Here is a 43,503-nt window from a genome sequence, read left to right on the forward strand (position 1 = left end):
TCTTGATGTCACCCCCGCCCACTATCTCTCGCAAAATCCTCATTTTGTCAAATCAGCCCTTGCACGTTATACCAATTGGGATTTTATTTCGCTCGTAGCCGAATATGGTATTGCCTATCATGAAAAAGAGCTCGGACAGCTTTTTTGTGATGAAGGGGCGGAAAAAATCGTAGAGATGTTAGCAACCGAGTGTAAAAAATACCAAGTAAAGATACACTTACGCAATGAAATATCGCAAGTGGAACGCATTGAAAATGATGAAAGAGTACACTTTAGCGTAACCGCAAATGCGATGCAATGGCAGTGTAAAAATTTGGTCATTGCCACCGGTGGTCTTTCTATGCCGGGGCTTGGTGCAACGCCTTTCGGTTACCAAATCGCAGAACAATTTGATATTCCGGTCATTCCACCCAGAGCTAGTCTTGTTCCCTTTACTTACCGTGAAACCGATAAGTTTTTGACCGCACTTTCAGGCATTAGCCTACCGGTTACGATCACGGCAAATTGCGGAAAATCCTTTCACAATCAGTTACTTTTCACCCATCGGGGGATCTCAGGTCCTGCCGTATTACAAATCTCTAATTATTGGCAACCTAGTGAAAACGTGGAAATTGATTTGTTACCAACGCATAATTTGGAAGATGAAATCCACCAAATGAAACAAAACTCGCCAAAACTGATGTTAAAAACCGTGCTGACACGTTTACTTCCCAAAAAATTAGTAGAACTTTGGATCGAACAAGGTTTTATTCAAGATGAAGTGATTGCTAACCTCAGTAAAGTGCGGCTAAAAAATCTGTTGGATTTAGTACATCATTGGCAATTTATACCCAATGGAACGGAAGGTTATCGCACAGCAGAAGTTACTATGGGTGGGGTGAATACCCATCATATTTCTTCCAAAACCATGGAAAGCCAACAAATAAAAGGTTTATATTTTATTGGAGAAGTATTAGATGTTGCCGGCTGGCTCGGCGGTTACAATTTCCAATGGGCGTGGAGTTCCGCTTATGCTTGCGCCTTTGGAATAGGGGGAAAAAGAGAATTAAGGAAAATATGAAAATGTAGGGACACAGTGGAGTGTCCATTTATAACATATTGAAATAATTTGATTTTATAACGGACACACGCAGTGTGTCCCTACAAATAACGCCTAAATCATGTTTCAGTCACTGCGACATAACACCGGCTTTTAAATAAAAACTTGCTGAAAACGAACCGCACTTTTATTCATCCATATAGCCCAAACTGCGTAACGCACGCTCATCATCCGCCCAACCAGATTTCACTTTCACCCATAATTCAAGATGAACTTTGTTATCAAATAAGCGTTCCATATCCGCACGGGCTTCCATACCAATGGTTTTGATTTTTTGCCCTTGTGCGCCAATCACCATTTTCTTTTGCCCTTCACGTTCCACCAAAATCAATCCATTAATTTCATAAGTGCCACGTTCATTCACTTTAAATTGTTCAATTTCAACGGTGACTGAATAAGGTAGTTCTTCGCCGGTAAAACGCATCAATTTTTCACGGATTATTTCCGATGCCATAAAACGTTGCGAGCGGTCTGTTACATAATCTTCAGGGAAATGGTGTACCCCTTCGCGTAAAGAGGCGCGTACAATTTTTTCCAGTTCGTGAACATTATTACCACGTTGTGCGGAAATAGGTACGATATGGGCAAAATCAAATTTACTGCTTAATTCAGTGATAAACGGTAATAAATCATCTTTATTTTTGATATTATCCACCTTGTTAATCGCCAATACTACCGGTGCTTTCGCATTGCGAAGTTTGTTTAATACCATTTCATCATCGGCATTCCAATGAGTACCGTCCACCACAAAAATGATGAGATCCACATCACCAATCGCGCTGCTTGCTGCACGGTTCATTAAACGGTTAATCGCACGTTTTTCTTCAATGTGTAACCCCGGAGTATCCACATAAATTTCTTGATAAGCTCCCTCGGTTTTAATCCCCACAATACGGTGACGGGTAGTCTGCGCTTTGCGTGATGTAATTGAGATTTTTTGTCCCAAAATCTTATTTAAGAGCGTTGATTTCCCCACATTCGGGCGACCTACAATGGCAATAAAGCCGCAATAGGTTTTGTCAAATTGTTCTGTCATTTGATGTCCAGTTCTTTTAAAATTTGTTCTGCCGCCGCCTGTTCTGCTTTACGGCGACTTGATCCTTTCCCCACAAAAGTGCGGTCAATTTTATCCACATTTTTCACTTTGCATTCCACAGTGAATGTTTGGCAATGAGGTTCGCCTTGAATATTAACGACTTCATAGCTTGGTAATACCAACCCTTTACTTTGTAAATATTCCTGCAGGCGGGTTTTCGCATCCTTTTGATTATCACCCGGTTTGATTTCTGCTAACAGGGGCTGATACCAAGTTCGAACCACTTGCATTGTGAGAATAATGCCTTGATCCAACGACATTGCGCCAATAATGGCTTCCACACAGTCCGCCAGAATTGATTCACGGCGAAAACCACCGCTCTTTAACTCTCCTGAACCAAGAGACATATATTCACCCAGTTCAAATTGACGCGCTAATACCGCTAATGTTTTTTCTCTCACTAAAGTGGCGCGCATACGACTCAATTCGCCTTCGTTACAATGAGGGAATTGATGATACAAGGCTTCGGCAATCGTGAAATTAAGGATTGAATCGCCCAGAAACTCTAGGCGTTCATTATGTTTTGCGGCAGCACTTCGATGGGTGAGTGCTAATTTTAAGAGCGAAATATCCTTAAATTGATAGCCGATTTTTCGCTCTAATCTCTCTAAATGATTCATCTTACTTAATTGCTGTAAAGAAACGTTCAAAACGCAAGCCTGTCGGCCATTCGTTCGGTTCTTTTTCTAAGCTCATCCAAATATAAGTGGCTTTACCGACAATATTTTTTTCCGGCACAAATCCCCAAAAACGGCTGTCATCACTGTGATCTCTGTTATCACCCATAACAAAATATTGTCCTTCCGGCACGACCCACTCCGCCGTTGGATTGCCTTCTTGTGGGAAAAATTCCGGCCCTGCATAACGGCGATACGGGCTGATTAACACGTTGTGTACTACATCGCCTTTTTCAGTCAATTCTAATTCATTCGGAAATGCCGGATTCGTTGGGTTTTGGCTATATTCAAAGGCTTTGGTTTCACAATTTACATCACAAGGCTTGCCTTCCTTACCGTACACAATTTGCAATGTTTTTTGCTCCATATCGAAAATCACACGATCTCCGCCTTGCCCAACAATACGTTTAATGTAATCCACACCGGACATATTATTTTTTGAGGTTAACGCCAAATTTTCCGCATAGGCTGCTCGGGTCGCGCCTAATCCTGTACGGAGTAAGGCCTGTTCAGGTGCTTTAAATACGATGACATCACCACGTTGCGGTTTTTCACCTTCAATAATCGTATTTTGGAAAATCGGATCTTTGACACCATAAGCATATTTATTCACTACAAGAAAATCACCGACACGCAATGTGGATTCCATTGATCCTGAGGGAATTTGGAAAGGTTCAAACAAAAAAGAACGCACAAAGAAAACCACGGCCAGTACAGGGAATAGAGAAGATAAAAACTCCGAACCTTCCGAAATAGGTTCGATTTTGGCTTTTTCTTCATCAGTGAGAGCTCGACCGGAACGCTGTTCCGCACGGGCGATTTGACGATAGCGTTTAGGCGCAACAACAAAACGGTGATAGCACCATAACACGCCGGAAAGTCCGGTCAAAATCAGCAATAAAATACTAAAGGTATTTGGTAGCTGGAAATAATCCAACACTTTCCAAATACCAAACCCCACCGCTAAAAAAATCACGAAAAATAAATTAGACATACTATTCCTTATTTATCCTTACCTACATGTAAAATCGCAAGAAACGCCTCTTGTGGTACTTCCACATTTCCAAGGGATTTCATCCGTTTTTTACCTTCTTTTTGTTTCTGTAAAAGTTTTTTCTTACGGCTTACATCACCGCCATAACATTTTGCCAAAACGTTTTTACGCAATTGTTTCACCGTTGAACGTGCAATAATGTGATTACCAATCGCCGCTTGAATGGCGATATCAAACTGCTGACGAGGAATCAATTCACGCATTTTTTCCACCAGTTCACGCCCACGACACTGTGCGTTATCTTTATGCACAATTAAGGCTAAGGCATCCACACGTTCACTGTTAATCATAATATCCACACGCACCATATCCGCTGCTTGGAAACGTTTAAAACCGTAATCTAAGGAAGCATAACCACGTGAGGTGGATTTTAAACGGTCGAAGAAATCCAATACTACTTCACCCATTGGAATTTCGTATGTCAGTGCAATTTGGTTTCCGTGATATACCATATTCGTCTGCACTCCACGTTTTTCCACACATAACGTAATGACATTTCCTAGATATTCTTGTGGCACGAGCATATTACATTCCGCAATAGGTTCACGAATTTCAGAAATATTATTAAGTGGCGGTAATTTAGCCGGACTATCCACATAGACTACTCCGCCGTTTGTCATTTCTACTTCATAAATTACTGTCGGTGCTGTCGTGATAAGGTCTAAATCATATTCCCGTTCTAAACGTTCTTGGATAATCTCCATATGGAGCAATCCCAAGAAACCACAGCGGAAACCAAAACCAAGTGCGGTTGAATTTTCCGGTTCATAGAATAACGAGGCATCATTAAGACTTAATTTACCTAAGGCATCACGAAATGCCTCATAATCGTCCGAGCTAACAGGGAACAAACCCGCATAAACTTGTGGTTTCACTTTCTTAAAGCCCGGTAAAACCTCGCTTGCCGGATGGTGTTGATGGGTTAAAGTATCGCCTACCGGTGCACCTAAAATATCTTTAATGGCACAAACCACCCAGCCTACTTCGCCACAGTTTAATACGGTGGTATCTACTTGTTTTGGTGTGAAAATACCAAGTCGATCCACGTTATAAGCCTGTCCTGTGGACATGACTTTAATTTTATCGCCTTTACGTAGCGTACCGTTTTTAATCCGCACAAGGGAAACTACGCCCAGATAATTATCAAACCAAGAATCAATGATTAAGGCTTGTAATGGTGCGTCAGGATCGCCTTCCGGTGCAGGAATTTTCGCCACAATTTCTTCTAATACATCTTCAATACCCTGTCCGGTTTTCGCTGAGCAACGCACCGCCTCCATGGCATCAATGCCCACAATATCTTCAATTTCTTCCGCCACACGTTCAGGATCTGCCGCAGGTAGATCAATTTTGTTTAAAATCGGCACCACCTCGAGATCCATTTCAATTGCCGTGTAACAGTTTGCGAGGGTTTGCGCTTCCACACCTTGACCAGCATCCACCACCAACAACGCCCCTTCACAAGCGGCAAGGGAACGCGATACTTCATAGGAAAAATCCACGTGTCCCGGTGTATCGATAAAGTTTAATTGATAGGTTTCGCCGTCTTTTGCTTTGTAATTTAAGGTGACGCTCTGCGCTTTAATGGTGATACCGCGCTCACGTTCAAGATCCATAGAATCTAGCACCTGTGCTTCCATTTCACGATCGGAAAGACCGCCACAAGTTTGAATCAAACGGTCGGAAAGAGTTGATTTACCATGGTCAATATGGGCAATAATAGAAAAGTTACGAATATTCTTCATAAAGGTTTTGGTTTTCTCAAAAATCATTAAATTTAACTGGCGGATTGTACCTGAAAAGCATAAAAATCGCTAGGAAAGAAAGGAAAGTGCGGTGGATTTTTTCTGAGTTTTAGAAAAACAAAACCCCAAAAAAATCGGGGTTTCTCTCATTCAATCTGAAATTATAAACTTTCAGTGAAAGTGCGGGTGATAACGTCGCGTTGTTGTTCTGGAGTTAGCGAGTTGAAACGCACGGCATAACCTGAAACACGAATGGTTAATTGTGGATATTTATCCGGATTGTTTACCGCATCTTCTAAGGTTTCACGACGTAATACATTCACGTTTAAGTGTTGACCGCCTTCCACTTTTACAGTTGGTGCGACGTTTACCGGTAATTCACGGTATTCGATTTGGCCAAGTTCGCTCACTGCAACAACTTGATCTTCTTCAAAACCACCTTTTGCACATAAGCAACGTGCTTCGTTGGTGTCACTGTCTAATAACCAGAATGAGTTAAGCAAATTGTCATTCGCTGCTTGGGTAATTTGAATACCTTTAATCATAATAGACTCCTAATTAGTATGGGGATAATTATAAAACTGTGCAAATTTTATCAAAAAATTTTAATACATCAAATTCTTTTGATTAAGAATAAGCAGCTTTTCACACATTTTTAATTAAATTAAAAAATTTTCTTGTGATGAAACTTATTTTCAAACTTTAATTAACAAATTAACTCATTCCATAGATTGGAACTTGGTTTATAATACTCCAACCCAATTTGAAGAGGATTTGATGATGAAAACATGGACAGATGTGATCGGCAAAGAAAAAGAGCAGGATTATTTCCAACATACATTAAAACAGGTCCACCTTGCCAGACAAAGTGGAAAAACCATTTATCCTCCGCAAGAAGAGGTTTTTAATGCCTTTAAATACACGGCATTTGAAGATGTCAAAGTGGTGATTTTAGGGCAAGATCCTTATCATGGACCAAACCAAGCGCATGGGCTTGCTTTTTCCGTCAAACCCGAGGTGGCAATTCCCCCTTCTCTCGTTAATATCTATAAAGAATTAAGCCAAGATATTGCCGGTTTTCAAATTCCTTCCCATGGTTATTTGGTGAAATGGTCGGAACAAGGTGTGTTATTACTCAACACCGTATTAACCGTTGAACGGGGGCTTGCCCACTCGCATGCCAATTTAGGTTGGGAAACCTTTACTGACCGTGTCATCGCTGCACTCAATGAACAGCGTGAAAATTTAGTTTTTTTACTTTGGGGAAGCCATGCACAGAAAAAAGGCAGTATGATTGACCGCTCCCACCACTGTGTTTTAACCGCTCCCCATCCTTCTCCTCTTTCGGCACATCGAGGTTTTTTCGGATGCAAGCATTTTTCCAAAACAAATGCTTATCTTAAAGAAAATGGAATGAAAGAAATTGACTGGCAAGTTTAAAGTGCGGTCAGTTTTGAGAGTGTTTTTGTGTATTATCTCATAGAGATATTCAGTGGTTAGCTAAGTTAATTCAAATAAAGGAAAAGATGAATCAGCGTGAATTTTTACTCACTCATGCAGCGAATCAATACGGCATATCACCTGAATATTTGTGGGAAAAACTCCCAAGTTATGCCGTTCTTCGCCATAATAATGTAAGAGCAAAATGGTTTGCCTTAATTGCCAATGTTCCTAAAATAAAACTGGGTTTAAAGGGAGAAGGAAATGTAGAAATTGCCAATTTTAAGTGTATCCCTGAATTAGTCGGTGTGTTACGCCAAGATAAAAATATTCTACCTGCTTACCATATGAACAAGGAACATTGGATTACTGTTGTACTGGATAACGGCATCCCTGATGATGAGTTATGTCAGTTTCAGTTAATGGAAGAAAGTTATAGATTAACGGAAAGATAACTGCACAATGACTCACACCCGTATTCAAGAAATATTTAATCGGTAAATCAACTACAATATTGCACTTATCTTTTCTAGCCTCTTTTCGGCCCGTCTTTTACGAAAAAAAGCACTCAACTTTTCACCGCACTCTTGTGTCAATACGCCGCCGGTGATTTCAACCGTATGATTCATTTGATAATCATCAAAAAAGTGAAAACGGGAACCCACTGCACCGGTTTTATAATCAGATGCGCCAAACACCAAACGCTGAATTCGGCTGTGTAAAATCGCACCGGCACACATAGTACAGGGTTCGAGTGTGACATAAAGGGTGGTATTCAGTAGGCGATAATTTTGTACCTTTTTTGCCGCATTACGTAATGCCACAATTTCGGCGTGAGCGGTCGGGTCGTTTTCAGTAATGGAAAAATTCCAACCTTCCCCCAGTATATTCCCCTCGCTATCGACCAAAACAGCGCCTACGGGAATTTCGCCTAAGGATTCGGCTTTATCCGCCAAGCTCAAAGCATGACGCATAAATTTCTCATCAAAATCCGACCGCACTTTTCCGCCTTACACTGAGAAAGGATATTTAATCGGCTCGTGGGATTGATAGCCAATCACCTTGAAATCATCCATGGTGACCCAAGTTTCTAAATCTTCGAGGGTTTTAATATCAGGATTAACTTCCAATTTCGGCAGTGGGAAAGGCTCACGCTTTAATTGCACATCACGCATTAATTCCAGTTGATCTTCATAAATATGCGCATTAATAATTTTGTGGAAGGCTTTACCCGCTTTCTTTCCGGTAATTTGTGCCATTAACGCAAGAAAAGTAAAAACTTGAATTTGATTAAAATTTAATCCTAAAGGAACATCGCAAGAACGTTGGTAACTGGTCAGATGCAGAGTATCGCCCACAAGGGAGAAGGTATGCGTGTGCATACAAGGACGCAAACAACCAAGATCAATTTCCCCCGGGTTGAAAAATGTCATAATTTCACCACGATCATCAATACCTTGAGTGAGATTGTTCACAATTTTACGAAGTTGATCCACCGTTTCGCCATTCGGTTTACGCCAGGCTCTACCCTGAACGCCATAAACCCGTCCCATATCGTCCGTACCTTTACGGTGAGGATTGGCAAGCCATGCGGCATTTTCATTGGCATTGGCATCCCAGGTTTTGGTGCCGAGTTTACGAAAATCCGCCGCATTATCATAACCACGAATATAGCCTAAAAACTCTGCAATAGCGGCTTTCCAATAGCTTTTTCTTGTGGTGATAAGTGGAAATCGGTTATTTGCCACATCATATTCCAAATCGGCATTAATCACCGTTAAACAACGTTTGCCTGTGCGCTCATTGGCAATCCACTCCCCTTCATCAATAATGCGGCGACAAAGATCGAGATATTGTTTCATAAAAACTCCTTAATTTTTTACCGCACTTTTGCGTGTGTAAGCCCACCACATAATTAATGCGCCACCGATAATCATCGGTAAACACAAGGCTTGACCACGAGTCATAATGCCAAGGAACGATTCCACTTCCGGCTCTCGCACATATTCCACAATAAATCGGAACAGCCCATAGCCTACTAAGAATAAACCGGCAACAGAGCCCATCGGGCGTGGCTTTTTGATAAAGAGATTGAGCAACACAAAGAGAACAAATCCTTCTAAAAAGGCTTCATAAAGTTGAGACGGATGACGAGGCAATAAAAGGGGATCATTTGGGAAAATCATAGCCCAAGGCACATCAGTTTCACGTCCCCAGAGTTCAAGATTAATAAAATTACCAATACGCCCTAATCCTAAACCAAAAGGAATTAAAGGTGCGACAAAATCTGCCGTTTGCCAGAAATGACGTTTTTGCGAATAGGATGTCCAAATCATCGCAACAATCACCCCGATTAATCCGCCATGGAAGGACATTCCCCCTTCCCATACTCGGAACAAATAAATCGGATCTTGTAAGAAATGATCAAGATTATAGAAGAACACATCACCGATACGCCCCCCAAGAAATACCCCCATAAAACCATTGAAAAGTAAGGTATCCACTTGTTCTACGGTCCAACCGCTATTGAGTTGATTGGCTCGCCGTACGGCAAGCCAACGGGCAAATACAAAGCCAAGTAAATACATTAAACCGTACCAACGCAAGCCGATATTGCTGTCACCGAAAGTAAAAATGGTCGGTTCAAAATGAGGAAGAAGTAGATATTGATTCATAATTTTCCTTTATTTCAAAAACATATCAATGGCAATCACAATTAACAATAATGCAAAGCCTTTTTTCAACGTTGGCACCGGTAATTTAGCAGTTGCCGTTGCACCTAATTTAGAGGTAAAAAAAGAGGTGGCGGTAATGCCGAATACTGCCGGTAAATAGATATAACCTAAAGAATAATCCGGCATAGCAGGATTATCCCAACCACTTACCATAAAACTCAACATACCGGATAGACCAAGTAACATACCGCAAAAGGCGGAAGAACCAATCGCTTTTTTCATATCAATGCCGCGAGAATTTAAAAACGGCACAATAAAACCACCACCGCCAATGCCTGCCGCACTAGATGCCATACCAATTAAAATACCGCCAATAATAGAAGATTTTGCAGTCAGTGTTTTTGCCGATTCCATTGCTTTCGGTTTGATGGAAATCACCATTTTTACGGCTAAATAAACCACAAGACAGGCAAATAGCTTTGCCGTAATATCACGATCTAACTTGCCAATAAATAAACCGGAAATAAACACCGTAATCATAATCACGGGCGCTAAGATTTTCACCGCATCCCACACAATATTGCCTAATTTATGATGACGTTGTGCCGAAGAAAATCCCGTAATCACAATGGTAGCAAAAGAAGTGCCAAGTGCGGTTGACATCAGTAACGGCTCTGGAACGCCCATCATTGGCAACAAATAAACCAATACTGGTACAATTACCAATCCACCACCAATACCAAATAAGCCGGCAAGAAACCCGACGATTCCGCCCACTAACAGGCAAATTGCAATAAAAGTCAGCACAGCCTAACCTCTTTTATTAAACGAACGTTTAGAATATTTTGAATAATGGGATTTACGCGCAGGTGGGAATTTTTGTTCTCGTTCTACTTGATCTACTGATTTATCTTTCTCATTGGAAAATAAAAAAGTAGCAAATTCTTTCATCGCTCGACGATATACATCTTTCTTAAACGATACAACTTGACGTACGGGATACCAAAAACTCACCCAACGCCAACCATCAAACTCTGGTGATTTGGTTGTTTGCATATTAATATTTTTTTCATCCGAAACCAGTTGCAATAAGAACCAACGTTGTTTTTGCCCAATACACATCGGCTTACTGTCATAACGCAGTAAACGCTTTGGTAATTTATAACGCAGCCAATGTTTTGACACAGATAAAATACGTACATCTTTCGGCTGCAATCCCACTTCTTCATATAATTCGCGATACATCGCTTGCTCGGCACTTTCATTATCGTTAATGCCACCTTGTGGGAACTGCCAAGAATTCTGCCCATAGCGTTTCGCCCAAAGCACCTGTCCTTTTCGATTGCAAATCACAATCCCCACATTTGGACGGTAGCCATCAAAATCGATCACTATCGTTTTACCTTAAATTTTTATATAAAAATAGTCTGCGGATTGTTTCACAAATTAGTGTTTTTATCAACCAAAGCGGTAAAAGTGCGGCTATTACCCAAACAATTTTAGATTGTGGATAACATTGTGGCTAACTTAATCATAATCCACAATAAACCTGTGTGAAAAACTGAAAAAATCGTTTTCTCCTACTAGATCGTTTCGCTTTAATAAATTTTTTCTGTAAAGATCCTTTTAAAAAAGAAACCGCACTTTATTTCATCAAAGTGCGGTTGAAAAACATTCATTATTCCCAAATGGAGGATTGTCGGCTGAGCTTTCTGCCCTTTCTGAAGATTATCCAATATTTCTGTGGATAAAATTGTGATTGGGAAAATTCAAAATACGGTATAACTTTTCCCAATCCGGCAAAGGGGATTTTCTAAACGATTTAATTCCTTATAATTCAAATAATTAACTTAAAATTTATTGAACAACCATAATGTGAATAACATAATAAATTTTACTGTCTATTTTTTATACAGAGAATTAATCCCGTTCAAATAACGTTCCCAATCAAAGTACTGACCGGGATCGATTTTACGTCCCGGAGATATGTCCGAATGCCCCACAATACGATTTAGCGTAATGTCCGGATAAGCAGACATAATGCACGCTGTAAGTTGTTGCAATGCTTCATATTGCGCATCGGTAAAAGGCAGTTCATTGCTACCTTCAAGTTCAATACCAATGGAAAAATCATTACATCTTTCGCGATCTTCAAAACTAGAAATCCCTGCATGCCATGCACGATCATTAAAATTTACATATTGTGTAATGACGCCACAACGATCAATCAAACAATGGGCTGACACACTCATTTGATAAATTTCTTTAAAATAAGGATGAAGGCAAGGATCCAATTTTCCTTGAAAGAAGTCATCAATGTAACCACCTCCGAACTGTTCCGGCGGAAGGCTGATATAGTGGATAACTAATAAAGAAATATCTTTAGGATCAGGACGTTCATCAAAATATTCTGAAGGAATTTGACGACAATCTTTCAGCCAGCCCTCCTCAATACATTTCAGTTTTTTCATTATTTTCTCCTACTTGTACGATCAGTATCGCAGAAAAAGTGCGGTCAATTTTACAAAGTTTTTTTCCTTCTACACAATGCTCTCGCCAATATTGGCTTCACCTATATCTATAAAGGAAAATCAATGAAACTCACTCAGCCTAAACCGAAAAAAGGATTCACACTCATCGAGCTAATGATCGTAATTGCTATCATTGCAATTCTTGCCACTATTGCCATTCCGTCTTATCAAAATTATACCAAAAAGGCGGCAATGTCTGAATTGCTACAGGCCTCAGCTCCGCTTAAATCAGATGTCGAGCTTTGTGTTTACGGAACAGGAAATACCTCAAATTGTAGTGGTGGTTCAAACGGTGTTGCCGCTAACGTCACTACAGCGAAAGGCTACATAAAAAATATCAGCACGAGTGCAGGCGCAATTACCGTTTCCGGCAATGGAACACTAGATGGCGTGGAATATACCCTCACGGCAAGCGGTGATAAATCTAACGGAATTACTTGGTCAACAACTTGTATCGGTGATATTTCACTATTCCCTGCCGGATTCTGCTCAAAATGACAGATTTTGCATTACTTGAACATCGCGTAACAGCTCAAAATGGTGAGATTTTTTCGATCTCACCAGATTTATGGGAACGCAATAAACACCAACACACATTGTTCTTGAACTATTTTTCCTTGCCTTTAAAAGAAGAGGAAAACCGTTTATGGCTCGGTGTCGATTCTCTTTCCAATCTCTCTGCTTGTGAAACTATTGCTTTTATTACCGGAAAGCTGGTCGAACCGGTTTTACTTGACAGCGAACAACTCAAAGATCTCCTACAACAACTTTCACCTCAATCCATGCAAGTAGAAGATCAAATGAATTTTTACCACCATCAAGAACAAGAGCATCAGGAAAAAAACAATGACGAACCGATCATCCAATTACTAAATCGTATTTTTGAGTCGGCGCTACAAAAAAATGCGTCCGATATTCACTTGGAAACTTTACAGGACTGTTTTCAAGTACGGTTTAGAATTGATGGAGTTTTACAACTCCAATCCCCAATTAGTAAAAGTTTAGCCAATCGGTTAATCTCCCGATTAAAACTTCTTGCTAAACTTGATATCAGCGAAACCCGATTACCACAAGACGGGCGTTTTCAGTTTAAAACAACCTTCTCCGATATTCTTGATTTCCGCCTTTCTACATTACCGACCCACTGGGGCGAAAAAGTAGTACTTCGTGCGCAACAAAATAAGCCGGTAGAATTGAGTTTTGCAGAACTAGGGATGACAGAAGCACAACAACAGGCTTTTCAGCAGGCTCTCAGCCAACCGCAAGGTTTAATTCTGGTTACCGGCCCAACAGGTAGCGGGAAAAGTATCTCACTTTATACCGCACTTCAGTGGCTAAACACACCGGATAAACACATCATGACGGCTGAAGATCCTATTGAAATTGAATTAACAGGGATTATCCAAAGCCAGATTAATCCAAAAATCGGACTAGATTTTAGTCGCTTACTACGTTCTTTTTTACGACAAGATCCCGATATTATTATGCTAGGAGAAATTCGAGATGAAGAAAGTGCAGCAATGGCGTTACGGGCTGCTCAAACCGGCCATTTAGTACTTTCCACATTACACACCAATGATGCCCTTTCCGCCATTTCACGCTTACAGCAACTTGGTATTCAACAACATGAAATTGAAAGCAGCTTATTGTTAGTGATAGCCCAAAGGCTTGTACGAAAACGTTGCCCCAAATGCAGTCAATTTCCTACAAATTCTTGTGATTGTCATCAAGGTTATCGTGGGAGAATTGGTGTTTATCAATTCTTACATCGGCAACAAAACGGCTATCAAACCGATTTTGATAATCTCCATCAAAGTGGGTTAGAAAAAGTGAATCAAGGCATTACCGATAAAGCGGAAATTTATCGTGTTTTGGGAGGCGTATAAAATGGCGAAAAAGCTTTTTTATTACCAAGGACAAAATTCCTTAAAACAAATGCAAAGAGGGTCAATCATTGCCGAGTCTGCTCAACAAGCCCAATTCCAATTGATGAATCGAGGTCTAACCAACATTAAATTAAAACAGAACTGGCAACTCAGTAGCAAACCTAAAAACACAGAAATTAGCGCATTATTAAACCAGCTTTCAACACTCCTTCAGTCAGCTATTCCACTCAAAAGTAGTTTACAGATTTTGCAACAAAATTGTACGCAACTTGCTTTAAATACATGGTTAGAACAGATTTTAAAGTCTATTGAAAGCGGGCTTGCCTTTTCTCAAAGCATTGAACAACAAGGTAAATATATTACACGTCAAGAAATCCAATTAATTCAAGTTGGTGAAATGACGGGAAAACTGGCAACTGTTTGTAGCAAAATTGCAGCACATCGCCAACAATCCCTCACACTACAACGTAAATTACAAAAAATTATGCTTTATCCCTCAATGGTATTAGGGATTTCTTTATTACTTACCCTTGGTCTTTTGCTTTTTATCGTGCCGCAATTTGCTGAAATGTATCAAGGCAATCACACCGAATTACCTGCATTAACATCTGTTTTACTTAGCACATCAAATTTTCTAAAAAAAGACATCGGAGTCTTACTATTTTTTACGATGATATTCGCTCTGTTTTATCAGCTAAAATTAAAACATTCCACACTCTTTCATCATAAAAAATCTCAAATCATTACTGTCATACCTATCTTGGGAAATATTCAGCAACTATCCCGTTTAGTAAATTTTAGCCAAAGTTTATACATAATGTTGCAAGCAGGTGTTCCCCTTAATCAGGCTTTAAGCAGCTTTCTGCCACGCACACAAACTTGGCAAACCAAGAAAATTATCGTGAGTGATCAGATTCTTGATGCAGAAGTGCGGTCAATTTTACAGTGGGTTTCACAGGGTTATGCCTTTTCAGATAGCGTCAGTAGCCACCTCTTTCCAATGGAAGCGCAACAAATGTTACAAATTGGTGAAAAAAGCGGAAAACTGGCGCTGATGCTACAGCACATTTCAGAAAGCTACCAAGACAAACTCAATCATCAAATTGATCTCCTTTCCCAAATGCTAGAACCCTTAATGATGGTGATTATTGGAAGCCTCATCGGCATCATTATGATGGGAATGTATTTACCGATTTTTAATATGGGATCGGTAGTCCAATGATATACTTTGCAAGTTTTTTACTCGGCGGAATCTTTGGTATTGCATTATGGCTTTACGTTTCCACTTTCACCAAACGCTTACAAACCGATATTTATCACTCTTACATAGAGCTGTTCCCGCAAAATCCGCCGCCATTTCAACCGCATTTTTCCATTATTCAAGGAAAAAAGTGCGGTCATTTTTTACGCTATTTTTGTATCGTTGGATTTTTGTTTGCCTTACTAACCCTTACCGCAGAAAATGCGTTTTTAACTTTATGGATTGGTTGCTCAATCGTTTTGCTTTGGGCTATCGCTTACCTCGATTGGCAATATCAACTAATTTCAACAACGCCTTGTCTTATATTAACTGCTTTAGGATTCATTGGTGCATCACAATCTTTTTCCTCTTTAACGTTAGAAGAAAGCCTACAAAGTGCGGTTATTTTTTTCCTCCTTTTTTATGGCATTTATTGGATCGCAAAATGGTACTATAAAGAAGAAGCGTTCGGTCAAGGCGATTATTGGCTTGCCCTAGGCATTGGCAGCTACTTACCGTTAAAACACTTCCCTATCTTTTTATTAATTGCTTGTTTACTGGGCATTTTCTTTACTTTTCTCTCCACCAAAAGACTGGTTTTTTTGCCTTTTGCCCCTTTTCTCATCCTCTCAAGTTTTGTAGTATGGCTATTCAATTATTACCCATAAGGAAGAGTCATGACCTATATTGTAGGACTGACCGGCGGCATTGGTAGTGGCAAAAGCACGATTGCCAATTTATTTGCAGAGCTTGGTGTACCTATCGTGGATGCCGACATTGTCGCACGTGAAGTAGTGGCAAAAGGTACGCCTTTACTTGAACAAATTGCCAAACATTTTAGTCAGTCTATTTTATTAGAAAATGGCGAACTCAACCGCCCTGCATTACGCCGGATAATCTTTGCTAACGAAGCGGAAAAAAATTGGCTCAATAGCCTATTACATCCTGCTATTCGGGAAGCCATGTTGAAACAACTTTCTACACAAACCGCTCCCTATACGCTTTTCGTGGTACCACTTCTGATTGAAAATAATCTTACTGAGCTTTGTCATCGTGTACTTGTTGTAGATGTCAGCCCACAAACCCAACTAATGCGGGCGACAAAACGTGATAAAAATAATTTTGAACAAATTCGACAAATTATGAATTCACAAGTGAACAGAACAGAACGGTTAAAATGGGCAACGGAGATCATTAATAATGACAAAGATTTGGCTGAAAACTTACCGCACCTAAAGCAAAAAGTGCTAGAATTGCACTGTTTTTATTTACAACAAGCGGAAAAAATAAATGTCTGAAGAAATTATTGAAGTCCCCTGCCCAATTTGTCAAAAAGCCGTTCCTTGGACGGCAGAAAGCCCATTTCGCCCCTTCTGTAGCAAACGTTGCCAACTTATAGACCTTGGCGAATGGGCAGCAGAAGAAAAAGCCATTCCAAGTGATACCGCCGATTTTGCTATGAATCCTAATGTAAGCGATGAATGGAGTGTAAAGTGAAAATTCATCATCAAGAAGATCATCAAAAAGGTGAATTTTTTATTTTGAATGAACAAGGGGAGAAAATCGCCAAACTTACTTATTTTTACGAAACGGAAAATAAAATTAATGCGAATCATACCTTTGTGTCAAACCAACTCCGCGGACAAGGTATCGCTGATAAACTTTATCAAGCATTACTAGCCTTCATCACAAAAAATCAGTTGGCACTTCATCCCACTTGCAGCTACATTGAACGCAAATGGGAAAGGAGCAACAACAAGAAATGAATAATAAAAAACAGAAAACAATTTTCCATTTTCTGTTTTAATGTAGAATGCGGTGATTTTTGAGTAATTTCCCCATTCGTGCTATCCTCAAGCCATTTTTAATAGACTGTAATTTCCATGCAACAAGATTATTTAAGCCAACAGCGATTTGCTGATTTTCCTTTACACCCTATTGTATTAAAAGCCTTACAAACCAAAGGCTTTGAGTATTGCACGCCGATTCAGGCTCTTTCATTGCCTATCAGCCTGCAAGGTAAAGATATTGCAGGCCAAGCTCAAACCGGTACGGGTAAAACTATAGCCTTTTTAACGACGACCTTCCACCATCTGCTTACCTATAAAAAAGATAAAACGGAGCACAATCAACCGCAAGCATTGATTCTTGCACCAACCCGTGAGCTTGCTGTTCAAATTAGCAATGATGCGGAATTTTTAGCAAAAGCGAGCGGATTAAAAACAGCCATTGCGTATGGCGGGGATGGCTACGACAAACAATTACAAGCTATTGAACGCGGAGTGGATATTTTAATCGGTACGACGGGGCGTATTATTGATTATGTAAAACAAGGTACGATTCGTTTAGATCAGATCCAAATTGTCGTCTTGGACGAAGCGGATCGAATGTTTGATCTGGGTTTCATTCGCGATATTCGTTATTTATTGCGTAAATGCCCTTCTCCACAAAGCCGTTTAACTATGCTGTTTTCGGCAACCCTGTCATACAAAGTACGTGAACTTGCTTTCGAAGATATGAACGATCCGGAATACATCGAAATTGAACCCGAACAAAAAACCGGTCATCGCATTAAGGAGGAATTATTTTATCCTTCCAACCAAGACAAAATGGCACTATTACTGACTTTGATAGAGGAAGAATGGCCTGAACGCTGTATTGTATTTGCCAATACCAAACATCGCTGCGAAGAAATTTGGCGCTATTTAGTGGCAGACGGGCATCGTGCAGGCTTGCTAACCGGTGACATTGCACAGAAAAAACGTCTTACACTATTAAAACAATTCACTGATGGTTCTTTAGATATTCTTGTCGCAACCGATGTAGCGGCCCGAGGATTACATATCGCAGATGTTACCCATGTATTTAATTATGATTTACCGGATGATCGTGAAGATTATGTACACCGCATCGGACGTACCGGTCGTGCCGGTGAAAGCGGTATTTCAATTAGTTTCGCCTGTGAAGAATACGCAATGAATTTACCGGCTATTGAGGAATACATTGGGCATTCGATTCCCGTCAGCCAATATGATCAAACATCTCTATTAAGTTTACCTAAACCGTTTCCTTTAAAACCCCGATCAAACAATCATTCACGGGTAGCGATGAGAAGTCGTACTTACCGAAAATAATACAAAAAGGCAGAAGTTTACCTCTGCCTTTTTTATTTTACTGCAAGCTAAATCGAATCGGAACCGATAGATTACTTGCAAATCCATGTGGTTTGGGTCCAATCGGTCTTGCACTTTTCACCGCTTTCAATGCAGCTTTATCCAAACTGTCATCACCTGAGGATTTAATGACATTTTCATTACTTAACGAACCATCATGACCAACATTAAACGAGATATGAACCACCCCTTGTTTACGCATCATTTTCGCACGCATCGGATAATCTTTTCGACGCTCGATCTCACGGTAAAGCGCAGCTTTATAAGCGGCAATTTCATTTGTATTTGAACCGCTCCCTACCATATTTGCATTGGTATTTACACTACCGGTTGCCGTCGCTTTTAAATTTACCGTTGATGTAGAATTGACATTACGATCGCCTACCGGCAAGTTTTGTGATTGCTCTGATTCCTTCACCTGCTTTTTCGATTTTTCTTTCGGTGGTTTTGGTTTATCTTTTGGTTTTTCCGGTTTCTTCTCCGGCTGTTTTTTCTTTTCAGGTTCCGGTTTTTTTGTCGGATCTGAAACAACTTCTTCTTTTGCTGATTCAGGTTCGACTTTTTGAGGTTCCGATTCAGGCTCGGGTTCAACCTCTTCAACACGCATTCCTTGCACCATTTCCATTGAAATTGTCGTTGCTAGCTCACCGGCATGATTATTTGCGCTGTCATTAGATTCATACCAATTCCATAACAACGCACTAACGATTGCTCCATGAATGAGAAGCGAAATAAGCAAAGCTAGAGATGAACGTTTAGCTTGTTGCATAACTTTTCCTATTTACCGGCAGGTGTCGCACCGGTGCCTTTATCTTTCATTGATACCAGAGCCACATTTTTGATCTCGTTTTTGGCTAGTAAATCGGTAATGGTCACAAAATCCTGAAAACTCGCTTCCGCATCAATTTTCAACGTCACTTTTTGCCCTTTATCCCATTGACTAATTTCCGCCCCTAAGGATTCCTGTGAAATAGGTTTATCGTTATAGTAAAGTTCCCCTTTCGAAGTCACCGTTAGCAATTTAGCCAAATCATCGGATTTAAAAGCGACTGTTGTACTTGCTTTTGGTACATTTACTTGAATTTTTCCCTGCGAAATAAATGACGCGGTAATCAAAACAATAGCCAGTAGCACCAACATAATGTCAATGAAAGGAATAATGTTGATTTCATCAAATTTTTTCACGATTATTCCTTATCTTTCTGTGAATTTAACACTTTCCATTTTAAACGGTTTACTTCAATTTTACGGTTTAAACCGCTATAAAACACCATAGCCGGAATAGCCACCAAAATACCAAGTGCAGTCGCTTTTAGCGCCAAAGAAAGATGCAACATAATTTCACCGGCATCCACATCACCTCCACTCTGACCGATTTGATAGAAAGTCAATAAAATACCGATAACCGTACCTAACAGCCCGACATAGGGCGCATTTGCACCGACAGTAGAAATCGTAGTCATATTACGATTCAGATCGATATCCAATGCATGAATATTAGAATATTTGCCTACATTAATTCTGCTTAGAAAAATAAAGCGTTCAATAACCATTGCAAGCATAATTACGCTCATAATAAATAAAAGTCCGATAATAATGTAATCGCTGTATTTTTGTAAAAATTCGAAAAGTTGAGGCATTTTTTATCCTTAAAACACAAAAAAGTAATTGAGAATTAGTTTCAATTAGAAATCAAATTCTAGCAAAAGGAAATGAGATCGTAAATATTAAATGAGATCGTAAGTATTAATTGAGGGAAAAACACAGTGATTTTTAACCGCACTTTGAGTAAAAAAACCAAAAGTGCGGTAAATTTTATGAGAGATTTAGAGAGATTGAAGGTAATCTAAAACGACTTGATGATGCTCACCGGTCTTAAATTTATCGAATACTTGTTGAATTTTGCCTTGCTCATCAATAAGAAAGCTTATTCGATGGATACCATCGTAAGTTCTTCCCATAAATTTCTTTTCTCCCCAGACACCAAATTGCTCGGCAACTTGATGATTTTCATCTGAAAGCAAGGTGAAATTGAGTGCTTTTTTCTCTATAAACTGTGCTAATTTCTTAGGACTGTCGGGGCTAATACCTAAAATGACGACACCCAATTTTTCCAGCTCCTTCTTCGTATCACGCAATCCGCAAGCCTGTGTTGTGCAACCCGGTGTGAGGGCTTTTGGATAAAAATAAATAAGCACTTTTTTGCCTTTAAATTCCACAAGAGAAACCGGCATATCAGCCTGATTATTTAATGTAAACTGCGGTGCAGTGTCACCCACTTGTAATGTTTTCATAGAAAATTCCTCAAAATAAAAAAATGATTTGCAAATTTTAGTCATTTTAGCGATCCTAGCAGGCGCTTTTCAAATATTAATCACGATAATCTGAAACGGAGGTTTTATGTCTACGCAAAATCCCTTATTTTTTGGCAGCATTGTTGCTTTAGTCACCCCAATGGATAATCACGGAGGAATTGATTTTGAAACCTTAGAAAAATTAGTGGAGTTTCATATTGACGCAGGCACCGATGCCATCGTTTCAGTAGGCACGACAGGTGAATCTGCAACATTAAGCATTGAAGAAAATGTCAAAGTGATTGAGAAAACCGTAGAACTGGCAAAAGGACGTATTCCAATCATTGCGGGAACCGGAGCCAATGCAACCAGCGAAGCAATTGTAATGACAAAACTTGTACGTGATAGCGGCGTGGCAGGCTGTCTTTCCGTCGTGCCGTATTACAACAAGCCAACGCAAGAAGGGATGTATCAACATTTTAAAGCCATTGCCGAATGTACCGATTTACCTCAGATTCTTTACAATGTTCCGGGACGAACCGGCAGTGATATGAAACCGGAAACTGTTGCACGTTTAGCCCAAATTGAAAATATCGTTGGTATAAAAGAAGCAACAGGTGAAATCAATCGCGTAACGGAAATCAAAAAATTAGCAGGAAAAGATTTCATTGTATTAAGCGGCGATGATTCAACCGGATTAGAAGCGATGAAATTAGGAGCTGAGGGTGTAATTTCTGTCACCAACAACCTTGCTGCTAAAGATATGGCAGAAATGTGCCGCTTAGTACGCATGGGAGAACTTTCCAAAGCAGAAGAAATTAATCAGCGTTTAATGGCCTTACATCGTGATTTATTTGTGGAGTCCAACCCGATTCCGGTGAAATGGGCGGCTTATCGTTTAGGGTTAATCAAATCGCCTTCTATTCGTTTACCATTAACGATTCTTAGTGAAAATGCTCAACCAAAAGTTGAGGCAGCATTAAAAACAGCAGGTTTGATTTAATGATCTCCAGGGGCTGGTTTGCAGCCCAAACTTTCTGAACAACTCATTGTCAAAGTGCGGTCAATTTTTTTATTTATTTTAAAGGATTTATTATGAAGAAGATTCTCTTAGGATTAGCAACGGTGACATTATTATCCGCCTGTTCAACCGATCCTGAAAAATTACAAAGCGCAAATGATAGTTATCAAAAGTCAAACTCACCAGTCCCAAGTTTCTCACCTCTGGCGAGCGGTGGCGTTAATCTGCCAAAACAGGCATCCGCCTATGAGGTGCCGAATATTGCCATTAAAAAAGATACCGCTGTAGATATTCGCCCGCCATCAACACCTTTGGCAATTATCAAAAACTCACTCACGCAATTTGATGGCGAACGCGCTTTGATTGTTTATTCTAATGAACAAGCCTCACTTTATAACCTACAACAGATTCAACGACTCTTAAAAGAAGAAAATATTGATTCAACAATCAGTGGTACGATTCTCACAACGGATTGGCATAGTACCGGACGTATTGATGACAAAGCCAATACTGAAATTCAATACCAAGTGGAGCAGGTTTCAGCCCATGATGCGAGTGCTTTGACGGTTTCAGTCAAACAAATGCGTCGTGACGGTATTATTTTCACCCCTAGCGTGGCAGAAAAACAACGCTATACCTCCGCTCGCTTAAATCATTTTGTTGCAACATTAACCAATAACTATACGAAGCAACAACAAGATCTCAACAATGCCTCCGTGGGTGCATTCCAATCAGGACTAATTACCGATATAAATGGGAGAACTGCATTGGGTATGGAGGCAACCTTTGGTCAAGCGTGGGAAAAATTAGGTTCAGTGCTGCCAAAAGTGGGATTTGACATCAAATCAGAAACAGCCGGTCGCGGACAACGTGAATTAAAATATTCACCTCTAGATAAAGAGGATTGGTTACGTTTAGGTGTCAATAAACCAGATCTCGAAAAAGGCACCTATTTTATGCAACTCTCTGCCATTGGAAAACAAAGTGCCGTTGTGATTACTGATGAAGAAAATAAAGCATTAAGTGGTGAATCCGCTCAAGTGGTTTACCAAACCCTTGGTGCGTTGCTTGCGAAATAAATAAAAAGTGCGGTTGATTTTCTCCTTGAATTTCAACCGCACTTTGCTTTTCCTGAAGATAGCACTATTCCGCTTTCACACCGAGATTACCAATTTTTACGCCCAATATACCAAGGGACACCGCATCTAAATAATCCCCCAAAAACTTAAATAATTCATTTAATTCTGTGAATGAGCGTTGGACTTTAATTTGCTCTTCTACTCTCCGTACAAACTCATAGCGAATCCCATTTTCTTCAAAGTGTGCAGTAAGGGTTAAATAAACGGTTTCAAAAAAATGGCTGCGTGCGCCTTCTTCACCCGGATCACTAATTCGTACATTCCATATTGTATTGAATAATGTTTCTGTTTTATTTGACATTTTTTACCTCATATTGCGCTTTTAACTTAAGAAAAACCCGATTATAAAGTTTCTGAAATCAAAAAATTTATAATCGGGCTTTTCAAAAAATTTCCCTACGTGTTTTTCTTTCCGTTGGTAACTGCCTTTTCCCTTACGTTTTTTCTCAATACGCTGATGGAATAATTTGTCATGTAATAATGCCATAATCGCATTATCCCTCACGACACCTCTCGTGTGCTGATAAACGGTTTGATTTTCAACCGCACTTTTTTGTTTCTTTGCCATAATTTTTCCTTAAAAAAGCCGTGAAGACATTTCCACGGCTGTCGTATTATACGGGTAAACCTTAAAATTACAAAATTTCAAGAACACTTTCCGGCGGTCGTCCGATTTTTGCTTTGTCGCCATTCAGCACGATAGGACGTTCAAGCAAAGCGGAATGCTCACTGATCGCATTCAATAAATCTGCATTCGTCAATGCCGAATCAGCAAGATTCAAGGATTGATAGAGTTCATCTTTCACCCGCATCATCAGGCGAATATCCGTAATACCTAATTTATCCGCCAGTTGTTGTAACTCAGCAACGGTGTATTGTTTTTGCAAATAAAGCTCAATCTTTGGATGAATACCTTTTGCCTCTAATAACGCCAAGGTTTCTCGACTTTTGGAGCAACGAGGATTGTGATAAATAATAACTGACATAGAATTTCCTTTGGCTGACTATAACTAGAGGGAATTTTAACTTATAATGAGAAAAAATACTCACTTGGATATTTGATTATGTTAGAAATGTTGAAAAGCTGGTATGCGCGCCGTTTGGGCGATCCTCAGGCTATGGGATTATTAGCAATTTTACTCTTTGGTTTTATTGCCATTTATTTTTTCGGTGATTTAATCGCCCCTTTACTTATCGCTATTGTGCTTGCCTATTTATTAGAAATGCCCATCAATTTTCTAACGAAAAATCTAAAACTTCCCCGTATGTTGGCCACTATTGTTATTTTTGGTGGTTTTATCGGTTTGGCGACGGTTTTCTTTTTAGTCCTTGTACCAATGCTTTGGAACCAAACAATTTCCCTATTAAGTGATTTACCTGCGATGTTCAACAAATTAAATGAATGGCTTCTTGGTTTGCCTGAACATTACCCGGAACTGATCGATTATTCAATGGTGGATGCTATCTTTAATTCTGTACGGGAAAAAATTCTTGGCTTTGGAGAATCTGCCGTCAAACTTTCGCTAGCCTCTATAATGAATCTCGTCTCACTTGGCATTTACGCCTTCCTCGTGCCATTAATGATGTTTTTTATGTTGAAGGATAAAGGCGAACTGTTACAAGGTGTAAGCCGTTTTTTACCACGCAATCGCCACCTTGCATTCAAAGTATGGACAGAAATGCAACAGCAAATCGCCAATTACATTCATGGAAAACTCTTAGAAATTTTAATTGTTACCTTGATCACTTACGTGATTTTCTTAATTTTCGGCTTAAATTATCCGCTCTTATTATCTGTTGCAGTTGGGCTATCCGTGCTGGTTCCCTACATTGGTGCGGTGCTTGTTACCATTCCCGTAGCACTTGTTGCCCTGTTCCAATTCGGCATCAGTCCGACTTTTTGGTATATCATCATTGCCTTTGCAGTGGGCCAACTCTTAGATGGTAATTTACTAGTCCCTTATTTGTTCTCTGAAGCAGTGAATTTACATCCTCTCATTATCATTATTTCCGTCCTCATTTTTGGCGGTTTATGGGGGTTCTGGGGCGTATTTTTTGCCATTCCGTTGGCAACATTGGTCAAAGCCGTGCTCAATGCGCTGCCGGAGGATCAATAAGAAGATAAATTTTATTTCCTGCATAGAGAGCATAAAATAAAACAGGGTAGTCCCCACTGATCTTCAAAGTGGATTACCCTGCTTTATTTTTTCAATATCCAATATTTCAACCACATCCACCGTCCCTGCTTTAATCTGCCACTTTATATTAAAATCATACAGGCTAATACCATAAATACGTTCACTTGGTTTGCCTTGTTGATAAGCCGGACGTGGATCTTGTTCGATAACATCACGAATAAAACGCATTAAGTGCGGTCGTTTTTCTTCAATTTTTTTGACCGCACTTTGTGCCTGCTCAGAAAACTCCACATGAAGTTTTACCGTCGGTTTTTCTTGTGCAAAGTCTGATTGCGCATTGGGTTCACTATCGGCATAGGCAATATAAGGTTTAATATCAAAAATCGGCGTGCCATCCACTAAATCTACCGCCCCTAAATGTAAAAACACCTTACCGCTAATACATTCCACTTTTCTCAATGCGACTTTCGATAAGCCAAGCGGATTTGGGCGATGAGTCGCCCGTGAAGCAAACACGCCTACACGCCGATTTCCTCCTAAACGGGGCGGTCTTACCGTAGGCTGCCATTTACCTTGAGAAATTTGATCAAACTGAAAAATTAACCAAAGATGGCTAAATTTTTCCAAACCGCGCACCGCCTCCGGTGAATTATAAGGCGGGAGCAACTCCACAATACCTACCCCGTCTTGCACTAAATCCGCTTGACGTGGTACTGAAAATTTCTCTTTGTAAGGTGTGTGAATAATAGCAATGGGCGATAGGATTAAATCATTCATAAATATTTAAGATTATTGTAGAATATGCCACTTATTGTAATAAAAAGTACGGTCAAAAAAAATGACAAATGAAAAACTGAAAATGTGGTGGGAAACTGCCCGTCCGAAAACCTTGCCCTTAGCATTAGCATCAATCTTCACCGGTTCGGCTTTAGGTTATTGGGCAAATCCAGAAAAATTTAATTATTGGGTGATGATACTTTGTTTACTCACCACAATTTTATTACAAATTCTGTCAAATTTTGCCAATGACTATGGGGATCACCAAAAAGGCTCAGACACCAAAGAGCGCATCGGGCCATTACGCGGTATTCAAAAAGGGGGCATTTCAGCCATTGAATTGAAATGGGGCTTAATTTTAATGGTCGTGGCGAGTTTTATTTCCGGTAGTTTATTGATCGGGATTGCTTATGAGAATCTCTCCGATTTATTAACTTTTGCAGCGCTGGGCGTTCTAGCCATTATCGCCGCCATTACTTATACAGTGGGGGCAAAACCCTATGGTTATATGGGATTAGGCGATATTTCTGTTTTGCTGTTTTTTGGTTTACTTGGCGTGGGCGGAACATACTATTTACAAACACATAGTTTCGACAGCAAAATTCTTCTACCAGCCATCAGCTCGGGCTTATTAGCCGGTGCTGTGTTAAACATTAACAACTTACGCGATATAGAACAAGATGCCAAAGCGGGAAAAAATACGTTAGCAGTGCGCTTAGGAGCATATAAAGGACGTGTTTATCACTGCATTTTATTAAGTATTGCGGTATTATGTTACCTTATTTTCACTATTACCACCGCGACTTCTTGGGCAAATTATTTATTCTTACTCGCCTCCCCACTACTTATAAAACACGCAATTTTTGTCTATCGCAGCCAAGAACCCGCTACATTACGTCCAATGCTTGCACAAATGTCAATGATTTCATTATTCATCAACTTGCTGTTTAGTTTGGGCTTGCTTATCGGCTAAATCGGCATATACTAGACGTAATCTCAAAATTTTAATAGGGGAAATTTATGTTTATTGATACTTCAGAGCTTTGCGATCTCTACGCTGATCAAGTGGATGTGGTAGAACCGATTTTTTCAAGTTTTGGTGGCGTAAATCATTTTTATGGTAAAGTCACGACAGTGAAATGCTTTGAAAATAACGGACTCATCGCTGAAGTATTAGAAGAAAACGGCGAAGGGCGAGTCTTAGTTGTGGACGGAGGCGGTGCCGTGCGTCGGGGTTTAGTGGATGCCGAACTTGCCCAACTTGCCGCTGATAACGGCTGGGAGGGGATTATTGTTTATGGTGCGATTCGCCAAATCCAGCAACTTGAAAATATTGATATTGGTATTCATGCTCTTGCACCAATTCCCGTCAGTGCCGATGAAAATAGCATTGGTGAAACCGATATTCCCGTGAATTTTGGAGGCGTAACCTTCTTCCCTGAAGATTATATTTACGCGGATCTTACCGGTATCATTCTTTCCCAAGAACCTCTCGATCTAAAAGATTTTGAGGAAGAATAAACAAAATTTAAAGTGCGGTAAAAAATAACCGCACTTTTTTTGTTTAATTTTTTTGCACTTGATCACACTTTTGAATTTTGCTCGTTGCAAGTTTATGACATTCCTTTAACATTATTTCGTTCATTTGATTTACAAAAATGTGGGGGATTTCATGAGCACAACATCTTCACTTAAACTGCATAGAAACGGCATTATATTCCTTGCGGATATTGTGCTGTTTTTTGTTTTGTTAAAATTTTTACCTTTTTCACCTAAAGAAAATGCAGGACTTGCATTACTAGGATTTATCGCAGTACTTTGGCTAAGTGAAGCGTTACATGTAACTATTACCGCATTGCTTGTTCCATTACTGGGCATTGCATTAGATCTCGTTACGACAAAGCAGGCTCTTGCGACTTTTTCCGACCCTACTATTTTCTTATTCTTTGGTGGATTTGCACTAGCAACGGCATTACATATGCAAAAGCTCGATAGAATGATTGCTAATAAAATTATGGCACTTGCTAGAGGCAACCTTTTTGTTGCAGTAATTTACCTCTTTTTGATCACCGCTTTCCTCTCAATGTGGATGAGTAATACCGCAACTGCTGCGATGATGCTACCACTCGCAATGGGTATTTTAAGCAATATGGATCGTGAAAAAGAACATAATACTTATGTCTTTGTTTTGTTAGGAATTGCTTATAGTGCGAGTATTGGCGGTATGGGGACGTTAGTCGGGAGTCCTCCAAACGCTATCGTTGCGAGTAATTTGCACCTTTCTTTCTCCGATTGGTTATGGTACGGCTTACCGATCATGATCGTTTTATTACCATTGATGATCGGTACCCTTTTCATTGTATTCAAACCAAAACTTAATGTGCATTTTGAGCAATCCTTTGAAAAAATTGAGATGAATCCATACCGAGTGTTAACCCTGACAATCTTTGTATTTATCGCATTTTGCTGGATATTTAGCAGTCAAATTAATCCGCTCGTTTCAGGTTTATTCGGTTTGCAAAAAAATATTGCCAGCTTTGATAGTATCGTGGCTTTACTTGCAGCCATTATTATCTGCTCAACAGGCGTTGCCAGCTGGAAACAAATTCAAGAAAACACTGATTGGGGCGTATTAATGCTCTTCGGCGGTGGCTTAACACTAAGTGCCGTTTTAAAAGATTCCGGCGCAAGCAAAATTCTAGCAGATGGTATTGTTTTTCTTGTACAAGGTCAGCATTACTACCTCATTGGATTATTGGTCGCAACTTTTATTATCTTTTTAACGGAATTTACTTCTAACACGGCAAGTGCCGCATTACTTGTACCGATCTTCATTTCTATCGCACAATCTTTAGGTATTCCGGAAATTGGTCTTGCACTCATTATCGGTTTAGGTGCTTCTTGTGCATTTATGCTACCTGTTGCCACACCACCAAATGCTATTGTATTTGGTACCGGTGATGTGAAGCAAAGCGAAATGGTGAGAGCAGGTATCGTACTTAATATTGTTTGTGTTTTTGTGATTGCGACATTTGCTTATATTTTCTGGCTTAACTAGTACAAAAATGCCATAAAAAACGACCGCACTTTACCAAAATGCGGTCGTGTTTTTTTCCATTTTAATCTAAATGTTCATGACTACTTAAAAAACCACCACTCTGGTGCTTCCAAAGTTTTGCGTACAAGCCATTTTGTTCAAGCAATTCGCTGTGTGTGCCTTGCTCCACAATTTGACCTTTATCTAACACGATTAAACGGTCCATTGCCGCAATGGTGGATAAACGATGGGCAATGGCAATAACCGTTTTATTTTCCATCATTTTATCAAGGCTTTCTTGAATCGCCACTTCCACTTCCGAATCCAACGCACTGGTTGCTTCATCCAATAACAAAATCGGCGCATCTTTCAACATCACACGGGCAATGGCAATCCGCTGACGCTGACCACCGGACAGTTTTACGCCTCGCTCACCCACGTGCGCATCATAACCTTTTCTTCCTTGTACATCCGTCAAGAACGGAATAAAATCCGCCGCTTCGGCACGCTCTGCTGCCCATTTCATTTCCTCATCCGTTGCATTCGGGCGACCATAAATAATATTGTCACGTACAGAACGGTGTAGTAACGAAGTATCTTGTGTCACCAAGCCAATTTGGCTACGCAAACTTTCTTGTTGAACATCAAGTACATTTTGTCCGTCAATGGTGATAGAGCCATGTTGAGCCTCATAAAAACGCAGTAAGAGATTAACAATCGTCGATTTACCCGCACCGGAACGCCCGATTAAGCCGACTTTTTCTCCGGGTTTAATGGTGAGATTAAAATGATTTAATAAAGGTTTTGTCGGATCATAAGCAAAAGTAATATCATTAAATTTAATTTCCCCTTGCTTGACCTGTAACGGCGGACAATTCGGTTTATCCACAATCGTATGCGGTTTCGTTAATGTCGCCATTCCATCATTTACCGTACCAATATTCTCAAATAAACGCGCCGATTCCCACATAATCCAACGTGACAATCCGTTCACACGCAATGCCATTGCAGTTGCTGTTGCAATTGCCCCTACGCCCACTTGCCCCTGTTGCCATAAAATGACACCCAATATTGCCGTGGTTAGGGTTAAGAAAATATTGCTTGCATAAGTTAAGGTATCAAGAGAACTGGCAAGACGCATTTGCGCATGTACCGTTATCATAAATTCTTCCATTGAGCGCTTTGCATATGCAGCTTCGCGGGAACCGTGGGAAAATAATTTTACCGTCGCAATATTAGAATAAGCATCGGTTACACGCCCCGTCATTAGGGAACGGGCATCCGCCTGACGCTCCGCCGTTTTCGCTAAACGAGGAATGAGCAATTTCAAAATCATAATAAAGAGGAAAATCCAAATAGCAAAAGGCAATAAAAACCAAATATCTAGCGCCGCCAATACCAAACCTGAGGTGATAAAATACACCGCCACATAAACCAGCATATCAGCAATCGTCATCACCGTATCACGCACAGCAAGAGCTGTTTGCATCACTTTTGCAGAAACCCGACCGGCAAATTCATCTTGGTAGAAACTCAAACTTTGCCCAAGCATTAAACGGTGGAAATTCCAGCGTAACCGCATCGGGAATACCCCTTGCAAAGTTTGTAAACGAACATTTACTCCAATAAAAGACCACACAATACTTAACAAAAGCAACGCTGCCATACCAATAAGCAAATGCCCTTTTTCTTGCCACAAGGTCGCCGGAGTATAAGCGCTAAGCCAATCCACGAGCAAGCCCATAAATTGGAACAGTAATGCTTCCATCACACCGGTACCGACCGTTAAAATCGCCAGCAAGAAAATCCAACCTTTCATCCCGTCAATACTCGACCAAATAAAACGGAATAATCCTTTTTCCGGTGTGGTCGGATTGCTTTCCGGATAAGGATTTAAACGGTTCTCAAACCATGAAAAAATTTTATCGAACATAAGATTTCCTTAAAAACAAAAGGCAACATAGGTTGCCTTCAAAACCCGAACATTATAGCGTAAAAAAACTTCAATTTACACCTGACAGAGTTTATACCTTGCGATAAAGACTTGGTGAAATTTGATAAGCATTTTTAAAATGCTTTACTGAAATGTGCCTCAGATTGATACCCTACTTCCAATGCGATAGCCAATATGTTTTTTTACTACTGATTCCACTCTCTTGATCTTTGGCTTCCTACAGAAATAACTGTACGAGTAATTGAATTGAGGCGTCACATAAATTTAAATGCAAATAATCAAGTAATGATGCCATCAACAAGGTATTTTCCCCATTTTCCGGTAAACTTCCCACTAAGTGCGGTCGATTTTGCGGTAAAAAATATCCCTGTATTATTTGATTGTTCATTATGCGCTAGTTGCCCCCCTAAAATTCACAGCGAATATTAATTTCGCCCCTAACCTGAGCCAAATGGGTCAGTTTATCTAAATAACCTATCATGAGACTCCAACCATATAAATTGAGACAAAATGACAAGTCTGCTTGTATAAAAATACTATAATTTATCTCGAAAATTAATCGTTACATCATTCTATTTTAGGAGGAAATATTATGTTTACAGATTGGAAAGAACACACTTCACACGTCAAAAAATCATTTGGCGAGCTTGGCAAAAAACACCCGAAAATGTTGCAAGCCTATCAAGCATTAGGCGCGGCTGCGGCTGAAGGTAATATACTTGATGCCAAAACCCGTGAATTAATTGCCCTTGCCGTGGCTGTTACCACCCGTTGTGAAAGTTGCATTAGCGTTCATGCGGAAGAAGCGGTAAAAGCAGGGGCGACGGAAGAAGAGGTATCCGCAGCCTTAGCAATGTCTATCGCACTCAATGCCGGTGCGGCTTATACCTATTCTCTGCGTGCATTAGAAGCATTTAATGTACAAAAAGGGGAATAATCTTTCTAAAACTATTTATATTGGCGTTCAAATGAGCGCCTTTTTTATTACCAAAAATTCAATTTTTCCATCTGTGCAATCACATCTTTCACTTGAATTTCCGCCATTAAATTTTTCCCTTTCAATTTAGTTGCCCAAGGCAATTCAGAGGAAGGTCGGCCAAATTCCTTTTGTACATTTTCTTCATACACCGATACCACATTTTCTATATTATTATAAGGTGCAGTACGTAATGGATTATGGTAAGCATACAATCCGATGATCGGTGTTCCCTGCGTTGTTGCAATATGGGCAGGACCGGAATCCGGTGAAAGCACAAGATCCACTTTAGCAATCAATGCCGTAAGTTGTTTTAAGCTCGTTTTTCCTGCCGCATTGGTGGGCTTAAAATCACAAAGTGCGGTTATTTTCTCCACCATTTCCACCTCGCGTTTCGCCGGCGAACTGCAAAAAATTACATTTACATTATGTTGATTCGCTATATTTGCCACTTCCGCATAACGCGCCACCAACCAATCTTTTTCAGCTTTACTGGAACAAGGAGAAATTAATAAATTTTTACGAGCAGGATCAACAAATTGTTCAGCAGCCTGCTGATCCTGCTCTGAAATTGGCAAATGCCAAGTAGGTTTCTCATTCGGCACACCAAGATATTCGGCGAATGCCATAAAACCGTCCAATACATGAGGCGATACCGGATCGTTCACACGGCGATTCACAAAAAACCACTGCCCCTCACGAGAACGTTTTTGACCAAAACCGATTTTATATTTTGCCCTAATCCCTAACGAAAGAATGGAGGATCGAAATGCCGTTTGCATATTCAACAAAGCATCAAAATGGGTATTTTTAAGCTGTTTCCATAAGGAAAAAATACCCTTCCAGCCTGTTTTCTTATCATAGGGAATGAGCGTAGCATTGGGTATTCCGTCTAACAATGCAGCTTCTGTTTTCCCCACAATCCAAGTGATTTTCGTCTGTGGATAATACGCCTGAATATGTTGCACCACAGCAAGGGTATGGCACACATCACCCACGGCTGAAAGGCGAAGAATACAAAGCGTGCTTGGAGCTTCGGTAAAAAGCGACATAGGCATTCCTTTCTCGTTTAAATTAGCGCTATTTTAAAGTAGAATGGGGGCATTTTCTATCATTCAATCCACCTAAAATGCTTGAGTTCCAACAAGATAACCAATTTTTTATCTTTAATTTTGACCGCTCTTTTGAACAACAACATCAGTTTTTCGCCCCACAATTTTGGCAAACACAAAACCGTATTCTTGGCTCGGCGAAAGGTCGAGGAACCACTTATTTTTTGGCCACACAGGATTGGTTTGGCGTAAATTGTGCACTTCGTCATTATTATCGGGGCGGCTTATGGGGAAAATTCAATAAAGATCGCTATCATTTTTCAAGCCTTGCCAAAACACGCAGTTTCGCAGAGTTTTTTTTATTAAAACGCCTGTATGAGGCAAATTTACCCGTTCCCAAGCCCATTGGCGCACGCGTAAAAAAAGGTCAGTTCGGTTTTTGCTATCAAGCAGATATTCTCACCGAAAAAATCGAAAATGCACAGGATTTGACCGCACTTTTACAAACCCAAAAGCTGGCAGGTGAAACTTGGCAACAAATCGGCAGGTTAATTCGTCAGTTACACGATCTGCAAATTTGCCATACGGATCTCAATGCCCACAATATTCTGGTTCAACATACAGAAGCCAAACAAAAATGTTGGCTGCTTGATTTTGATAAGTGCGGTGAAAAATCAGGGAATTTTTGGAAAGCGGAAAACCTAACCCGTTTGCACCGCTCTTTTGTGAAAGAAACAAAAAGAATGAAGATTCAATTCACGGAACAAAACTGGGCTGAATTAATGTCCGGTTATCATCAAAATTTCAACAAAAAGGATAAATAATAATGCAAAAAATTGTACTTGCCACAGGCAACCAAGGCAAAGTAAAAGAAATGGCAGATGTATTGGCGACATTCGGCTTCGAGGTGATCGCTCAAACGGATTTAGGCATTGAAAGCCCGGAGGAAACGGGATTGACCTTTGTAGAAAATGCTTTATTGAAAGCGCGTTATGCCGCAGAAAAATCAGGTTTACCCGCGATTGCGGACGATTCAGGTTTAGTCGTCAATGCCCTCAAGGGTGCACCAGGTTTGTATTCCGCCCGTTATGCCGGCGAAGAAGGCGATGATGCGAAAAATCGTCAAAAATTATTGGCAGAACTCACCGATGTACCAAAGGAAAAACGCCACGCAAAATTTGTAAGCTGCATAGTGTTATTACAACACCCCACTGATCCTTCCCCTGTCATTGCAGAAGGGGAATGTCACGGCGTAATTGGTTTTGAGGAAAAAGGGGAAAATGGGTTTGGTTATGACAGCTTATTCTTCAGCCCTGAACAGGGTTGCACCTTTGCAGAACTGGAAACAACAGAAAAGAAAAAAATCTCTCACCGTGCATGTGCATTGCAAGAATTAAAGGCAAAATTGAGCGTATAGTAAAAACCGGTGTGATATAACAAATGCACAAAACAGGGATTTCACGAAATTTGGGACACACGCAGAGTGTCCCTACAAATGAGTCTCAAATCAGATCTGTTATATAATGCAAAAAATAAAAAGAAACGACCGCACTTTAATGTTTAAAAGTGCGGTCGTTTTTGTCAAATTTTTTAGCTTTCTTCTTGTTCTTTTTCTTTCGCTCTTAGCAAGATTTCTTGAATATCTGTAGCCATTTTTTGGTCGCATTCTCGAGCAATATCTTGTAGTACCGGGCTTTTAAAAAATTCCGATTTTGGCTCATAAACCTGAGACATTAATCTCACTTCATGGCGATCGCCATGGAAATAATACTCTGCAATTTCTTTTGCAACCTCAGGTTCCATTCCTAGACGTTCTAATGCTAATCGACCGGTACGCACTGCGGAATCGAAGGTTTCACGAACGACTTCATTCGCACCGGAATTATATAAATCAAATGTGTGGAAACGGTCATAAGAACGGGCAATAATTTTAATATTCGGATTCACTTCACGGGCAAAATGCACGATGGCAGATGCCTGCTCTTTGTTGTCAATGGCGACCACTAGCATTTCAGCCTGTTCCAATCCTGCCGCAATTAAAAATTCACGACGTGAAGCATCACCAAAATAAGATTTAATACCATATTCATTGAAACCTTTTATCATATTTGGATTGAGATCCACTATCGTTGTGGCATACCCGCTCAAACGGAGCAAATCATTCACTATTTGTCCAAAACGTCCCATACCGATAATGAGGATTGGATGCTGTTCGTCAATTTCATCCGGTTGAATTTCTTCTGCAATTTCTTTCGCACCGTATTTTTCATAAAGCACAAGAATAATCGGTGTCATCACCATAGAAAGCACAACGATTGCCGTCATATTGGCATTCACGGTTTCATCAATCACACCTTTTGATAGCGCTGCGGCAAAAAGAACAAAAGCAAACTCTCCCCCTTGCGCCATTAAAAGTGCTCGTTCTAATGCTGTTTTATGGGTGCTTTTCGCCATACGTGCCACAAGATAAATACAGATTCCTTTGGTGAGCATTAATACAATCACACCTAAAAGGATTAATTGCCAATTTTCCGCCACCACTTTTAAATCTAATGCCATTCCAACCCCAAGGAAAAACAGCCCCAGCAATAAGCCACGGAAAGGCTCAATATCTGCTTCCAATTGATGGCGGAATGCGGATTCAGATAGCATTACACCGGCGACAAAAGCCCCCATCGCCATAGATAATCCCGCTTCTTCCATTAACAATGCCGCACCTAACACCACAAAAAGTGCAGCCGCCGTCATTACTTCACGAGCCTTAGCATTCGCTAAAATACGGAAAACCGGATTTAAAATGAAACGACCAATAAACACTAATGCGGCTAAGGCAAGCATCGCAATGCCCGCTGATTGCCACCAAGGCATGGAGGCTTCTGTTTTTTCAAAAGGAGAAAGAAAGGTAACAACGGCAAGCAACGGTACGATTAATAAATCTTCAAAAAGTAAAATTGAGACGATTTTTTGACCGCGCTTTGTGGAAAGTTCCTTGCGTTCGCCTAATACTTGCATCACAATCGCAGTAGAAGTCAATACGAAACCGGCGGAAGAAACAAAGGCAACTTCCCAAGATACGCCAAATTGAGTCCCCACAATCGTCATTAAAATAGCGGAGATAATCACCTGCATACTGCCAAGCCCAAAAATCTGGCGACGTAAGCTCCACAAATGGGAAGGTTTCATTTCAAGCCCAATCACAAACAAGAACATCACTACCCCAAACTCTGCGAGGTGAATGATGGCATGGGGATCTGCTATCAAATGTAAACCATAAGGTCCAATAGCCAATCCTGCCGCTAAATAACCAAGCACAGAACCTAATCCAATACGTTTAAATAGCGGCACAGCAATAACCGCCGCACCTAGTAATGCCACAACTCGAATTAAATCACTCGCACCTTCCGCTACCATAGAAACTCCCAAAATAAAAAAATCGTTACATTCTACTTGGTTTCAATGAGGATTTGTAGAGGATAAAGGAGGTATTTGAAATAATGACTCACAGTATTTTATTGAATACTATGATAAAAATAAGCCCCAAAAGATTTTTTTACTGTTTATAGAGTGCGAATAAATAAAGATTGTCCCTATCAACAAATAATTGTCCTTTATCTGTTGGTTTGATTAAATGTATGAATCAGTAAATTTTTTAACTCGATTTACTCTTTCAGTTAAATCTAGGTGGGCGCAAAATTGCATTCACCTCTAACCAATCCATTTTGGGATTGGTTGTTTATCTTCAAATTGAGGTTAAGTCCCACCGTTAAGAGAACATTCTTAACGCTCAATTTTTTCCAAACTTTCACCGTTGGTGGATGTTGAAGCATGTCGAAAAGATTGCGTAATAGTTTTCGGCAAATGAAAAAAGGTACTCCTAGGCGGGGCGGGCGTTCCACGGGGTTTAGGGCGCATGGTGTTCGGCTGTTTTTATGGTTTATGTCCATCATCCTTTCTTAACAAAACTCAATAATGCCCCAATAATTCGCATTATACGAATAATTCAGCTGTGGCCATAATGACCATGGATAAATCTCCTCAAATTTGAGGACGTTAAATATTCCCTCGCTTTTTTGATTAGACACAAAACCTGATTTTTTATCCCTCCAAATTAGACATAAAAAGGGTATTTTTAGACACAGTGTTCTTATTAAGTGATTGATATATTAACATTTTCTCTTTATCTAGTGTATCTAAGTTTTTTTAATTTTTTCTACACACAGAAAAAATATTTTTCGTTGATGGATAAAAAAGACCAAATCACTACAAGACTTTCTCCGATGGAATTTTGTTGTTGCAATTTTAGTTTAGCCATTGTTTCCCCTTTGTCGTTTCTTGTGTTTCCTGTTACGTTTTTTGAATGGACGTAAAACTGCGTCGGCTGTCGGTCTGATTCATTTCACTAACAAAACGATTGATTTTGTCTTGCCGATGGTTCGCGTTCCATTGCTCAAGCTGTTTCATTGGGTTAGTGGGTTTCATTATTTCCCTCCTTTCATGTTGCTTAAGTGAAATTCGGCATTACCTGCGCTATCCCGTAACACATTGAGAAGGTAAGCATTGGCGCAGATCAATCCACCTAATTGTCTTACCGTGGCATTATCTAAGGCGTTATGGCTGAAATTCTGTTTTCTCTCATCGGTTAAATTGCCCAAATCTTCCATCATCTTCCCTATGGCAAATAAACCATATTCAATTGATTCGCAAAGATTTTCGCTTTCATTACGGATAGTTTCTAAGCTTTCTTTGGAGGTATCGTCTCTATCGACTTTTTCAAAGAGTGTACATTGGATTGCATTGTATTTAAGCATTGGCTCCCCTTCCCTGTGTTGAAATTAAAACAATGGAGAAGTATTCCGCTAAAGTGCGGTCATTTTTAAGGTTGATTTTGCCGGCAAGGATTAAAACGAACTCTTGCGCTAAAACAGCACGGGCTTGTAACTCGCTGTCGGCATTAATGCGGATTTTTTGGATATGATTGGTTAAGTCGGTGCGACGTATAGCCGCAAAAATGAATTGATACATTTGCGTAAGCTCCAGTAAAAAACTTTCAAGGACTACCGCTAGACTTCTCACGATCTGACGGTAGAACCTAACAGGGTGAGAAACTGCCTTTACTGGAAAACAACCAACCACTAGGGGTTGCCTATTACGCTCTACCATTGAGGAAAATACAGATTTTCTGATTGAAAACAAAATCCAAATTTCTTGAGGAGTGTGTGTGTGCTACGAACAAAAAAGGCACGGTTCTTAAGTGGCGTGCTAGTATTCGCTAATGTTTTATTCTTCGAGTTCTCAGGCTCGGCGGTCATTTTTTGCGACTGAGTAGAAATGATGCCAAAATTGACCGCACTTTGTAAAAGTTTTGAATGGTTAAAACATTCATTTATACTAGAATAAATTTGAAAATTTTTCATATCGAATCTCTTTTTTAGTTAAGTAAACCACGCCATCGGCTTTGTCCTAGGCGTTTTGTTTATCCGACAAGACTGGAAACTATAATCAGAAGGCTGATAAATATTAAAAATTGGATGATTTCTTCTTTCATTTACGTCCCTATTTGATGAGGTAATACCCAAAGGCAAAAGCAACCATTAATAGCGCAATACCTCCACATAGATAAGGTTATTTTCTCGGCTGTAAATGCGGTCGTCTTGCTTGCCGATGCTTTCAAAGTGAAATTTAATTGCCTCATTCATTTAGTGTTGGTCGTGTGAGAGTTTGGCTTTAGTCGTGTAAACTGGGTGATGTATGCCGCTTTGAATTGCTTCGCTTTCTTTCCGCTAAAATAAATCATTGTGTCTGGCAATGACGCATTTCATTTTAATTTATCCTTTCATTGTGATTTCTCTTTAGGCTTAACAAAAGTTGCTCTTTATGGTGGATCTTTCGTAAAAACACGTTGGTTTCGGTATCAATTAAATATCAATTCTGCGTTTTCGTAGCGACTATTTATTTACTTTTTCCCTCGTAAATCGCGTCTCATCTTCTTACTCATTCGGCTTAGAACTACTGGCTAATAGCCTTAATTTCTGCCAGTGAGTCATATTGCTGCATTAATTTCTGACCCATCTCTCGCACCTCATCAGTCATTAAATCCGTTCTAAATACTCCCTCCTCTCTTGCTATAGTATTCGTGGGTGTTATGCGGTCGGCTGCATAAACACTGCAAAATAAATATCTGCTGTTCATAAGTACTGGTGGTATTAATGGTTTCCATTGTTCCGCATTATCAGTTGATATAGGCTTGAATGTCGGATAATCGCCAACGGGTGGAACGACCGCACTTTTTCGGCTATGGAAAAATGCCATCTCTAACGTGCTTGTAAATGGTGGTGGCAGAAAGCCAGTAATAACTCTCACATCTTCAAGATCTAAAAGCTGTTTTGTTGAAGGGGTGATAGATTGGTCCTTGTTTAATGTTTTCATTTTTGCGTTCTCCTGTGGTTAAATTTTTTTTGAACGCTATCTATTTTGTTGAAACACTAAAATTATTTCATCTAGTTGATTTTTAAATTAAAAACTCGTTTTCAAATAAGGCTTAATTGAAAAGAAAAAGCCCCTTAATTGAAAACAATCAGGGGCTTATTTGAAAAGATTATTTTTGTTTAGGTGGAAAGGGGGATTTTTTGGGCATACCTAGCCGTATATCTTCATCAATCAGATTATCCAGTGTTGAATATTGAATATCTTTTGTTGTAATACCTTTTGCCTGTAAATCAGCATTGATTCGACTAAATAAATCATTCCTACTTTGGCAAGTCGGATAGTTATTCACAGTAAGCAAAGTGAAAATATCTCTTTGGGGACGGCTGATTCTCTGCAATTTACTCTCCACCGGCAAAACTTCTTTAGAATCAACCTCGCTTTGTTGCGCCTGTAACTGATTTTCAAGCTCAGTGATTTTGGCTTGTAGCTCTTCTATAATGCTATCTTTTTCGGTTAGTTTTTCTTGATAAATTAGCCTTTCAGCAGTTCCAGTAGGAGATTTATCTATATCTATATTTTTTATAAATTCTTCCGCTTTCGTTAGTGCCACCGGTACAGATTGAATCTGTTTCTGCATCAAATTATCTTCTAAGGCTCTGCTCTTTTTTGAATCAATAGTTTTAATATTTAAAAGGCTTTCTATTCTCTCTCGTTTAATATAAACCTTTAGCTGTTCTTCTTTTAGGTATGCACTAGCTACATTTAATTCATCATCAAATAAATATGGCGGAACATCTGAAAAATCTCTCACTGTTTCCAACGCTTCAAAAAATAAATTAGGGTATAAATTTTTTACCTTTTCATCAATTTTTGATGGTACATCAAAAACGGCAATCCCGTGCTGATCTATCCAGTATTCAAATTCTTCATTTCCCCATATTTCATCATCTGTCTTTCTTATATCATTTGGGGTTAGTTTAATTAACAGATAGGTCGCAATTTCAATATATGATGAATTTGGACTATACTTTTTTAGAAAATCTAATAATTCAACAACTGAAATATATTCTTGCTCTCTCTGCTGTCTTATACGTAGTAATTCGCCTTGAATATCAATCATAAAACGCCCCTATACGCAGCCCTATTTGTGAAAGGAAGTGCGACAAAATGAAAATAGGGTTTCACTCTTTCAGCATGGTTAATTACGCCCTGCCTAGTCGCACCTATTCGGCTTGTTAGTTTTTATTGAATCCTATTTTCTCATACGCTTTTATTCATTTCAATGTGTGTTTATACAGTAAAGCAAAGTAGCAAAATTTAGAATCTCATTCAATAAACGAATCACCCATTGAAGAGTGTCATTTATGCCACGCTCCTTGAGTGGGACTAATGCCTTAATGACTAAATTAGGTGTGATAGTTGATATGGGCATATTGCCTAGCTTTGGAAATAAGAGCTTTCCAAGTCTTGTACTGATTAAATCTTGAACATTTTAAGGGTACACAAATTTGATGGTTCTAAAACGTACCCTTAAAATTCCTTGCTGTAAACGTATAAACTCGTAAGAAAACGTATGAAGAAATAAAGTAAAATGACGTTAAGGCTAGTATTTATAAGGGTTTAGTTTATGAAAACGTAAGAAGAAATAAGAAGAGAAAAGTCCGTTTGGTCCCCCTACCGGACTTGAATTTACAATATAACCAATTGATTTAATTAATACTCAACTAGAAAATATTGATTTCGTATAACTAAATGTATAACTAAATCCAAAAGTCATCTATCAAAATGACTATTCTTTGAACAATTATTAGGATCGTGAAGAGAGGGGGTCAGCCAATGGCGATCACCCCAATTTAGCCGCAAAACTTCGCTTACCTTTAACCGATCCATTTTTGGTTTCGTTGTTTATCCTCAAATTGAGATTAAGCCGCCGTTGGTGGATGTTGGTTATTTAATTAGGTTCATGTCTCCTCAAATTTGAGGGCGTTAAATTTCCCTTGAGTGTAAATTCTTGGAGTCCATAAAAAAGGGCTATAAAAACTGTAATAGCGATAAAACGAAGTTCCAGGGGCGGTATTTAAGACTTTTCCCTGAACTTTTTACTCGCCCCTCCCCAAGTAAAAATCGGCTTGGTTCTCGCGCACGCGCGCGTACTGCTCAAAAAATTCCAATAAAAAAGCTCAATGTAATACACTGAGCTTTGTATTTGAACTGTAGTCATAGGTAGTATTATTTCGTTACATCTAAACAAGCATTTTGAGCAATCGCAGATTTAATAAAGCGAATGTAACGCCGTTCTATTCTTTTTGTCTGCATTAGACCCTTTAAAATTCGAAAATAAAGCCCGTCATCTGCGATTTCTTTTTTGATAAATCTTCCTTGTTTTATACCGTTCTCTAAATACTCAAGGTTTTCTATTCGAGCTTCACTGTAATTAATATAGCTTTGGTGTCTAATAAAAGGGTGATCGCCAGCCTCTAAAATAACCGTAGGATCTATACGGCGCGCACCTTCAACAGAACTGCAATTCACTAGCAAAAGCATTTGTTCTTGATTCGTTTCATAGTCTATGCACGGCTCTGTTAGTACAAAAAATAAGTGCTTTAATTCGTCACTCTCGCGGATGAATGTCGGTAATAAAATAGTAACCTTTCGATTAATCATTGCCTAGCCCTTTAAACACTCGATCTATATGGGCTTGCTCCTTCATATCGTCAATAATTGTCTTGATTTGCTCATTGGTGCGCCCTAAATAGTGTAAAAGTGTTTCTATTTTGATTGGCTTTGCCCTCACTCCGCCGGTAGGGTTTTCCCACTCTGGAATATGTCTTGAATCGTGTGTCAGTTTTACAAGATCAAATGTTTCTAAATGCCCGTATTGTTCAAAGGTTTTATCTAATATTTCAAGATTCGCTAAAGACAAATTATCAAGATAATATTCATCATCAAAATCTATTTCTTTCGCTAGGCTGACTTGATGATTTTCTTTATCGCTGATCCATTCTTCCCACGGTGTAGGCATTGCGCTAAATACATTTCCTTGTATTAAATCAAGAGTTTTAGATAGTACAGGCCCATACGGTAAAGAATAATATTCATCCCCTGTTATTGATTGATCGTACTCTTGCCAGCTCAAACGATCCGCTAGGTAAAGCAATTTCATCAATTTTAAATGTTTCATTGTACCACCAGCTTTATGTAACAGATATGCGGCAGCTTGAGCTGTTTTTAATTCATTAAACATTGATTTTCTCTCTGCTTGTGAAGTATGGATAACAAAAGGCGGATAAAGGGCGGATAAAACAAGGGCGCAACGTGACTTATTAGGTAGATTATACATAACCCTAAGGTCAGTGGTTGCGCCACGATTGAGGCGGATTATAGGACTTTATTTTTTTTAAGTAAACAGTTTTTACCTATTAATGCGTTCTTATGCGGTCTTATACGTTTCTATCCGCTCCTATGCGTGTAATTCCTTTTCTTCGTTTTTATAAGATTTCACCTATGGATCAACCTAAGACTTTCCACCACTTAAAAAATAAAAAAGTGTATAGATAACAGAAAAATAGTGGGCACGCTGGGCATTTGGGCACGCACCTTTAAAATCAATAACTTAAATGCGATTTGCGCGCCCAATGCACTGGGCACGGCTGGGCACAAATTGGGCACGGGTGAAAAATGGTTATTTTTTGACTGGGCACGAAAGCCCTAAAATTGGGCACGATAAGCCTATTTTTGGGCACGAAAAGGGGTAATTTGGGCACGCTATTTTTTATAAATTGTTAATGATCATGCAAAAATGCGCCAGGCTGATGCAGTAAGATCATCGAAAAGTGATCCACTGCATCTTTTGATAAACTCCTTGTTATTTAAACAGGGAATAACCTGGTATGCTTTGCATGGAAACCATCTTAAAAATACGTCGCCTTTATCATAAAGAGGGGCTTTCTCAGCGTAAAATCGCTGAAAAACTTCGACTCAGCCGTCGTACCGTCAAAAAATATCTCAATATGATTGAGATTCCCAACTATCAACGTCAACACACCGATTCACCTAAATTAGGGCCTTATAAA

General features: G+C 39.6%; 50 protein-coding genes and 3 pseudogenes (1 of these 53 cut by a window edge). 21 read left to right on the forward strand and 32 right to left on the reverse strand.

Annotation, left to right across the window (positions count from 1 at the left end):
* A protein-coding gene (locus A3GE_RS0110250) for a BaiN/RdsA family NAD(P)/FAD-dependent oxidoreductase (RefSeq protein WP_018357166.1) crosses the window boundary here: on the forward strand, positions 1-1,060 show its 3' portion. Its footprint begins 164 nt before the window's first position; only the last 1,060 of its 1,224 coding nucleotides appear in the window; its start codon lies beyond the left edge, outside the window; the stop codon is at positions 1,058-1,060.
* Positions 1,061-1,226: 166 nt separating this feature from the next.
* On the opposite strand, the gene era is transcribed toward A3GE_RS0110250, so the two are convergent.
* From era to grcA, 5 genes are all read right to left on the reverse strand, one after another.
* Entirely contained in the window at positions 1,227-2,135 is a 909-nt protein-coding gene (gene era, locus A3GE_RS0110255; RefSeq protein WP_018357167.1) for a GTPase Era, read from the reverse strand.
* Positions 2,132-2,815: a ribonuclease III gene (rnc, locus tag A3GE_RS0110260; protein ID WP_018357168.1), complete on the reverse strand. Its 684-nt coding sequence runs from the start codon at positions 2,813-2,815 to the stop codon at positions 2,132-2,134. Before rnc ends, era begins: the two co-directional genes overlap by 4 nt.
* 1 nt (position 2,816) lies before the next feature.
* Positions 2,817-3,866 (reverse strand): signal peptidase I, encoded by a 1,050-nt coding sequence (gene lepB, locus A3GE_RS0110265; RefSeq protein WP_018357169.1) that lies wholly within the window; start codon positions 3,864-3,866, stop codon positions 2,817-2,819.
* An 8-nt stretch (positions 3,867-3,874) separates the two neighbouring features.
* Positions 3,875-5,671: a translation elongation factor 4 gene (gene lepA, locus A3GE_RS0110270; protein WP_026215475.1), complete on the reverse strand. Its 1,797-nt coding sequence runs from the start codon at positions 5,669-5,671 to the stop codon at positions 3,875-3,877.
* A 161-nt stretch (positions 5,672-5,832) separates the two neighbouring features.
* Positions 5,833-6,216 carry an autonomous glycyl radical cofactor GrcA gene (grcA, locus tag A3GE_RS0110275; RefSeq protein ID WP_018357171.1) on the reverse strand — a complete coding sequence of 128 codons (384 nt, stop codon included), beginning with the start codon at positions 6,214-6,216 and terminating at the stop codon, positions 5,833-5,835.
* Positions 6,217-6,451: 235 nt separating this feature from the next.
* Between grcA and ung the strand changes: the two genes are divergently transcribed.
* Both ung and A3GE_RS0110285 read left to right on the forward strand, forming a co-directional pair.
* The gene (ung, locus tag A3GE_RS0110280; protein WP_018357172.1) at positions 6,452-7,111 is read left to right on the forward strand and encodes a uracil-DNA glycosylase; all 660 of its coding nucleotides are present in this window, start codon (positions 6,452-6,454) and stop codon (positions 7,109-7,111) included.
* Between the two features lie 86 nt (positions 7,112-7,197).
* Positions 7,198-7,566: an MmcQ/YjbR family DNA-binding protein gene (locus tag A3GE_RS0110285; RefSeq protein ID WP_018357173.1), complete on the forward strand. Its 369-nt coding sequence runs from the start codon at positions 7,198-7,200 to the stop codon at positions 7,564-7,566.
* A gap of 51 nt (positions 7,567-7,617) precedes the next feature.
* Here the strand turns inward: A3GE_RS0110285 and tadA are convergent, their stop codons facing one another.
* The 6 genes and pseudogenes from tadA to ampD form a co-directional block, all read right to left on the reverse strand.
* Positions 7,618-8,112, reverse strand: a complete 495-nt coding sequence (tadA, locus tag A3GE_RS0110290) for a tRNA adenosine(34) deaminase TadA (protein ID WP_026215476.1) — start codon at positions 8,110-8,112, stop codon at positions 7,618-7,620.
* 9 nt (positions 8,113-8,121) lie between these two features.
* The gene (locus tag A3GE_RS0110295) at positions 8,122-8,973 is read right to left on the reverse strand and encodes a thymidylate synthase (RefSeq protein WP_018357175.1); all 852 of its coding nucleotides are present in this window, start codon (positions 8,971-8,973) and stop codon (positions 8,122-8,124) included.
* 9 nt (positions 8,974-8,982) lie between these two features.
* The gene (lgt, locus tag A3GE_RS0110300) at positions 8,983-9,786 is read right to left on the reverse strand and encodes a prolipoprotein diacylglyceryl transferase (protein ID WP_018357176.1); all 804 of its coding nucleotides are present in this window, start codon (positions 9,784-9,786) and stop codon (positions 8,983-8,985) included.
* A gap of 9 nt (positions 9,787-9,795) precedes the next feature.
* A complete protein-coding gene (locus A3GE_RS0110305) occupies positions 9,796-10,593 on the reverse strand; it encodes a sulfite exporter TauE/SafE family protein (protein ID WP_018357177.1) in 798 nt (265 codons plus the stop codon).
* 110 nt (positions 10,594-10,703) lie between these two features.
* Positions 10,704-11,178 (reverse strand): annotated as a pseudogene (gene rppH, locus A3GE_RS0110310) (RNA pyrophosphohydrolase); the annotation flags it as partial.
* A 509-nt stretch (positions 11,179-11,687) separates the two neighbouring features.
* Entirely contained in the window at positions 11,688-12,257 is a 570-nt protein-coding gene (ampD, locus tag A3GE_RS0110315) for a 1,6-anhydro-N-acetylmuramyl-L-alanine amidase AmpD (protein WP_018357179.1), read from the reverse strand.
* A gap of 123 nt (positions 12,258-12,380) precedes the next feature.
* On the opposite strand from ampD, the gene A3GE_RS0110320 reads away from it, so the two are divergent.
* From A3GE_RS0110320 to rhlB, 8 genes are all read left to right on the forward strand, one after another.
* A complete protein-coding gene (locus A3GE_RS0110320) occupies positions 12,381-12,815 on the forward strand; it encodes a prepilin-type N-terminal cleavage/methylation domain-containing protein (RefSeq protein ID WP_018357180.1) in 435 nt (144 codons plus the stop codon).
* Positions 12,812-14,203, forward strand: coding sequence for a GspE/PulE family protein (locus tag A3GE_RS0110325; RefSeq protein WP_018357181.1), 1,392 nt, complete (start codon positions 12,812-12,814; stop codon positions 14,201-14,203). Before A3GE_RS0110320 ends, A3GE_RS0110325 begins: the two co-directional genes overlap by 4 nt.
* A 1-nt stretch (position 14,204) precedes the next feature.
* The gene (locus tag A3GE_RS0110330; RefSeq protein ID WP_018357182.1) at positions 14,205-15,425 is read left to right on the forward strand and encodes a type II secretion system F family protein; all 1,221 of its coding nucleotides are present in this window, start codon (positions 14,205-14,207) and stop codon (positions 15,423-15,425) included.
* Positions 15,422-16,111 carry a prepilin peptidase gene (locus A3GE_RS0110335; RefSeq protein WP_018357183.1) on the forward strand — a complete coding sequence of 230 codons (690 nt, stop codon included), beginning with the start codon at positions 15,422-15,424 and terminating at the stop codon, positions 16,109-16,111. Before A3GE_RS0110330 ends, A3GE_RS0110335 begins: the two co-directional genes overlap by 4 nt.
* A 9-nt stretch (positions 16,112-16,120) precedes the next feature.
* The gene (gene coaE / locus A3GE_RS0110340; protein WP_018357184.1) at positions 16,121-16,741 is read left to right on the forward strand and encodes a dephospho-CoA kinase; all 621 of its coding nucleotides are present in this window, start codon (positions 16,121-16,123) and stop codon (positions 16,739-16,741) included.
* Positions 16,734-16,940 carry a DNA gyrase inhibitor YacG gene (gene yacG / locus A3GE_RS0110345; RefSeq protein WP_018357185.1) on the forward strand — a complete coding sequence of 69 codons (207 nt, stop codon included), beginning with the start codon at positions 16,734-16,736 and terminating at the stop codon, positions 16,938-16,940. The genes coaE and yacG overlap by 8 nt, the downstream gene beginning before the upstream one ends.
* Positions 16,937-17,209, forward strand: a complete 273-nt coding sequence (locus A3GE_RS0110350) for a GNAT family N-acetyltransferase (RefSeq protein ID WP_018357186.1) — start codon at positions 16,937-16,939, stop codon at positions 17,207-17,209. Before yacG ends, A3GE_RS0110350 begins: the two co-directional genes overlap by 4 nt.
* Positions 17,210-17,326: 117 nt before the next feature.
* Positions 17,327-18,577 (forward strand): ATP-dependent RNA helicase RhlB, encoded by a 1,251-nt coding sequence (gene rhlB / locus A3GE_RS0110355; protein ID WP_018357187.1) that lies wholly within the window; start codon positions 17,327-17,329, stop codon positions 18,575-18,577.
* A 37-nt stretch (positions 18,578-18,614) separates the two neighbouring features.
* On the opposite strand, the gene A3GE_RS0110360 is transcribed toward rhlB, so the two are convergent.
* The 4 genes from A3GE_RS0110360 to bcp form a co-directional block, all read right to left on the reverse strand.
* Complete coding sequence (locus tag A3GE_RS0110360; RefSeq protein WP_018357188.1) at positions 18,615-19,385, reverse strand: energy transducer TonB family protein; 771 nt, start codon at positions 19,383-19,385, stop codon at positions 18,615-18,617.
* An 8-nt stretch (positions 19,386-19,393) separates the two neighbouring features.
* Entirely contained in the window at positions 19,394-19,801 is a 408-nt protein-coding gene (gene exbD / locus A3GE_RS0110365; RefSeq protein ID WP_018357189.1) for a TonB system transport protein ExbD, read from the reverse strand.
* Between the two features lie 2 nt (positions 19,802-19,803).
* Positions 19,804-20,256, reverse strand: a complete 453-nt coding sequence (exbB, locus tag A3GE_RS0110370) for a TonB-system energizer ExbB (RefSeq protein WP_018357190.1) — start codon at positions 20,254-20,256, stop codon at positions 19,804-19,806.
* A 186-nt stretch (positions 20,257-20,442) separates the two neighbouring features.
* Positions 20,443-20,910 carry a thioredoxin-dependent thiol peroxidase gene (gene bcp / locus A3GE_RS0110375; RefSeq protein WP_026215478.1) on the reverse strand — a complete coding sequence of 156 codons (468 nt, stop codon included), beginning with the start codon at positions 20,908-20,910 and terminating at the stop codon, positions 20,443-20,445.
* A gap of 106 nt (positions 20,911-21,016) precedes the next feature.
* On the opposite strand from bcp, the gene dapA reads away from it, so the two are divergent.
* Together dapA and bamC are read left to right on the forward strand one after the other, a co-directional pair.
* Complete coding sequence (gene dapA, locus A3GE_RS0110380) at positions 21,017-21,913, forward strand: 4-hydroxy-tetrahydrodipicolinate synthase (protein ID WP_018357192.1); 897 nt, start codon at positions 21,017-21,019, stop codon at positions 21,911-21,913.
* Between the two features lie 92 nt (positions 21,914-22,005).
* Positions 22,006-23,010 carry an NlpB/DapX family lipoprotein gene (gene bamC, locus A3GE_RS0110385; protein ID WP_018357193.1) on the forward strand — a complete coding sequence of 335 codons (1,005 nt, stop codon included), beginning with the start codon at positions 22,006-22,008 and terminating at the stop codon, positions 23,008-23,010.
* Positions 23,011-23,074: 64 nt separating this feature from the next.
* On the opposite strand, the gene A3GE_RS0110390 is transcribed toward bamC, so the two are convergent.
* From A3GE_RS0110390 to arsC, 3 genes are all read right to left on the reverse strand, one after another.
* Positions 23,075-23,371, reverse strand: a complete 297-nt coding sequence (locus A3GE_RS0110390; protein WP_018357194.1) for a DUF5377 family protein — start codon at positions 23,369-23,371, stop codon at positions 23,075-23,077.
* 21 nt (positions 23,372-23,392) lie between these two features.
* Complete coding sequence (locus A3GE_RS0110395; protein ID WP_018357195.1) at positions 23,393-23,638, reverse strand: alternative ribosome-rescue factor A; 246 nt, start codon at positions 23,636-23,638, stop codon at positions 23,393-23,395.
* A gap of 67 nt (positions 23,639-23,705) precedes the next feature.
* A complete protein-coding gene (gene arsC, locus A3GE_RS0110400; protein ID WP_018357196.1) occupies positions 23,706-24,056 on the reverse strand; it encodes an arsenate reductase (glutaredoxin) in 351 nt (116 codons plus the stop codon).
* A gap of 78 nt (positions 24,057-24,134) precedes the next feature.
* Between arsC and A3GE_RS0110405 the strand changes: the two genes are divergently transcribed.
* A complete protein-coding gene (locus A3GE_RS0110405; protein WP_018357197.1) occupies positions 24,135-25,187 on the forward strand; it encodes an AI-2E family transporter in 1,053 nt (350 codons plus the stop codon).
* A gap of 63 nt (positions 25,188-25,250) precedes the next feature.
* Here the strand turns inward: A3GE_RS0110405 and tsaA are convergent, their stop codons facing one another.
* A complete protein-coding gene (gene tsaA, locus A3GE_RS0110410; RefSeq protein WP_018357198.1) occupies positions 25,251-25,985 on the reverse strand; it encodes a tRNA (N6-threonylcarbamoyladenosine(37)-N6)-methyltransferase TrmO in 735 nt (244 codons plus the stop codon).
* Positions 25,986-26,046: 61 nt separating this feature from the next.
* On the opposite strand from tsaA, the gene A3GE_RS0110415 reads away from it, so the two are divergent.
* From A3GE_RS0110415 to A3GE_RS0110425, 3 genes are all read left to right on the forward strand, one after another.
* The gene (locus A3GE_RS0110415) at positions 26,047-26,958 is read left to right on the forward strand and encodes a 1,4-dihydroxy-2-naphthoate polyprenyltransferase (RefSeq protein WP_018357199.1); all 912 of its coding nucleotides are present in this window, start codon (positions 26,047-26,049) and stop codon (positions 26,956-26,958) included.
* Positions 26,959-27,005: 47 nt separating this feature from the next.
* Entirely contained in the window at positions 27,006-27,506 is a 501-nt protein-coding gene (rraA, locus tag A3GE_RS0110420) for a ribonuclease E activity regulator RraA (protein ID WP_018357200.1), read from the forward strand.
* A 151-nt stretch (positions 27,507-27,657) separates the two neighbouring features.
* A complete protein-coding gene (locus tag A3GE_RS0110425; RefSeq protein WP_018357201.1) occupies positions 27,658-29,043 on the forward strand; it encodes a DASS family sodium-coupled anion symporter in 1,386 nt (461 codons plus the stop codon).
* Between the two features lie 61 nt (positions 29,044-29,104).
* Here the strand turns inward: A3GE_RS0110425 and A3GE_RS0110430 are convergent, their stop codons facing one another.
* The 3 genes and pseudogenes from A3GE_RS0110430 to A3GE_RS12390 form a co-directional block, all read right to left on the reverse strand.
* Positions 29,105-30,955 (reverse strand): ABC transporter ATP-binding protein, encoded by a 1,851-nt coding sequence (locus tag A3GE_RS0110430; protein ID WP_018357202.1) that lies wholly within the window; start codon positions 30,953-30,955, stop codon positions 29,105-29,107.
* A 91-nt stretch (positions 30,956-31,046) separates the two neighbouring features.
* Positions 31,047-31,158 (reverse strand): annotated as a pseudogene (locus A3GE_RS12385) (helix-turn-helix domain-containing protein); the annotation flags it as partial.
* 38 nt (positions 31,159-31,196) lie between these two features.
* A pseudogene (locus tag A3GE_RS12390) lies at positions 31,197-31,454 on the reverse strand (cupin domain-containing protein); the annotation flags it as partial.
* Between the two features lie 114 nt (positions 31,455-31,568).
* Here A3GE_RS12390 and A3GE_RS0110440 point away from each other — a divergent pair.
* Positions 31,569-31,913, forward strand: a complete 345-nt coding sequence (locus tag A3GE_RS0110440; RefSeq protein ID WP_018357204.1) for a carboxymuconolactone decarboxylase family protein — start codon at positions 31,569-31,571, stop codon at positions 31,911-31,913.
* Between the two features lie 47 nt (positions 31,914-31,960).
* On the opposite strand, the gene A3GE_RS0110445 is transcribed toward A3GE_RS0110440, so the two are convergent.
* On the reverse strand, positions 31,961-33,004 hold the full coding sequence (locus A3GE_RS0110445; RefSeq protein WP_018357205.1) for a glycosyltransferase family 9 protein: 1,044 nt from the start codon (positions 33,002-33,004) through the stop codon (positions 31,961-31,963).
* Positions 33,005-33,081: 77 nt separating this feature from the next.
* Here A3GE_RS0110445 and A3GE_RS0110450 point away from each other — a divergent pair, with 77 nt between their 5' ends.
* The gene (locus A3GE_RS0110450; RefSeq protein WP_018357206.1) at positions 33,082-33,828 is read left to right on the forward strand and encodes a 3-deoxy-D-manno-octulosonic acid kinase; all 747 of its coding nucleotides are present in this window, start codon (positions 33,082-33,084) and stop codon (positions 33,826-33,828) included.
* The gene (locus A3GE_RS0110455) at positions 33,828-34,421 is read left to right on the forward strand and encodes an XTP/dITP diphosphatase (protein WP_026215479.1); all 594 of its coding nucleotides are present in this window, start codon (positions 33,828-33,830) and stop codon (positions 34,419-34,421) included. The genes A3GE_RS0110450 and A3GE_RS0110455 overlap by 1 nt, the downstream gene beginning before the upstream one ends.
* Before the next feature lie 173 nt (positions 34,422-34,594).
* Here the strand turns inward: A3GE_RS0110455 and A3GE_RS0110460 are convergent, their stop codons facing one another.
* The 9 genes from A3GE_RS0110460 to A3GE_RS0110510 form a co-directional block, all read right to left on the reverse strand.
* The gene (locus tag A3GE_RS0110460; protein ID WP_018357208.1) at positions 34,595-36,415 is read right to left on the reverse strand and encodes a monovalent cation:proton antiporter-2 (CPA2) family protein; all 1,821 of its coding nucleotides are present in this window, start codon (positions 36,413-36,415) and stop codon (positions 34,595-34,597) included.
* Positions 36,416-37,348: 933 nt separating this feature from the next.
* Complete coding sequence (locus A3GE_RS12450) at positions 37,349-37,483, reverse strand: hypothetical protein (RefSeq protein ID WP_018357211.1); 135 nt, start codon at positions 37,481-37,483, stop codon at positions 37,349-37,351.
* Complete coding sequence (locus A3GE_RS0110480) at positions 37,483-37,812, reverse strand: hypothetical protein (protein ID WP_018357212.1); 330 nt, start codon at positions 37,810-37,812, stop codon at positions 37,483-37,485. The genes A3GE_RS12450 and A3GE_RS0110480 overlap by 1 nt, the downstream gene beginning before the upstream one ends.
* Entirely contained in the window at positions 37,805-38,026 is a 222-nt protein-coding gene (locus tag A3GE_RS12395) for a host cell division inhibitor Icd-like protein (RefSeq protein ID WP_018357213.1), read from the reverse strand. Before A3GE_RS12395 ends, A3GE_RS0110480 begins: the two co-directional genes overlap by 8 nt.
* A 984-nt stretch (positions 38,027-39,010) precedes the next feature.
* Entirely contained in the window at positions 39,011-39,430 is a 420-nt protein-coding gene (locus A3GE_RS12400; protein ID WP_018357215.1) for a hypothetical protein, read from the reverse strand.
* Positions 39,431-39,599: 169 nt separating this feature from the next.
* A complete protein-coding gene (locus tag A3GE_RS0110500; protein ID WP_018357216.1) occupies positions 39,600-40,550 on the reverse strand; it encodes a hypothetical protein in 951 nt (316 codons plus the stop codon).
* A 159-nt stretch (positions 40,551-40,709) separates the two neighbouring features.
* The gene (locus A3GE_RS12560) at positions 40,710-40,907 is read right to left on the reverse strand and encodes a phage integrase central domain-containing protein (RefSeq protein ID WP_420354251.1); all 198 of its coding nucleotides are present in this window, start codon (positions 40,905-40,907) and stop codon (positions 40,710-40,712) included.
* 752 nt (positions 40,908-41,659) lie between these two features.
* Positions 41,660-42,094, reverse strand: coding sequence for a hypothetical protein (locus A3GE_RS0110505; protein ID WP_018357217.1), 435 nt, complete (start codon positions 42,092-42,094; stop codon positions 41,660-41,662).
* Positions 42,087-42,674 (reverse strand): Panacea domain-containing protein, encoded by a 588-nt coding sequence (locus A3GE_RS0110510; RefSeq protein WP_018357218.1) that lies wholly within the window; start codon positions 42,672-42,674, stop codon positions 42,087-42,089. Before A3GE_RS0110510 ends, A3GE_RS0110505 begins: the two co-directional genes overlap by 8 nt.
* Positions 42,675-43,320: 646 nt before the next feature.
* On the opposite strand from A3GE_RS0110510, the gene A3GE_RS11350 reads away from it, so the two are divergent.
* A partial coding sequence (locus tag A3GE_RS11350; RefSeq protein WP_018357220.1) for an HTH domain-containing protein occupies positions 43,321-43,503 on the forward strand: 183 nt, incomplete at its 3' end.

Origin of the sequence: Rodentibacter pneumotropicus DSM 21403 (assembly GCF_000379905.1) — a bacterium.
Classification (GTDB): domain Bacteria; phylum Pseudomonadota; class Gammaproteobacteria; order Enterobacterales; family Pasteurellaceae; genus Rodentibacter; species Rodentibacter pneumotropicus.

Bases quoted from the DNA above. Each gene is read 5' to 3' on its own strand.
- A3GE_RS12400 (WP_018357215.1), bottom strand. From the start codon at position 39,430: ATGAAAACATTAAACAAGGACCAATCTATCACCCCTTCAACAAAACAG.
- ampD (WP_018357179.1), bottom strand. From the start codon at position 12,257: ATGAAAAAACTGAAATGTATTGAGGAGGGCTGGCTGAAAGATTGTCGT.
- A3GE_RS0110440 (WP_018357204.1), top strand. From the start codon at position 31,569: ATGTTTACAGATTGGAAAGAACACACTTCACACGTCAAAAAATCATTT.
- A3GE_RS0110450 (WP_018357206.1), top strand. From the start codon at position 33,082: ATGCTTGAGTTCCAACAAGATAACCAATTTTTTATCTTTAATTTTGAC.
- A3GE_RS0110295 (WP_018357175.1), bottom strand. From the start codon at position 8,973: ATGAAACAATATCTCGATCTTTGTCGCCGCATTATTGATGAAGGGGAG.
- A3GE_RS0110405 (WP_018357197.1), top strand. From the start codon at position 24,135: ATGTTAGAAATGTTGAAAAGCTGGTATGCGCGCCGTTTGGGCGATCCT.
- lepA (WP_026215475.1), bottom strand. From the start codon at position 5,671: ATGAAGAATATTCGTAACTTTTCTATTATTGCCCATATTGACCATGGT.
- rnc (WP_018357168.1), bottom strand. From the start codon at position 2,815: ATGAATCATTTAGAGAGATTAGAGCGAAAAATCGGCTATCAATTTAAG.
- A3GE_RS0110325 (WP_018357181.1), top strand. From the start codon at position 12,812: ATGACAGATTTTGCATTACTTGAACATCGCGTAACAGCTCAAAATGGT.
- A3GE_RS0110395 (WP_018357195.1), bottom strand. From the start codon at position 23,638: ATGGCAAAGAAACAAAAAAGTGCGGTTGAAAATCAAACCGTTTATCAG.
- A3GE_RS0110390 (WP_018357194.1), bottom strand. From the start codon at position 23,371: ATGTCAAATAAAACAGAAACATTATTCAATACAATATGGAATGTACGA.
- arsC (WP_018357196.1), bottom strand. From the start codon at position 24,056: ATGTCAGTTATTATTTATCACAATCCTCGTTGCTCCAAAAGTCGAGAA.
- bcp (WP_026215478.1), bottom strand. From the start codon at position 20,910: ATGAAAACATTACAAGTGGGTGACACTGCACCGCAGTTTACATTAAAT.
- A3GE_RS0110460 (WP_018357208.1), bottom strand. From the start codon at position 36,415: ATGGTAGCGGAAGGTGCGAGTGATTTAATTCGAGTTGTGGCATTACTA.
- A3GE_RS0110285 (WP_018357173.1), top strand. From the start codon at position 7,198: ATGAATCAGCGTGAATTTTTACTCACTCATGCAGCGAATCAATACGGC.
- grcA (WP_018357171.1), bottom strand. From the start codon at position 6,216: ATGATTAAAGGTATTCAAATTACCCAAGCAGCGAATGACAATTTGCTT.
- A3GE_RS0110425 (WP_018357201.1), top strand. From the start codon at position 27,658: ATGAGCACAACATCTTCACTTAAACTGCATAGAAACGGCATTATATTC.
- A3GE_RS0110330 (WP_018357182.1), top strand. From the start codon at position 14,205: ATGGCGAAAAAGCTTTTTTATTACCAAGGACAAAATTCCTTAAAACAA.
- ung (WP_018357172.1), top strand. From the start codon at position 6,452: ATGAAAACATGGACAGATGTGATCGGCAAAGAAAAAGAGCAGGATTAT.
- dapA (WP_018357192.1), top strand. From the start codon at position 21,017: ATGTCTACGCAAAATCCCTTATTTTTTGGCAGCATTGTTGCTTTAGTC.
- tsaA (WP_018357198.1), bottom strand. From the start codon at position 25,985: ATGAATGATTTAATCCTATCGCCCATTGCTATTATTCACACACCTTAC.
- bamC (WP_018357193.1), top strand. From the start codon at position 22,006: ATGAAGAAGATTCTCTTAGGATTAGCAACGGTGACATTATTATCCGCC.
- A3GE_RS0110430 (WP_018357202.1), bottom strand. From the start codon at position 30,955: ATGTTCGATAAAATTTTTTCATGGTTTGAGAACCGTTTAAATCCTTAT.
- A3GE_RS0110445 (WP_018357205.1), bottom strand. From the start codon at position 33,004: ATGTCGCTTTTTACCGAAGCTCCAAGCACGCTTTGTATTCTTCGCCTT.
- A3GE_RS0110480 (WP_018357212.1), bottom strand. From the start codon at position 37,812: ATGCTTAAATACAATGCAATCCAATGTACACTCTTTGAAAAAGTCGAT.
- coaE (WP_018357184.1), top strand. From the start codon at position 16,121: ATGACCTATATTGTAGGACTGACCGGCGGCATTGGTAGTGGCAAAAGC.
- era (WP_018357167.1), bottom strand. From the start codon at position 2,135: ATGACAGAACAATTTGACAAAACCTATTGCGGCTTTATTGCCATTGTA.
- A3GE_RS0110510 (WP_018357218.1), bottom strand. From the start codon at position 42,674: ATGTTTAATGAATTAAAAACAGCTCAAGCTGCCGCATATCTGTTACAT.
- A3GE_RS0110500 (WP_018357216.1), bottom strand. From the start codon at position 40,550: ATGATTGATATTCAAGGCGAATTACTACGTATAAGACAGCAGAGAGAG.
- yacG (WP_018357185.1), top strand. From the start codon at position 16,734: ATGTCTGAAGAAATTATTGAAGTCCCCTGCCCAATTTGTCAAAAAGCC.
- lgt (WP_018357176.1), bottom strand. From the start codon at position 9,786: ATGAATCAATATCTACTTCTTCCTCATTTTGAACCGACCATTTTTACT.
- exbB (WP_018357190.1), bottom strand. From the start codon at position 20,256: ATGCCTCAACTTTTCGAATTTTTACAAAAATACAGCGATTACATTATT.
- A3GE_RS0110505 (WP_018357217.1), bottom strand. From the start codon at position 42,094: ATGATTAATCGAAAGGTTACTATTTTATTACCGACATTCATCCGCGAG.
- A3GE_RS0110360 (WP_018357188.1), bottom strand. From the start codon at position 19,385: ATGCAACAAGCTAAACGTTCATCTCTAGCTTTGCTTATTTCGCTTCTC.
- A3GE_RS0110335 (WP_018357183.1), top strand. From the start codon at position 15,422: ATGATATACTTTGCAAGTTTTTTACTCGGCGGAATCTTTGGTATTGCA.
- rhlB (WP_018357187.1), top strand. From the start codon at position 17,327: ATGCAACAAGATTATTTAAGCCAACAGCGATTTGCTGATTTTCCTTTA.
- A3GE_RS12395 (WP_018357213.1), bottom strand. From the start codon at position 38,026: ATGTATCAATTCATTTTTGCGGCTATACGTCGCACCGACTTAACCAAT.
- A3GE_RS12450 (WP_018357211.1), bottom strand. From the start codon at position 37,483: ATGAAACCCACTAACCCAATGAAACAGCTTGAGCAATGGAACGCGAAC.
- rraA (WP_018357200.1), top strand. From the start codon at position 27,006: ATGTTTATTGATACTTCAGAGCTTTGCGATCTCTACGCTGATCAAGTG.
- A3GE_RS0110320 (WP_018357180.1), top strand. From the start codon at position 12,381: ATGAAACTCACTCAGCCTAAACCGAAAAAAGGATTCACACTCATCGAG.
- lepB (WP_018357169.1), bottom strand. From the start codon at position 3,866: ATGTCTAATTTATTTTTCGTGATTTTTTTAGCGGTGGGGTTTGGTATT.
- A3GE_RS0110415 (WP_018357199.1), top strand. From the start codon at position 26,047: ATGACAAATGAAAAACTGAAAATGTGGTGGGAAACTGCCCGTCCGAAA.